The sequence below is a fragment of the Pseudomonas sp. B21-054 genome, from assembly GCF_026016345.1.
GTDB lineage: Bacteria > Pseudomonadota > Gammaproteobacteria > Pseudomonadales > Pseudomonadaceae > Aquipseudomonas.
Genome location: NZ_CP087204.1, coordinates 1,262,496 through 1,319,626, shown reverse-complemented (window position 1 = coordinate 1,319,626; position 57,131 = coordinate 1,262,496). Strand labels below are relative to the sequence as shown.

At 61.4% G+C, this 57,131-nt stretch carries 55 protein-coding genes (2 of these 55 cut by a window edge); 21 read left to right on the top strand and 34 right to left on the bottom strand.

What is annotated here, in order from left to right; genetic code table 11:
• The 8 genes from LOY70_RS05760 to LOY70_RS05725 all read right to left on the bottom strand — a co-directional run.
• Positions 1-446 carry the beginning of a diguanylate cyclase domain-containing protein gene (locus LOY70_RS05760; RefSeq protein ID WP_265034077.1) on the bottom strand. Its footprint begins 556 nt before the window's first position, so the window shows 446 of its 1,002 coding nt (coding positions 1-446); it begins with the start codon at positions 444-446; its stop codon lies off the left edge, out of view.
• Positions 447-491: 45 nt separating this feature from the next.
• Complete coding sequence (locus LOY70_RS05755; RefSeq protein WP_265034076.1) at positions 492-1,502, bottom strand: chemotaxis response regulator protein-glutamate methylesterase; 1,011 nt, start codon at positions 1,500-1,502, stop codon at positions 492-494.
• A complete protein-coding gene (locus tag LOY70_RS05750; protein WP_265034075.1) occupies positions 1,499-3,763 on the bottom strand; it encodes a hybrid sensor histidine kinase/response regulator in 2,265 nt (754 codons plus the stop codon). The genes LOY70_RS05755 and LOY70_RS05750 overlap by 4 nt, the downstream gene beginning before the upstream one ends.
• Positions 3,760-4,431, bottom strand: a complete 672-nt coding sequence (locus LOY70_RS05745) for a chemotaxis protein CheW (protein WP_265034074.1) — start codon at positions 4,429-4,431, stop codon at positions 3,760-3,762. Before LOY70_RS05745 ends, LOY70_RS05750 begins: the two co-directional genes overlap by 4 nt.
• A complete protein-coding gene (locus tag LOY70_RS05740; protein WP_265034073.1) occupies positions 4,428-5,690 on the bottom strand; it encodes a CheR family methyltransferase in 1,263 nt (420 codons plus the stop codon). Before LOY70_RS05740 ends, LOY70_RS05745 begins: the two co-directional genes overlap by 4 nt.
• Complete coding sequence (locus LOY70_RS05735; RefSeq protein WP_265034072.1) at positions 5,687-6,223, bottom strand: chemotaxis protein CheW; 537 nt, start codon at positions 6,221-6,223, stop codon at positions 5,687-5,689. The genes LOY70_RS05740 and LOY70_RS05735 overlap by 4 nt, the downstream gene beginning before the upstream one ends.
• Positions 6,223-7,845 (bottom strand): methyl-accepting chemotaxis protein, encoded by a 1,623-nt coding sequence (locus LOY70_RS05730; protein WP_265034071.1) that lies wholly within the window; start codon positions 7,843-7,845, stop codon positions 6,223-6,225. The genes LOY70_RS05735 and LOY70_RS05730 overlap by 1 nt, the downstream gene beginning before the upstream one ends.
• Before the next feature lie 267 nt (positions 7,846-8,112).
• On the bottom strand, positions 8,113-8,823 hold the full coding sequence (locus tag LOY70_RS05725; RefSeq protein WP_265034070.1) for a tellurite resistance TerB family protein: 711 nt from the start codon (positions 8,821-8,823) through the stop codon (positions 8,113-8,115).
• Between the two features lie 178 nt (positions 8,824-9,001).
• Between LOY70_RS05725 and LOY70_RS05720 the strand changes: the two genes are divergently transcribed.
• The 9 genes from LOY70_RS05720 (at position 9,002) to LOY70_RS05680 (ending at position 18,081) form a co-directional block, all read left to right on the top strand.
• Positions 9,002-9,916 carry a LysR family transcriptional regulator gene (locus tag LOY70_RS05720; protein ID WP_265034069.1) on the top strand — a complete coding sequence of 305 codons (915 nt, stop codon included), beginning with the start codon at positions 9,002-9,004 and terminating at the stop codon, positions 9,914-9,916.
• Positions 9,917-10,126: 210 nt separating this feature from the next.
• A complete protein-coding gene (locus LOY70_RS05715; protein WP_265034068.1) occupies positions 10,127-11,584 on the top strand; it encodes a gamma-aminobutyraldehyde dehydrogenase in 1,458 nt (485 codons plus the stop codon).
• Positions 11,585-11,672: 88 nt separating this feature from the next.
• Entirely contained in the window at positions 11,673-12,824 is a 1,152-nt protein-coding gene (ydcS, locus tag LOY70_RS05710) for a putative ABC transporter substrate-binding protein YdcS (protein WP_265034067.1), read from the top strand.
• Positions 12,825-13,028: 204 nt separating this feature from the next.
• Complete coding sequence (locus tag LOY70_RS05705; protein WP_265034066.1) at positions 13,029-14,063, top strand: ABC transporter ATP-binding protein; 1,035 nt, start codon at positions 13,029-13,031, stop codon at positions 14,061-14,063.
• Position 14,064: 1 nt separating this feature from the next.
• Positions 14,065-15,012, top strand: a complete 948-nt coding sequence (locus LOY70_RS05700) for an ABC transporter permease (protein WP_123415541.1) — start codon at positions 14,065-14,067, stop codon at positions 15,010-15,012.
• Positions 15,002-15,820: an ABC transporter permease gene (locus LOY70_RS05695; protein ID WP_123342593.1), complete on the top strand. Its 819-nt coding sequence runs from the start codon at positions 15,002-15,004 to the stop codon at positions 15,818-15,820. The genes LOY70_RS05700 and LOY70_RS05695 overlap by 11 nt, the downstream gene beginning before the upstream one ends.
• Positions 15,821-15,987: 167 nt before the next feature.
• The gene (locus tag LOY70_RS05690) at positions 15,988-17,412 is read left to right on the top strand and encodes a gamma-aminobutyraldehyde dehydrogenase (RefSeq protein ID WP_265034065.1); all 1,425 of its coding nucleotides are present in this window, start codon (positions 15,988-15,990) and stop codon (positions 17,410-17,412) included.
• A 143-nt stretch (positions 17,413-17,555) separates the two neighbouring features.
• Positions 17,556-17,819: a CopG family ribbon-helix-helix protein gene (locus tag LOY70_RS05685; RefSeq protein WP_265034064.1), complete on the top strand. Its 264-nt coding sequence runs from the start codon at positions 17,556-17,558 to the stop codon at positions 17,817-17,819.
• Positions 17,782-18,081: a type II toxin-antitoxin system RelE/ParE family toxin gene (locus LOY70_RS05680; RefSeq protein ID WP_265034063.1), complete on the top strand. Its 300-nt coding sequence runs from the start codon at positions 17,782-17,784 to the stop codon at positions 18,079-18,081. Before LOY70_RS05685 ends, LOY70_RS05680 begins: the two co-directional genes overlap by 38 nt.
• Positions 18,082-18,128: 47 nt before the next feature.
• Here LOY70_RS05680 and LOY70_RS05675 read toward each other — a convergent pair whose 3' ends face one another.
• Complete coding sequence (locus LOY70_RS05675) at positions 18,129-18,314, bottom strand: hypothetical protein (protein ID WP_123342596.1); 186 nt, start codon at positions 18,312-18,314, stop codon at positions 18,129-18,131.
• Between the two features lie 362 nt (positions 18,315-18,676).
• Between LOY70_RS05675 and LOY70_RS05670 the strand changes: the two genes are divergently transcribed.
• On the top strand, positions 18,677-20,302 hold the full coding sequence (locus LOY70_RS05670) for a glucan biosynthesis protein D (protein WP_265034062.1): 1,626 nt from the start codon (positions 18,677-18,679) through the stop codon (positions 20,300-20,302).
• Between the two features lie 180 nt (positions 20,303-20,482).
• Here the strand turns inward: LOY70_RS05670 and LOY70_RS05665 are convergent, their stop codons facing one another.
• The 3 genes from LOY70_RS05665 to LOY70_RS05655 all read right to left on the bottom strand — a co-directional run bounded on the left by LOY70_RS05665 (position 20,483) and on the right by LOY70_RS05655 (position 24,296).
• Complete coding sequence (locus LOY70_RS05665; RefSeq protein ID WP_265034061.1) at positions 20,483-21,589, bottom strand: NADH:flavin oxidoreductase/NADH oxidase; 1,107 nt, start codon at positions 21,587-21,589, stop codon at positions 20,483-20,485.
• Positions 21,590-21,874: 285 nt separating this feature from the next.
• Positions 21,875-23,584, bottom strand: coding sequence for a single-stranded-DNA-specific exonuclease RecJ (gene recJ / locus LOY70_RS05660; protein WP_265034060.1), 1,710 nt, complete (start codon positions 23,582-23,584; stop codon positions 21,875-21,877).
• A gap of 169 nt (positions 23,585-23,753) precedes the next feature.
• Entirely contained in the window at positions 23,754-24,296 is a 543-nt protein-coding gene (locus tag LOY70_RS05655) for a YaeQ family protein (RefSeq protein ID WP_123415532.1), read from the bottom strand.
• A gap of 147 nt (positions 24,297-24,443) precedes the next feature.
• Here LOY70_RS05655 and LOY70_RS05650 point away from each other — a divergent pair, with 147 nt between their 5' ends.
• Positions 24,444-25,643 (top strand): CaiB/BaiF CoA transferase family protein, encoded by a 1,200-nt coding sequence (locus LOY70_RS05650; RefSeq protein ID WP_265034059.1) that lies wholly within the window; start codon positions 24,444-24,446, stop codon positions 25,641-25,643.
• Positions 25,644-25,933: 290 nt separating this feature from the next.
• On the opposite strand, the gene LOY70_RS05645 is transcribed toward LOY70_RS05650, so the two are convergent.
• From LOY70_RS05645 to ffh, 11 genes are all read right to left on the bottom strand, one after another.
• Entirely contained in the window at positions 25,934-26,221 is a 288-nt protein-coding gene (locus LOY70_RS05645; protein ID WP_265034058.1) for a DUF3509 domain-containing protein, read from the bottom strand.
• Positions 26,222-26,407: 186 nt separating this feature from the next.
• Positions 26,408-27,778, bottom strand: coding sequence for a transporter substrate-binding domain-containing protein (locus LOY70_RS05640; protein ID WP_265034057.1), 1,371 nt, complete (start codon positions 27,776-27,778; stop codon positions 26,408-26,410).
• A 120-nt stretch (positions 27,779-27,898) separates the two neighbouring features.
• The gene (gene thrC, locus LOY70_RS05635) at positions 27,899-29,308 is read right to left on the bottom strand and encodes a threonine synthase (RefSeq protein WP_265034056.1); all 1,410 of its coding nucleotides are present in this window, start codon (positions 29,306-29,308) and stop codon (positions 27,899-27,901) included.
• Between the two features lie 146 nt (positions 29,309-29,454).
• Entirely contained in the window at positions 29,455-30,759 is a 1,305-nt protein-coding gene (locus tag LOY70_RS05630; RefSeq protein WP_123415528.1) for a homoserine dehydrogenase, read from the bottom strand.
• 137 nt (positions 30,760-30,896) lie between these two features.
• The gene (locus tag LOY70_RS05625; RefSeq protein ID WP_025212045.1) at positions 30,897-31,628 is read right to left on the bottom strand and encodes a DsbC family protein; all 732 of its coding nucleotides are present in this window, start codon (positions 31,626-31,628) and stop codon (positions 30,897-30,899) included.
• Positions 31,629-31,928: 300 nt separating this feature from the next.
• On the bottom strand, positions 31,929-32,825 hold the full coding sequence (gene xerD / locus LOY70_RS05620) for a site-specific tyrosine recombinase XerD (protein ID WP_123342607.1): 897 nt from the start codon (positions 32,823-32,825) through the stop codon (positions 31,929-31,931).
• A 133-nt stretch (positions 32,826-32,958) separates the two neighbouring features.
• Complete coding sequence (gene rplS, locus LOY70_RS05615) at positions 32,959-33,309, bottom strand: 50S ribosomal protein L19 (protein ID WP_003175895.1); 351 nt, start codon at positions 33,307-33,309, stop codon at positions 32,959-32,961.
• A 45-nt stretch (positions 33,310-33,354) separates the two neighbouring features.
• Entirely contained in the window at positions 33,355-34,128 is a 774-nt protein-coding gene (trmD, locus tag LOY70_RS05610) for a tRNA (guanosine(37)-N1)-methyltransferase TrmD (RefSeq protein WP_170845966.1), read from the bottom strand.
• Positions 34,110-34,646: a ribosome maturation factor RimM gene (gene rimM, locus LOY70_RS05605; protein ID WP_025212043.1), complete on the bottom strand. Its 537-nt coding sequence runs from the start codon at positions 34,644-34,646 to the stop codon at positions 34,110-34,112. The genes trmD and rimM overlap by 19 nt, the downstream gene beginning before the upstream one ends.
• Positions 34,647-34,651: 5 nt before the next feature.
• Positions 34,652-34,903, bottom strand: a complete 252-nt coding sequence (gene rpsP / locus LOY70_RS05600; RefSeq protein WP_003198088.1) for a 30S ribosomal protein S16 — start codon at positions 34,901-34,903, stop codon at positions 34,652-34,654.
• A 251-nt stretch (positions 34,904-35,154) separates the two neighbouring features.
• Positions 35,155-36,531, bottom strand: a complete 1,377-nt coding sequence (gene ffh / locus LOY70_RS05595) for a signal recognition particle protein (RefSeq protein ID WP_265034055.1) — start codon at positions 36,529-36,531, stop codon at positions 35,155-35,157.
• A gap of 206 nt (positions 36,532-36,737) precedes the next feature.
• On the opposite strand from ffh, the gene LOY70_RS05590 reads away from it, so the two are divergent.
• From LOY70_RS05590 to cmoB, 8 genes are all read left to right on the top strand, one after another.
• Complete coding sequence (locus LOY70_RS05590) at positions 36,738-37,550, top strand: inner membrane protein YpjD (RefSeq protein WP_265034054.1); 813 nt, start codon at positions 36,738-36,740, stop codon at positions 37,548-37,550.
• Positions 37,551-37,562: 12 nt separating this feature from the next.
• Entirely contained in the window at positions 37,563-38,804 is a 1,242-nt protein-coding gene (locus LOY70_RS05585; RefSeq protein WP_265034053.1) for an HlyC/CorC family transporter, read from the top strand.
• A 412-nt stretch (positions 38,805-39,216) separates the two neighbouring features.
• The gene (locus tag LOY70_RS05580) at positions 39,217-40,527 is read left to right on the top strand and encodes an MFS transporter (RefSeq protein ID WP_265034052.1); all 1,311 of its coding nucleotides are present in this window, start codon (positions 39,217-39,219) and stop codon (positions 40,525-40,527) included.
• A 150-nt stretch (positions 40,528-40,677) separates the two neighbouring features.
• A complete protein-coding gene (gene lon, locus LOY70_RS05575; protein WP_265034051.1) occupies positions 40,678-43,092 on the top strand; it encodes an endopeptidase La in 2,415 nt (804 codons plus the stop codon).
• A gap of 214 nt (positions 43,093-43,306) precedes the next feature.
• Positions 43,307-43,699, top strand: coding sequence for a protease inhibitor I42 family protein (locus LOY70_RS05570; protein ID WP_123342613.1), 393 nt, complete (start codon positions 43,307-43,309; stop codon positions 43,697-43,699).
• Between the two features lie 2 nt (positions 43,700-43,701).
• The gene (locus LOY70_RS05565; protein ID WP_265037973.1) at positions 43,702-44,337 is read left to right on the top strand and encodes a lysoplasmalogenase; all 636 of its coding nucleotides are present in this window, start codon (positions 43,702-43,704) and stop codon (positions 44,335-44,337) included.
• A 154-nt stretch (positions 44,338-44,491) separates the two neighbouring features.
• A complete protein-coding gene (cmoA, locus tag LOY70_RS05560; RefSeq protein ID WP_265034050.1) occupies positions 44,492-45,235 on the top strand; it encodes a carboxy-S-adenosyl-L-methionine synthase CmoA in 744 nt (247 codons plus the stop codon).
• Positions 45,232-46,188, top strand: a complete 957-nt coding sequence (cmoB, locus tag LOY70_RS05555; RefSeq protein WP_265034049.1) for a tRNA 5-methoxyuridine(34)/uridine 5-oxyacetic acid(34) synthase CmoB — start codon at positions 45,232-45,234, stop codon at positions 46,186-46,188. Before cmoA ends, cmoB begins: the two co-directional genes overlap by 4 nt.
• A 119-nt stretch (positions 46,189-46,307) precedes the next feature.
• On the opposite strand, the gene tadA is transcribed toward cmoB, so the two are convergent.
• The 7 genes from tadA to LOY70_RS05520 all read right to left on the bottom strand — a co-directional run bounded on the left by tadA (position 46,308) and on the right by LOY70_RS05520 (position 52,740).
• Positions 46,308-46,805, bottom strand: a complete 498-nt coding sequence (gene tadA, locus LOY70_RS05550; protein WP_265034048.1) for a tRNA adenosine(34) deaminase TadA — start codon at positions 46,803-46,805, stop codon at positions 46,308-46,310.
• On the bottom strand, positions 46,805-48,181 hold the full coding sequence (locus LOY70_RS05545) for a multicopper oxidase family protein (protein WP_024617660.1): 1,377 nt from the start codon (positions 48,179-48,181) through the stop codon (positions 46,805-46,807). The genes tadA and LOY70_RS05545 overlap by 1 nt, the downstream gene beginning before the upstream one ends.
• Positions 48,182-48,305: 124 nt before the next feature.
• Complete coding sequence (locus LOY70_RS05540; protein ID WP_265034047.1) at positions 48,306-48,830, bottom strand: helix-turn-helix transcriptional regulator; 525 nt, start codon at positions 48,828-48,830, stop codon at positions 48,306-48,308.
• A 4-nt stretch (positions 48,831-48,834) separates the two neighbouring features.
• Positions 48,835-49,110: a hypothetical protein gene (locus LOY70_RS05535; RefSeq protein WP_265034046.1), complete on the bottom strand. Its 276-nt coding sequence runs from the start codon at positions 49,108-49,110 to the stop codon at positions 48,835-48,837.
• Between the two features lie 243 nt (positions 49,111-49,353).
• A complete protein-coding gene (locus tag LOY70_RS05530; protein ID WP_265034045.1) occupies positions 49,354-49,761 on the bottom strand; it encodes a DUF6632 domain-containing protein in 408 nt (135 codons plus the stop codon).
• Between the two features lie 124 nt (positions 49,762-49,885).
• Positions 49,886-51,865, bottom strand: coding sequence for a tetratricopeptide repeat protein (locus tag LOY70_RS05525; protein WP_265034044.1), 1,980 nt, complete (start codon positions 51,863-51,865; stop codon positions 49,886-49,888).
• Positions 51,866-52,182: 317 nt separating this feature from the next.
• Positions 52,183-52,740: a hypothetical protein gene (locus LOY70_RS05520; RefSeq protein ID WP_265034043.1), complete on the bottom strand. Its 558-nt coding sequence runs from the start codon at positions 52,738-52,740 to the stop codon at positions 52,183-52,185.
• 185 nt (positions 52,741-52,925) lie between these two features.
• On the opposite strand from LOY70_RS05520, the gene LOY70_RS05515 reads away from it, so the two are divergent.
• Positions 52,926-53,237 (top strand): hypothetical protein, encoded by a 312-nt coding sequence (locus tag LOY70_RS05515; RefSeq protein ID WP_265034042.1) that lies wholly within the window; start codon positions 52,926-52,928, stop codon positions 53,235-53,237.
• A 120-nt stretch (positions 53,238-53,357) separates the two neighbouring features.
• Here LOY70_RS05515 and LOY70_RS05510 read toward each other — a convergent pair whose 3' ends face one another.
• From LOY70_RS05510 to LOY70_RS05495, 4 genes are all read right to left on the bottom strand, one after another.
• On the bottom strand, positions 53,358-54,221 hold the full coding sequence (locus LOY70_RS05510; RefSeq protein WP_265034041.1) for a class I SAM-dependent methyltransferase: 864 nt from the start codon (positions 54,219-54,221) through the stop codon (positions 53,358-53,360).
• Positions 54,222-54,287: 66 nt separating this feature from the next.
• Positions 54,288-55,133, bottom strand: coding sequence for an alpha/beta fold hydrolase (locus LOY70_RS05505; RefSeq protein ID WP_265034040.1), 846 nt, complete (start codon positions 55,131-55,133; stop codon positions 54,288-54,290).
• 169 nt (positions 55,134-55,302) lie between these two features.
• A complete protein-coding gene (locus tag LOY70_RS05500) occupies positions 55,303-55,680 on the bottom strand; it encodes an antibiotic biosynthesis monooxygenase family protein (protein WP_265034039.1) in 378 nt (125 codons plus the stop codon).
• 56 nt (positions 55,681-55,736) lie between these two features.
• Positions 55,737-56,630 (bottom strand): NAD(P)/FAD-dependent oxidoreductase, encoded by an 894-nt coding sequence (locus LOY70_RS05495; protein ID WP_265034038.1) that lies wholly within the window; start codon positions 56,628-56,630, stop codon positions 55,737-55,739.
• Between the two features lie 106 nt (positions 56,631-56,736).
• Here LOY70_RS05495 and LOY70_RS05490 point away from each other — a divergent pair, with 106 nt between their 5' ends.
• Positions 56,737-57,131: the 5' portion of a TetR/AcrR family transcriptional regulator gene (locus LOY70_RS05490; protein WP_265034037.1), read on the top strand. It continues 265 nt past the right edge of the window; the window shows 395 of its 660 coding nt (coding positions 1-395); its start codon is at positions 56,737-56,739; the stop codon falls past the right edge of the window.

Genomic DNA, 57,131 nt, shown 5'->3' with positions numbered 1-57,131 from the left:
GCCCGGTAGGCCGCGTCGCGCTGCAGCAGCATCATGTAGGAGCGCGAGTGATAGCGGATGCGCGCCACCAGTTCGATGTTGTCCGGCAACTTGACCAGGTAGTCGTTGGCCCCGGCGGCGAACGCCGCGCTCTTGACCAGCGGGTCCTCCTTGGTGGACAGGACAATGATCGGAATGTCACGAGTGGCCGGATGGCTGCGGTACTCGCGCACCAGGCTCAGGCCGTCGAGGCCGGGCATCACCAGGTCCTGGAGAATCACCGTGGGCTTGATCCGCACCGCCTGGGCGATGGCCTGGTGCGGGTCGGAACAGAAGTGGAAGTCGATGTTCTCTTCGTTCGACAGCCCGCGCCGTACCGCTTCGCCAATCATGGCCTGGTCGTCGACGAGCAGGACCATGGCGGCGTTCTCATCGCGCTTGAAATCGTCGAGCTGTAATTCATTCATGAAAACTTACCTGAGTAAGGCTTGGGGCAAGGGTCCGGGGGTTCATCATCGGCTTAAAATCTCCACCAACCGTGGCGCTATCTTGTCCAGCGCAAGAATCTGTGCGGCCGCGTCGATGGCGGCCGCCGCTTTGGGCATGCCATACACGGCGCTGCTCTGCTGGTCCTGGGCAATGGTCACATAGCCCTGCTCACGCATGAGTTTAAGCCCTTGGGCACCGTCACGGCCCATGCCGGTGAGCAAAACGCCCACCGCATCACCGCTCCAGAAGTGGGCGACACTGTCGAAAAACACGTTGATGGAAGGCCGATAGATCTCGTTGACCGGCTCGACGGTGTAGGCCAGGGTGCCGTCTTTCAACAAGCGCAGGTGGTGGTTGGTCCCGGCCAGCAACACCGTACCGCTTTGTGGTGTTTCGCCGTGCAGCGCCAGGCGCACCTTGTGGCCCGAGACACTGCCCAGCCACTCAGCCATGCCCGCGGCAAATACCTCGTCCACATGCTGGACCAGCACGATGGCGGGAACAAAATCCCGCGGCAATGCCTTGAGCAACACCTCCAGCGCCGCCGGGCCGCCCGCCGAGGAGCCGATGGCCACCAGGCTTTTGCGCGACACCGAGACACGCTGGGCCGCCGGCGCGGTTCGCTCAGGGTTGCCGCGCTCGCCGATCAGCCAACCGATGTTGGTGATCTTGCGCAGCAACGGTGCCGCCGCGTCCTCGGGTTTACCCACGCCCAAGGCCGGCGTATCGACCACATCCAGGGCACCGTGGCCCATGGCTTCGAACACCCGATGGACGTTCTGCTGGCTGTCACCGGTGACAATCACAATGGCGCAGGGGGTTTCGGCCATGATCCGGCGGGTGGCCTCCACGCCATCCATGATCGGCATGAACAGGTCCATCAGGATCAGGTCCGGCGTGTATTCGGCGCAGCGCTGCACCGCCTCGGCCCCATTGACGGCCACCCAGACCAGTTGATGCGCCGGCTCGAACGCCAGCGCCCGGCGCAGGGCTTCGACCGCCAGGGGCATGTCATTGACGATGGCGATCTTCAAGTGCGGGCCCCTCCGATCAGTTCGACCACGGCGTCGAGCAAGGCGTCGTCATGAAAACTCGCCTTCGCCAGATAATAGTCGGCTCCAGCGTCCAGGCCACGACGGCGGTCTTCTTCACGGTCCTTGTAGGACACCACCATCACCGGCAGCGACTGCAAACGGTTGTCGCGCCGCAACAGTGACACCAGCTCGATGCCGTCCATGCGTGGCATGTCGATGTCGGTGATCAACAGGTCGAAATCTTCCGAGCGCAAGGCGTTCCAGCCATCCATGCCGTCTACCGCCACCGCCACGTCGTAGCCGCGATTGAGTAGCAACTTGCGTTGCAACTCGCGCACGGTCAGGGAGTCGTCCACCACCAGGATCCGCTTGCGCGGGGCCTGGGTCTGGTTCTGTCGGGCGATGCGCTCCAAGCGCCCGGTATCGAGCAACTTATCCACCGAGCGCAGCAGGTCTTCGACATCGACAATCAGTACCACCGAACCGTCATCCAGCAAGGCCCCGGCAGAAATGTCCTGGACCTTGCCCAAGCGTTCATCCAGGGGCAACACCACCAGGGTTCGTTCGCCAATGAACCGCTCCACCGCCACGCCATAGACCGCCTCGCGCTCGCGGATCACCACAACCTTGAGGCTCTGGCCGCTGTTCTGTGCGGCGGGACGATCGAGCAACTGACTGGCGGCGACCAGCCCCACGTGCCGGCCGTCATGCCAGAAATGCTGGCGGCCTTCGACCTGCACAATGTCCTCGGGGGCCAGGTCGCACATACGCTCGATGTGGGCCAGGGGAAAGGCATACGCTTCATCACCGACCTCTACCACCAGGCTACGCACCACCGAGAGCGTCAGCGGCACCTCGAGGTGAAAACGACTGCCTTCGCCCGTTGTCTGCTCCAACACCACCGCACCACGCACCTGACGGACCATGTGCTGGACGGCGTCCAGGCCGACACCGCGTCCGGACACTTCAGTGACCTTGTCCCGCAGACTGAAACCGGGCAGGAACAGAAACGTCAGCAGCTCTTCTTCGCTCAAACTGGCGGCGGTTTGCTCAAGGGAAAGCCCGCGCGCGACGATGCTGCGGCGCACCCGTTCCAGGTCCACGCCGGCACCGTCGTCCGCCAGCTCCAGGACCAGCAGCCCGGCCTGATGGGAAGCCCGCAAGCGGATCAGGCCTTCGGCGGGCTTGCCGGCCAGCACGCGCTGCTCCGGGGTTTCGATACCGTGGTCCACGGCATTGCGCAGCAGGTGGGTCAGCGGCGCTTCGAGCTTTTCCAGCACGTCGCGGTCGACCTGGGTCTTCTCACCTTCAATCTCCAGGCGCACCTGTTTGCCCAGGCTGCGGCCCAAGTCCCGCACCATGCGCGCCTGGCCCGAGAGCACATCGGCAAACGGACGCATGCGACAGGCCAGCGCCGTGTCGTACAGCACCTGCGCCCGCTGGCTGGCCTGCCAGGCGAACTCGTCCAGTTCCGCGTGTTTCTGCGCCAGCAATTGCTGGGTCTCGGACAGCAAGCGGCGGGCATCATCAAGGGCTTCCTGGGCCGGCAGGCTCAGGGCATGTTCCTTGAGGTGCACGTTCAGCGCCTCAAGGGCACGCAGGCCGTTGCTTTGCTGGCGCTTGAGCCGCTGCATCGTCGCCAGCCAGGGCTTGAGGCGCTGGGTTTCCACCAGGGATTTGCTCGACAGGTCCAGCAGGCTGTTGAGGCGTTCCGCCGTGACCCGCAAGACCCGCTCGCCGCCTTCACTGAGGCGTTTGCTTTTGGGAGCTGGCTCCGTGGGGGCGACTGGCTCGGGTTCGGTCAGTTCGACGCGCAGAGGCTCGACTGGCGTCTCGCCGGTGGGTGGCGTCGACGTTGGGGTCGGCGCGGCATTAGGATCGAGCAAACGCCCCATCAGCGCTACGTAAGCGTCGATGTCCGGGGCGCCAAGGGTGTTGCCCGGCGTAGCGATGCGCGTCAGCAGGTCGGTGCCTTGCAGCAAAGCGTCGATGTGGACGGCGCCCAGGACCAGCCGTCGCTCCTGGGCGCTGACCAGGCAATCTTCCATCACGTGGGCCACGCTGACCCCGGCGTCGACCCCGACGATCCGCGCCGCGCCCTTGAGGGAATGGGCCGCGCGCATGCACGACTCAAGGTGATCGGCCTGGGTCGGGTCGCGTTCCAGGGCCAGCAGGCCGGCGCTCAGTACTTGGGTCTGGGCTTCGGCTTCCAGGCCGAACAGTTCCAGCAACGAGGCGTCGCGCATCTGATCGGGGGTCATGACAGGCTCCGGGTCACAGCGGACAGTAGCTGTTCTTCGTCCAGCCAGCGCAGGCTGCGCCCCTTGTACTGCAACACACCGCGCGTGTATTTGCCGGCCGACTGCGAAGCGCTCGCCAGGAGGCGTTCGTCGATGGCGTGGATGCCGTCCACCTCATCCACCGGCACCACCACCGGCCCGCCCGGGGCGGCGACAATCAACATGCGCGGCATGATTCGTCCGGAGGCAACCGCCGTCCCGCCAGGCTCCAGGTCCAACAGTTCCACCAGCGACAGACAGGCCACCAGCGCGCCGCGTACATTCGCCACGCCCAACAAGGCCCGCGAACGCTGGTGGGGCAACGAATGGATCGGCTGCAACGGCGCCACTTCCACCAGGCTGCGCGTGGTCAGGGCCAGCCACTCTTCGCCCAGGCGGAACAGCAATAGCGAGCGCGTGACGACGTCGGTTTCCTGCGGCGCAAGGGCCAGGTCGCGCTCGTCGTGCTGCAAGGCATAGCGGTCGAGCAATCGGGTGGCGGCCGCCGAATACACCGAGCAATTGCGGCAGTGAATATGCTCGGCCAACAACGGGCAGGATTGGTCGCCATGCACCCCGATGCGATTCCAGCAGTCGTCGATGGCCTGGGCGTCGTCATGGGTGACGTTGTAAAAAGCCGAACCGCTCATTGTTTGCGCTCACTGTCAGCCGTGCGCCCGCTGCGGGCGGCACGCTCCTGCAATCGACGGGCTCCGGCCGCGTCTCCCTGGGAAGCCAGCAGCGCCGCCAGATGCACCAGGGCCTCGGCGTGTTGCGGTTCAAGATAAAGCGCCTTGCGATAATAACCCTGGGCCTCCAGTGCGCTGCCGGCCATGTCGCTGAGCAAGCCCAGCCAGTAGAACACCTGGGCCGCCGGTGCGTGGCTGCGCAAGTACTGCTCGCAGGCGGCACGGGCCTCGGCGCTTTTGCCGCTGTTGGCCAGGGCGGCGATGTGGGCCAGCAGTGTCGCGGCATCACTGCTTTTCGGCTCGGCTAGCGGGCTCGCGCTTCCTGCAAATGGCCGGGGTCGAACCACTGGGGGGACGACTCGCGGCGACGGGCGAACCGGCAGCGGAGTCGGCATCAAGGCAGGCAACGGCTGTGGTTCCGGGGCACCCTGGCGGCTGAAGGCGAACGACTGGGCAATACCGATCGAACGCAAGCCCAGTCGCCCCAGCAAACTGCCCTCGGCAGGGCCGATAAACAGCACGCCGTCCTGATGGGTCAGGCGCTTGAGCACCTCGAACACCTGCTGCTGGGTCGGCGGGTCAAAATAAATCAGCAAATTGCGGCAGAACACAAAATCGTAAGGCGCCTCGTTCACCAGCAGGCCCGGATCCAGCAGGTTGCCCACTTGCAGGCGCACCTGTTCGCGCACCCGTTCACTGAGGCGATAGCCTTCGTTTTCGGCGGTGAAATGCCGCTCGCGAAAAACCAGGTCGGCGCCACGGAAGGAGTTTTTGCCGTAGCGCGCCTCCTTCGCCCGCTCCACGGACAGCGGACTGACGTCCAGCCCATCGACCTTGAATTGATGAGGCCCAAGACCTGCATCAAGCAAGGCCATGGCGATGGAATAGGGTTCTTCGCCGGTGGAGCACGGCAAGCTGAGGATGCGCAGAGCCCGCAGGTGCCTTATCTCGGCCAGGCCCTTGACCGCCAGTTTGGCGAGGGTCGCGAAGGATTCGGGATAGCGAAAGAACCAGGTCTCCGGGACGATCACCGCTTCGATCAGTGCCTGTTGCTCCTGGGCCGAATGCTGCAGGCATTGCCAGTATTCGTCGGTGGTTCGCCCCGGTTGGGCACTGATGCGCTGGCGCAGCGCCCGTTCGATGATGGCGGTGCCGACGGAAGTGACATCCAGGCCGATGCGCTCCTTGAGGAAGTCGAAAAAACGCTGATCGTTGTTCATGGCCGGACCTCGAAGTCATCGAGGCTCAGCGGCGGCGAGGGGAACAGCATGGCGCGGACCGACTCGTCGAGCAGGTCATTGACCCGTACCCATTGCAGCAATCCCTGGGCGTCTTCGCGCACCGGGCCCAGATACGGGGCCTGCCGGTTGTCCAGGCCATAGGGCCGGAAATCCGCCGGATCGCAGCGCAGGGTGTCGGTGGCCTGTTCCAGGATCAAGCCCAGTACCTGCCTCGCTTGCTGTGCGTCGGGCTGGTAGTGCACCAGCACCAATCGCGTGCTGGTGCGGGCCTTGGCGCCATGGCCGAAGGCCAGGCTGCACAGGTCGATCACCGGCACCACCGCGCCACGCCAGGCAAACACCCCCGCCACCCAGGACGGCGCCCGGGCAATGGGCTTGAGTGGCAGGCGCGGCAGCACCTCCACAACATCGATGGCCTGCAGGGCATAACGCTCGTCACCGATGCAAAACACCAGGAACAGCGTTTGCCGGACCGCCGGCGCGGCGCCACCTCTGGCCTCGAATTCACTCATCAGACTTTAAAACGCGAGACGCCGCTGCGCAGCCCCACGGCCACCTGGCTCAGTTCGTCGATGGCGGAACTGGCCTGGCGCAGGGACTCCACGGTCTGGCTGCTGGCATCGCCCAGTTGCACCAAGGCGTGGTTGATCTGCTCGGCACCGGTGGCCTGGGCCTGCATACCCTCGTTGACCATCAATACCCGCGGCGCCAACGCCTGGACCTGATGAATGATCTGTGACAGTTGCTCGCCGATCTGCTGCACCTCGGCCATGCCACGGCGCACCTCCTCGGAGAACTTGTCCATGCCCATCACACCGGCCGACACCGCGGACTGGATCTCGCGCACCATTTGTTCGATGTCATAAGTCGCCACGGCCGTTTGATCAGCCAGGCGCCGCACTTCGGTGGCGACCACGGCGAAACCACGGCCGTACTCGCCGGCCTTCTCGGCTTCGATGGCGGCGTTGAGGGACAGCAGGTTGGTCTGGTCGGCCACTTTGACGATGGTGACCACCACCTGATTGATGTTCCCGGCCTTCTCGTTGAGGATCGCCAGCTTGGCGTTCACCAGATCGGCGGCGCCCATCACCGAATGCATGGTTTCTTCCATCCGCGCCAGGCCTTGCTGCCCAGAGCCGGCGGCCACCGAGGCCTGGTCGGCGGCGGTGGACACTTCGGTCATGGTGCGCACCAGGTCGCGAGAGGTGGCGGCAATCTCGCGAGATGTCGCGCCGATCTCGGTGGTGGTGGCCGCGGTTTCGGTGGCCGTGGCCTGCTGCTGGCGGGAAGTCGCGGCGATCTCGGTGACCGACGTGGTGACCTGCACCGAAGAGCGCTGGGCCTGGGACACCAACGATGTCAGCTCAGCCATCATGTCGTTGAAGCCGGTTTCCACCGCGCCGAATTCGTCTTTGCGCGCCAGGTTCAGGCGCCCGCTCAGGTCACCGCTGCGCATGATCTCGAGGATCTCCACGATGCGGTTCATCGGCGCCATGATCGCGCGCATCAATAACAGGCCGCAGAGTACGGCGACGATCAGCGCAACGAGAAACGACAGGCCCATGGCGACCTTGGCGGCCGTCACCGCATCGCCAATGGTCTGGGTGGCTTTTTCCGCCAGCTCACGATTGCGCTCGATGATTTGGTTCAGATGCCCACGGCCGTCGAGCCAGGCCGGCGTCAGCTCTTTCTCCAGCGCCAACCGCGCGCCTTCGTAATCCTTGCGTTGATACAGGTCCAAGACCTTTGCCACCGCCTGGTTGAAGTCCTGGTGATTGACCTCGAACTCATCAAAGGAGGCCTGGTCGACAGGATCCTGGATCAGTTTTTGATAATGCTGGATCTCCTCGCGCAGATGCTGCTCGAAGCGCTGATAACGAGCCTTGTCCTCGGCGGTGATTTCCCGGTTGCCCGAGAGGCCGACGATCTGTTGGGTCAGGACGTAGCTGTCGACCCAGCCACCGCGGATCATGGAACTGTAATACACCCCCGGCACCGCATCGGCGCGGACCTTTTCTTCACTGTCCTCGATCTTTAGCAACCGTGAATACGAGACGAGCACCATCAGCAGCATAATGGCGATGATCACCGCAAAACTCGCCAGGATGCGTTGGCGCAATGTCCAGTTCTTCACAGTAAAACCTCGGAGACTTTGAAATGCTGGGGAGTATAGCCGAGGGTGGGGCGGCGTCTTAAGACGGTGTGGGAGGAGTGTGGGGAAAGGCGAGCTTCACTGATCTCTCAGCAACAGATGAGTGCCCCCATTTCAGCACCCATCACAAAACCACTGTGGGAGCGAGCTTGCTCGCGATAATGGTATGCCGGCCAACTTATTATTGACTGATCCACCGCCATCGCGAGCAAGCTCGCTCCCACAAGGTATGTCGGGACTGTTGCTATTTTATTGGGCCGCCTGCCGCACCTGCTTTTCCAGTTCTGCCTTCAACCCTGGTTCCAGCTTGAGTTGGCGCGCCAGTTCATCGAGGTAGGATTTCTCCATGAAGCTCTCCTCGTCCACCAGCATCACACTGGCGATGTACATTTCCGCGGCGATTTCCGGGGTGCTGGCAGCACGGGCGACGTCGACGGGGTCCAGGGGCTTGTTGAGTTCGGCGTGCAGCCAGTGTTGCAGCTCCTGGTCATTGTCGAGCTTGGTGAATTCACCTTCGATCAACTGCCGCTCACGCTCGTCCACATGGCCATCGGCCTTGGCCGCCGCCACCAGCGCCTTGAGGATCGCCTGGCTGTGCTGCTCGACCTGCGCCGGGGGCACGCGGTCCAGGGTCTGCGGTTCGGTTTTCGGTGCGGTGCCCTGTTGGGCCTGCCAGTTGCCATAGGCTTTGTAGGCGATCACGCCCAAGGCGGCCAGGCCGCCATAAGTCAGGGCCTTGCCGCCAAAGTTGCGTGCCTTCTTATTACCCAGCAACAGGCCCATGGCGCCGGCGGCCAGCGCTCCGCCACCCGCGCCGGAGAGCATGCCGCCCAAGTTGCCGGAGCCGCCGAGCAACCCGCCCAAACCACCGGACGACTTGCCTTGGGAACCGCCAGTCTTGTTCTGCAACATTTCCTGACCGGACTTGAGTAGCTGATCGAGCAATCCACGAGTGTTCATTTGCTGCCTCCACGCATTCGGGTAACCGGATCATTAAGGCCACCAGCCTAGAACGAAAGTGCCCGGCGTCTTCGGCAAGAGTGCTTCGAGATGTTGCCTGAGGCGCAATGACTGTCCTTGAAAAAAAACGATATACACTCCAACCCATCGATAAAAGTCGCCCACCGGATATTCGTCCATGATGACCCTGCGCCAGATCCGTCATTTCATCGCCGTGGCCGAAACCGGCTCGATCTCCGCCGCTGCGCAAACGGCGTTCATCTCCCAATCCACCTTGACCCTGGCCATCCAGCAGCTGGAACAGGAAATCGGCGTCGGCTTGTTCAATCGCCACGCCAAGGGCATGACTCTGACTCACCAGGGGCATCAGTTCCTGCGCCAGGCTCATTTGATCCTGGCCACCGTCGACAACGCCAAGCGCAGCCTGCAGCAAAGCACCGACCAGGTGGCCGGCCACGTCACCATCGGGGTCACCAGCCTGGTCGCCGGTTATTACCTGGCGGATCTGCTGACCCGCTTCCAACGCGCCTATCCCAATGTGGAAATCCGCGTCATGGAAGACGAACGGCCGTACATCGAGCATTTATTGGTCAGCGGTGAAATCGATGTCGGGGTGCTGATCCTGTCCAACCTGGAAGACCGCCACGCCTTGCAGACCGAGGTGCTGACCCATTCACCCCACCGCTTGTGGCTGCCAGCCCAGCATCCACTGCTGGAGCACGACAGCATCAACCTGGCCGACGTGGCCCGCGAGCCACTGATCCAACTGAACGTCGATGAAATGGACCGCAACGCCCAGCGCCTGTGGCGCGGCGCCGGGCTGCAACCGAAGATCTCGTTGCGCACCGCCTCGACCGAAGCCGTGCGCAGCCTGGTGGCGGCGGGACTGGGGGTGTCGATCCAGCCGGACATGACCTACCGCCCCTGGTCGCTGGAAGGCGACATCATTGAGGCGCGACCGATCGCCGACCTCAGCCAGACTCTCGACGTCGGCCTGGCCTGGCGCCGAGGCACGGCACGACCGACACTGGTCGACCCGTTCTTGACCGTTGCCCGGGAACAACCCCACGGCGGCCGCAAGCCATCTATTTAATCGAATGTAGCCTTGAGTATTTAGAATTTGTCGGCTTTACGGCTGAACACTAGTCTTGCTGCATCACCACAATCCATTGTGGGAGCGAGCTTGCTCGCGATGGCGGTCGATCAGTTGATATTAATGCTGCCTGTCACACCGCTATCGCGAGCAAGCTCGCTCCCACAGGTTCTGTGTTTCAACCAATATCTATAGAAAGAGAACGCGAACATGGCTGGCACGCAAACTCCGTTGTGTACCGCGTTGCTGATCGACGGAGAACTGGTCGCGGGCCAGGGCGTTGTCGAGCCTATCCTCAATCCGGCCACTGGCGAAGTACTGGCTCAGATTGCCGAAGCCAGTACCGAGCAGGTCGAAGCCGCGATCCTGGCGGCCCACAGCGCCTTCGACGGGTGGTCGCGCACCACCCCGCAACAACGCTCGAACCTGCTGCTGGACATCGCCAGCGCCATCGAAAAAAACGCCGACTACCTGGCCCGCCTGGAATCCTTGAACTGCGGCAAGCCGCTGCATCTGGCGCGCCAGGATGACCTGAGCGCCACGGTGGACGTGTTCCGCTTCTTTGCCGGCGCCGTGCGCTGCCAGACCGGCCAACTCAGCGGTGAGTACCTGCCCGGCTACACCAGCATGGTGCGCCGCGACCCGATTGGCGTGGTGGCGTCCATTGCACCGTGGAATTACCCGATCATGATGGCCGCGTGGAAAATCGCCCCGGCCCTGGCTGCTGGCAATACGCTGGTGTTTAAACCGTCGGAACACACACCGCTGTCAATCCTGGCCCTGGCGCCGACACTGGCGCAGATCCTGCCACGGGGCGTGATCAACATCCTCTGTGGGGGCGGCGAAGGCGTCGGTAGCCATCTGGTCAGCCATCCCAAAGTGCGCATGGTTTCGCTGACCGGCGATATCGTCACCGGGCAGAAGATCCTCCAGGCCGCCGCGAAAACCCTCAAGCGCACGCACCTGGAGCTGGGCGGCAAGGCACCGGTGATCGTGTGCAACGACGCCGACCTCCAGGCGGTGGTCGAAGGCGTGCGCAGCTACGGTTATTACAACGCCGGGCAGGACTGCACCGCTGCGTGCCGGATCTACGCCCAGGACGGGATTCATGACCGCCTGGTGGCCGAGCTCGGCGCGGCGGTCAGCAGCCTGCGCTTTGCCGGCAAGCGCGATGCCGACAATGAAATCGGCCCACTGATCAGCACCCGCCAGCGCGACCGCGTCGCCAGTTTTGTCGAGCGCGCCCTCGGCCAGCCGCACATCGAACGCATCACTGGCGCGGCGGTGCATTCCGGCGCCGGTTTCTATTACCAACCCACGCTGCTGGCCGGCTGCAAGCAAAGCGACGAAATCGTCCAGCGCGAGGTGTTCGGCCCGGTCGTCACCGTGACCCGTTTCGACGAACTCAGCCAGGCGGTGGACTGGGCCAACGACTCCGAATATGGCCTGGCCTCCTCGGTGTGGACGCAGAACCTGGACAAGGCCATGCAGGTGGCGGCGCGGCTTCAATACGGCTGCACCTGGATCAACAGCCATTTCATGCTGGTGAGCGAAATGCCCCACGGCGGCCTGAAACGCTCGGGCTATGGGAAGGATCTGTCCAGCGATTCGCTTCAGGACTACAGCGTGGTGCGCCACATCATGGCCCGCCACGGCCAGCATCTGTAGATAACAGCACTACGCTAATAACAGCCATTCATGGCGCTTTATCTCGTTCAAACACTGCCCCGACATAATTAAAGCAAGAGGGATTCCCATGTACGCGCACAAGACCGCATTGCTCAGTGCAATCACCACGGCGCTGCTGACCAGCGTCAGCCTCCAGGCCGCCGAACCGCTCAAGGCCGTTGGCGCTGGCGAAGGCCAACTGGATATCGTCGCCTGGCCGGGTTACATCGAACGAGGCGAAAGCGACAAGGCCTACGACTGGGTGAGCGGTTTCGAGAAGGAAACCGGTTGCAAGGTCAACGTGAAAACCGCCGCGACGTCCGACGAAATGGTCAGCCTGATGACCAAGGGTGGCTACGATCTGGTCACCGCCTCGGGCGACGCCTCGTTGCGGCTGATTGCCGGCAAGCGCGTGCAGCCGATCAACACCGCGCTGATCGCCAACTGGAAGAATCTCGACCCGCGCCTGAAGGATGCACCGTGGTACGTGGTCAACCAGCAGACCTATGGCACCCCGTACCAATGGGGCCCGAATGTGCTGATGTACAACACCGAAGTGTTCAAGCAGGCGCCCACCAGTTGGAGCGTGCTGTTCAGTGCCCAGGACCTGCCCGACGGCAAGCCGAACAAGGGCCGCGTGCAAGCTTACGATGGCCCGATCTACATCGCCGACGCGGCGCTGTACCTCAAGAGCGCCAAGCCTGAGCTGGGCATCAAGGACCCCTACCAACTCGACGAAGCGCAATACAAGGCCGTGCTGGAACTGTTGCGGGCCCAGCAACCGTTGATCCATCGCTACTGGCACGACACCACCGTGCAAATGAGCGATTTCAAGAACGAAGGCGTGGTGGCGTCCGGCGCCTGGCCGTATCAGGTCAACGGCCTGATGAACGAAAAACAACCGATCGCCTCGACCATTCCGAAAGAAGGCGCCACCGGCTGGGCCGATACGACGATGCTCCACGCCGAGGCCAAGCATCCCAACTGCGCATACAAATGGATGGACTGGTCGCTGCAACCGAAAGTCCAGGGGGACGTGGCTGCCTGGTTCGGCTCCTTGCCTGCGGTACCTGCGGCGTGCAAGGGCAGCGAACTGCTGGGCGCCGAAGGTTGCAAGACCAATGGCTTCGACCAGTTCGACAAGATCGCCTTCTGGAAAACCCCACAGGCCGAGGGCGGCAAGTTCGTGCCGTACAGCCGCTGGACCCAGGACTACATTGCGATCATGGGTGGGCGTTAACCGCAGCCGAACACTGCTTTTGTGGCGAGGGGATTTATCCCCGCTGGGGCGCGAAGCGCCCCCAAAACTAACGCCTCTGACTATCAGGCAGACGGAGTCTACTGCTTTGGGGCTGCTTCGCAGCCCAGCGGGGATAAATCCCCTCGCCACAGGTCCATGCCCGATAACTCAGAACACAAGCCCCGCTTTATGGAGCACCGCACCATGACGCTTGCAGTCCAATTCACCCAGGTCTCCCGTCAGTTTGGCGAAGTGAAGGCCGTTGACCGGGTTTCCATCGACATCCAGGACGGCGAGTTCTTTTCCATGCTGGGCCCCTCCGGCTCAGGCAAGACCACTTGCCTGCGGCTGATCGCCGGGTTCGAACAACCCAGCGCCGGTTCGATCCGCATCCACGGCGAAGAAGCCGCCGGGTTGCCACCCTATCAGCGCGACGTCAATACGGTTTTCCAGGATTACGCCCTGTTCCCACACATGAATGTGCGCGACAACGTGGCCTACGGCCTGAAAGTCAAAGGCGTTGCCAAGGCCGAACGCATCCAGCGCGCCGATGAAGCGCTGGAGATGGTCGCCTTGGGCGGCTACGGCGAGCGCAAGCCGGTGCAGCTGTCCGGCGGCCAGCGCCAGCGCGTGGCCCTGGCCCGTGCGCTGGTCAATCGCCCACGGGTGTTGCTGCTGGACGAACCCCTGGGCGCCCTCGACCTGAAGCTGCGGGAGCAGATGCAGGGCGAGTTGAAGAAACTGCAGCGCCAGTTGGGCATCACCTTCATTTTCGTCACCCACGACCAGACCGAAGCCCTGTCGATGTCCGACCGCGTGGCGGTGTTCAACAAGGGCCGCATCGAACAGGTCGATACCCCACGCAACCTGTACATGAAACCGGCGACCACCTTCGTCGCCGAATTCGTCGGCACCTCCAACGTGATTCGTGGCGAACTGGCCCGGCAACTGAGCGGTTATCCACAGCCGTTCTCGATCCGCCCGGAACACGTGCGTTTCGCCGAAGGCCCGTTGGCCGGTCATGAAATCGAAGTCCGCGGCCTGCTTCACGACATCCAGTACCAGGGCAGCGCCACACGCTATGAATTGAAGCTTGAGAACGGCCAGACCCTGAACCTCAGCCAGGCCAACACTCAGTGGGTCGACACCGGCGCCCAGCACCAGACCGGCCAGCAACTGACGGTACGCTGGGCCCGCGAGGCAATGATCGCGCTGCATGACACCGTCGGCGAGGTGTGAAATGAACACCCTGGCCATGACTCAAACGCCTACGCCCGGCTCACCGTTGCGACGTTTCTCCAACCTGCTGTACCGACGGCCCAACCTGTACCTGTCGATGTTGCTGGTGCCGCCGCTGATCTGGTTCGGCGCAATCTACCTGGGCTCGCTGCTGACCTTGCTGTGGCAGGGCTTCTACACCTTTGATGACTTCACCATGGCGGTCACGCCCGACCTGACCCTGGCGAATTTCACCGCGCTGTTCCAGCCCTCGAACTTCGACATCATCTTGCGCACCTTGAGCATGGCCATCGTGGTGTCCATCGCCAGCGCCATCGTCGCCTTCCCGATCGCCTACTACATGGCGCGCTACACCAGCGGCAAGACCAAGGCGTTTTTCTACATCGCGGTGATGTTGCCGATGTGGGCCAGTTATATCGTCAAGGCCTATGCCTGGACGCTGCTGCTGGCCAAGGGCGGCGTGGCCCAGTGGTTCGTCCAGCACCTGGGCCTGGGACCGGTGTTGCAGTTCGTACTGGGGATCCCAGGCGTGGGCGGCAGTACGCTGTCCACCTCACACCTGGGGCGCTTCCTGGTGTTCGTCTACATCTGGCTGCCGTTCATGATCCTGCCGATCCAGGCCTCCCTGGAGCGCCTGCCACCGTCGTTGCTGCAAGCTTCGGCGGACCTGGGCGCCAAGCCGCGGCAGACGTTCATGCAGGTGATCTTGCCGCTGTCGATCCCCGGCATTGCCGCCGGCTCGATCTTCACCTTCTCGCTGACCCTGGGGGATTTCATCGTGCCGCAACTGGTAGGCCCACCGGGCTACTTCGTCGGCAGCATGGTCTACGCCCAGCAAGGCGCCATCGGCAACATGCCCATGGCCGCGGCGTTCACGCTGGTGCCCATCGTGCTGATCGCCATCTACCTGTCTATCGTCAAGCGCCTGGGGGCTTTCGATGCACTCTGACTCTCAAGACCGGGCCTCGTGGGGCTTGCGGATCGCGGCCTGGGGCGGGCTGGTTTTTTTGCACTTCCCGATCCTGATCATCTTCCTCTACGCCTTCAACACCGAAGACGCGGCGTTCAGCTTTCCGCCCAAGGGCCTGACCCTGAAATGGTTCAGCGTCGCCTTCTCGCGTCCGGATGTACTGGAGGCCATCAAGCTGTCGCTGCAGATCGCGGCCATCGCCACGCTGATCGCCATGGTGCTCGGCACGCTGGCCTCGGCGGCCCTGTACCGCCGGGACTTCTTCGGCAAACAAGGCATCTCGCTGATGCTGATCCTGCCGATTGCCCTGCCAGGGATCATCACCGGCATTGCGCTGCTGGCGACCTTCAAGACCCTGGGCATCGAACCGGGCATGTTCACCATCATCGTCGGTCACGCGACGTTTTGCGTGGTGATTGTCTACAACAACGTCATCGCCCGTCTGCGGCGTACGTCCCACAGCTTGATCGAGGCATCGATGGACCTGGGTGCCGACGGCTGGCAGACCTTTCGCTACATCATCCTGCCCAACCTCGGCTCGGCACTGCTGGCCGGTGGGATGCTGGCCTTCGCGCTGTCGTTCGATGAAATCATCGTCACCACCTTCACCGCCGGCCACGAACGCACGCTGCCGCTGTGGCTGCTCAACCAGCTCAGCCGCCCTCGCGACGTGCCGGTGACCAACGTCGTGGCGATGCTGGTGATGATCGTGACAATGCTGCCGATACTCGGCGCCTATTACTTGACCCGTGGGGGTGAGAGCGTGGCCGGTAGCGGCGGGAAGTAGCCCCTTTTTCGCCTTGTACAAAAGGGCTTTTGTGGGAGCGAGCTTGCTCGCGATGACTGACGAACACTCAACACACGTGTCGACTGTAAGACCGCTATCGCGAGCAAGCTCGCTCCCACAGGGATCGGTTCCAGCAGACACATAACTGTTTCGATGAGGACAAAGCCATGCAAACCAAACTGCTGATCAACGGCCACCTGGTAAACGGCGAAGGCCCCGGCCAAGCCGTGTTTAACCCCTCGCTGGGGCGAGTGCTGGTGGAAATCAACGAGGCCAGCGAAGCCCAGGTCGATGCCGCCGTCCGTGCGGCCGACAGCGCCTTCGACAGCTGGTCGCAGGTTGCGCCCAAGGACCGCGCCCTGTTGCTGCTCAAACTGGCTGACGCCATCGAAGCCCACGGCGAGGAGTTGGCGAAGCTGGAGTCGGACAACTGCGGCAAACCCTTGAGCGCCGCGCTGAACGACGAGATTCCGGCGATTGCCGACGTGTTCCGCTTCTTCGCTGGCGCCAGTCGCTGCATGAACGGCTCGGCCGGCGGCGAATACCTGCCGGGGCACACGTCGATGATCCGCCGCGACCCGGTGGGGGTCATCGCCTCCATCGCGCCGTGGAACTACCCCTTGATGATGGTCGCCTGGAAAATCGCCCCAGCCCTGGCCGCCGGCAATACCGTGGTGCTCAAGCCGTCGGAACAAACCCCGCTGACTGCGTTGCGCCTGGCGGAATTGGCGTCGGAAATTTTCCCGGCGGGCGTACTCAACGTGGTGTTCGGCCGTGGACCAACCGTGGGCCAGCCGCTAGTCACCCATCCGAAAGTGCGCATGGTGTCGCTCACCGGCTCCATCGCCACCGGCTCGAACATCATTTCCAGCACCGCCGACAGCGTCAAGCGCACGCACATGGAACTGGGCGGCAAGGCCCCGGTGATCATTTTCAACGACGCCGACATTGACGCGGCCGTGGAAGGCATCCGCACCTTCGGTTTCTACAACGCCGGCCAGGACTGCACCGCCGCCTGCCGCATCTATGCCCAGCAAGGCATTTACGAGCAGTTTGTCGAGAAGCTCGGCGCCGCGGTGGGCAGTATCAAGTACGGCCTGCAAACCGCGCCCGACACTGAAATGGGCCCGCTGATCACCGCCCAGCACCGTGACCGCGTCGCTGGCTTCGTCGAACGGGCCATCGCCCAGCCGCATATCCGCCTGATCACCGGTGGCAAGACCGTGGACGGCAACGGGTTCTTCTTCGAACCGACGGTACTGGCCGACGCCCAGCAGGACGACGAAATCGTCCGTCGGGAAGTGTTCGGTCCGGTGGTGTCCGTCACGCCGTTCCTCGACGAAGCACAAGTGTTGGCTTGGGCCAATGAGTCAGACTACGGCCTGGCGTCATCGGTGTGGACCGCCGACGTCGGCCGCGCCCATCGCCTGGCGGCGCGCCTGCAATACGGCTGCACCTGGGTGAACACCCACTTCATGCTCGTCAGCGAAATGCCCCATGGCGGTCAGAAACATTCCGGCTATGGCAAGGATATGTCGATGTATGGGCTGGAGGACTACACGGTGGTGCGGCATGTGATGTTCAAGCATTGAATGCAAGACAACGTTGGCAACACATACTCGCGGTTGCCCTGCGTTGGTGCTGCTAAGGTTTTCGTCAATCGGTGCACGACCGCGGTTGACGGAAATCCTGGCAGCGCCTAGGTTGTCTACAACGTATACACCAGGAGATCGCCATGGCCTCGCCCGTTTTGTCCTTTCGTGTGGAAGAAGGTCTGGCCCAACAGCTGGATTTGTTGGCTGCCGCCACCGACCGCGACCGTCAATACCACCTCAAGCGTGCACTGGTTCGATATATGGAGGCCGAGTCCTGGCATCTGCAAGCCATCAGCGAAGGCATAGCAGATGCCGATGCTGGAAATCTGACCGATCTGGATGCCGTGAAGGCTAAGTGGGCAAAGCGTGCCGAGCATCGTATTGACCGACAAAGCACAGAGTGACCTCGACTTGATTCATGAACACTACCAAACCGTCATCGGCACGGAAGGCGCTGACGATGTCATCACCACCATTCTGGAAACGCTGCGACAACTGCAGCGCTTTCCCGGCTCGGGCCGTCCTTCGGTCGTTCCCGATATTCGGGAACTGGTGCTGACACGTTATCCTTTCGTTGCGCCTTACCGGCTCATGCATGGGCAATTGCAGATCTTGCGCATACTGCATCAACGCAGCGAACGTCCCCAGGACTGGTCGGAGGGATGATATCGGCCGGCTCCCCCTTTGCTCCGGCCGCTCACCGCAACGACTATTCAAAACCTCGAAACACTCCTCATCGCATCCACCAGGTAGCGCATGGCAATCCGGTCGTTTTCCGACAGCTCTCGATAGCGCTCCACCAGTCTTAATTCCTCCAGGCTGAGTCGCCGTGTCCTGCGCGCATTGATCAGGCCTGGAAAGATCCCCAGCATTTCGGTAATGCCCTGTATTTTCGTCATGAACGTTGCCCTTCTGTACGTCGAATTGACTTGATAGCGCCTTCGCAGCCCCGGTTAACGGTCTATCAAGCTAAAGAATAGGGAGGTTTCATACCGTGAAAAGGGATTTTTAGAGTAATTAGTCAAAAAAGGCAGGAATCCGCATAAAAAAAGAAATAACTGTAAGAAAATTTGACCAGGCCACGCTTTCTTCGCTCTCAACGCCTGCATATCCCCTATGATTTTGCGCCTCGGTGAACCGATCCAGCTCTCAGGTATCTGTTCTAACGTCTGTTCGCGTTTGGCCAAAGGCATGTCCGAACTCCTTCATCAATCTTTGTGGCCAGGAACGGCTCGGGATTGTTTCGAGAAAGGTTGTATTTATGCACCGCAGGAATCTGCTCAAGGCCTCCATGGCCTTCGCCGCCTACACAGGGCTTTCGGCCTCCGGGCTCATGGCCGCACGTGCCTGGGCTGCTGACCAGACTGCCGACGGCGAAGCCCGTCCCTTCGACTTCAACGCCCTGAAAGACCAGGCCCGGCAATTGGCCGCAAGCCGCTACGTCGACACCAAGCAAGTCCTGCCGCAAACCCTGGCCCAGATGTCGCCCCTGCAATTCAACGCGATCCAGTACGACGCCAACCACTCGTTGTGGAATGAGCTGGACGGTCAGCTGGACGTGCAGTTTTTCCACGTAGGCATGGGCTTCAAGCAGCCAGTGCGCATGTACAGCGTCGACCCCAAGACCCGCCAGGCCCGTGAGGTGCACTTCCGCCCGGAGCTGTTCAACTATGAGAAAACCACGGTCAACACTTCGCAGCTGACGGGCGACCTTGGGTTCTCCGGTTTCCGGGTGTTCAAGGCGCCGGAGCTGGATCGCCACGACATCCTTTCGTTCCTGGGGGCCAGTTATTTCCGCGCCGTGGACGCCAGCGGCCAGTACGGGCTGTCAGCCCGGGGATTGGCGATCGATACCTACGCCAAGAAGCGTGAGGAGTTCCCGGACTTCACCAAGTTCTGGTTCGAAACCCCGGAAAAAAACAGCACGCGCTTCGTGGTCTACGCGCTGCTCGACTCCCCCAGCGCCACTGGTGCCTATCGGTTTGACATTGATTGCCAGCCGACCCGCGTAGTGATGGAGGTCGATGCGCACATCAATGCCCGTACCGCCATCGAGCAACTGGGTATCGCCCCCATGACCAGCATGTTCAGCTGCGGCACCGTCGAGCGGCGCATGTGCGACACCATTCACCCGCAAATCCACGATTCCGACCGGCTGGCCATGTGGCGCGGCAACGGCGAGTGGGTCTGCCGTCCACTGAACAACCCCGCCACCCTGCAATTCAATGCCTTCGCCGACAAGAATCCGAAGGGCTTCGGCCTGGTGCAGACCGACCATGACTTTGATAGCTACCAGGACACCGTGGACTGGTACAGCAAGCGTCCCAGCCTGTGGGTCGAGCCGACGACGGCGTGGGGCGAAGGCTCTGTCGATTTGCTGGAAATTCCTACGACCGGCGAAACCCTGGATAACATCGTCGCGTTCTGGACCCCGAAAAAACCGGTGGCCGCGGGTGACTCGCTGAACTATGGCTACAAGCTCTACTGGAGCGCCCTGCCACCGGTGAGCACCGACCTGGCCCATGTCGACGCGACCCGTTCGGGCATGGGTGGCTTCATCGAAGGCTGGGCGCCGGGTGAGCATTACCCGACCGTCTGGGCACGGCGTTTCGCCGTGGACTTCAGCGGCGGTGGCCTCGACCAGTTGCCACCAGGCACCGGCATCGAACCGGTGGTGACCTGCTCCCACGGCGAAGTGAAGGACTTCAATGTGCTGGTGCTGGATGCGATCAAGGGTTACCGCATCACCTTCGACTGGTACCCGACCGACGACCGCGTGGACCCGGTGCAGATGCGCCTGTTCATTCGCAGCAAGGACCGGACCTTGAGCGAGACCTGGCTGTACCAGTACTTTCCGCCGGCACCGGATAAGCGTAAGTATCCCTGAGCGTTATCCAGCGCCTGGACTGGCCCCATCGCGAGCAAGCTCGCTCCCACACGGGATCTGTGGTTACAGAAATCCCTGTGGGAGCGAGCTTGCTCGCGATGGGGCGAGTACAGGCACCGAACATTTCAGCCAGATAAAAAAAGCCCCGGCCAACACGACCGGGGCTTTTTTATCCCTCACTCAATCGCGCAAATCAGACTCATGAATCGGCTGGTCCCGATGCGTGGCCCGCTGGTACTGCGCCGGCCATGTGGCCTTGCGTCCACCCAGGTCATCATCGGCATGCAGGGCCCAGTATGGATCGCGCAGCAATTCCCGGGCGAGGAAAATGATGTCGGCCTGACAGGTGCGCAGGATGTGCTCGGCCTGGGCCGGTTCGGTAATCATGCCGACCGTGCCAGTGGCGATTTCCGACTCCTTGCGCACCCGTTCGGCAAAGCGTGTCTGGTAACCCGGGCCGGTGGGAATTTCCGCATTGGCGGCAGTGCCACCCGATGACACATCGATCAGGTCCACCCCCACCGCCCTGAACCGTCGCGCCAGTTCCACGGTTTCATCCGGGTTCCAACCGTCCTCGACCCAATCGGTGGCAGAGACGCGAACGAACACCGGTAGCTCCTCGGGCCAGACGGCCCTCACCGCTTCGGTCACTTGCAGCACCAGGCGGATACGGTTTTCGAACGAGCCGCCGTATTGGTCGCGCCGCTGGTTGCTCAAGGGCGACAGGAATTGATGCAGCAGATAGCCATGAGCCGCGTGGACCTCGACCACTTTGAAGCCGGCCGTGAGGGCGCGCTTGGCCGAGGCCACGAACGCCTGGATAACCCCGGCGATCTGCCCTTCGTCCAGTTGGACGGGCTGGGTGTGCTGCGGGTCAAAGGCAATCGGCGATGGGCCGACTGGGAGCCAACCACCATCCTCGGGTTTCACGCTGCCGTGCTTGCCCAGCCACGGCCGCCAGGTGCTGGCCTTGCGCCCGGCATGGGCCAGCTGGATGCCCGGCACGGCCCCTTGGGCGGTGATGAAGCGGGTGATGCGTTGCAACGGTTCGATCTGTTCATCGTTCCACAACCCCAGGTCCTGGGCGGTGATACGGCCATCAGCGGTGACAGCGGTGGCTTCGGTGAACACCAGGCCGGCACCGCCCACGGCGCGGCTGCCAAGGTGCACCAGGTGCCAGTCGTTGGCCAGGCCATCGGCGCTCGAGTACTGGCACATCGGCGACACCGCGATGCGATTGGGTAGGGTCAATTGGCGAAGGGTATAGGGTTCCAGCAGCAGACTCATGGGGCACCTCTCGAATCAGTGGGCAGGCTCCAGGGTTCTGTTTGAAAAGTCGACGAGTGACAAAAGGTGCAACACCCGCCCCCGCGGGCAAATAAATTCGACAAGACGTCACAAGGGCTATCAAGCAGTGCTTAGAGCCTAGTCGACAACCTGGAAGGAGGGAGGGTTCAGAACTTAAAAACGGCAGGGTAGCCAGATTGCTCTATTCGGCCGGATTACTTTGTGGCGAGGGGATCTATCCCCTCGCAACAGCACAGTATTCCCACAGTAACTAACCGCTAAAGCCTAGCGCGGTTCGATATGAGCGATCATCAACTGCACCGTTTCCTGGCCGCGGAACTCGTTGAGGTCGAGCTTGTAGGCCAGTTCGACCCAGCGCACCGTAGGGTTTGGCCAGATTTCGCGGTCGATGCCGAAGGCGATGCCATCGAGCTTCACCGAACCGCATTCACTCTTGAGCACCACCTTCAGATGCCGCTCGCCCACCACCCGCTGTTCGACCAACTGGAACACGCCGTGGAACATCGGCTCGGGAAAATGTTGGCCCCAGGGCCCGGCGTGGCGCAGCGCCCGGGCCAGCTCGAGATGGAATTCCTCCACTGCCAGGGTGCCGTCCGACAACAGACGCCCGGTCAGGTCTTCTTCACGCAACTGCCGGCGCACTTCCGCGTCGAACGCCTCGGCGAACAACGGGAAATTGGCTTGCGGCAAGGTCAGGCCCGCCGCCATGGCGTGACCGCCGTACTTGCTGATCAGAGTCGGATGTTGCGCCGCCACCACGCTCAGCGCATCGCGAATGTGAAACCCCGGCACCGAGCGCCCCGAGCCCTTGAGCAGGCCGTCCCCGGCATCGGCAAAGGCGATGGTCGGGCGGAAATAGCGCTCTTTCATACGCGAGGCAAGGATACCGATGACCCCCTGGTGCCACTGTGGATCGAACAGGCACAAACCGAACGGCATCGACTCCACCGGCAAGTCCTTGAGCTGGGCCAAGGCTTCGCGCTGCATGCCCTGCTCGATGGATTTGCGATCCTGGTTCATGCCGTCCAGTTGCGCCGCCATCTCCCGCGCCAGGGCCGCGTCATCGGTGAGCAGGCATTCGATCCCCAGGCTCATGTCGTCCAGGCGCCCCGCCGCGTTCAGACGCGGGCCGAGGATAAATCCGAGGTCCGTGGAGGTAATGCGCGAATGGTCGCGCTTGGCCACCTCCAAAATGGCCTTGATGCCGGGACGGGCGCGCCCGGCGCGTATCCGTTCCAGGCCCTGATGGACAAGGATCCGGTTATTGGCGTCCAGGGGCACCACGTCGGCCACGCTGCCCAAGGCCACCAGGTCGAGCAGTTCGCCAATGTTCGGCTGGGGTTTGCTGGCGTACCAACCCAGGCTGCGCAGACGGGCCCGCAGCGCCATCAGCACATAGAAAATCACGCCGACCCCGGCCAGGGCCTTGCTCGGGAACTCACAGCCCGGCTGGTTCGGATTGACGATGGCGTCGGCCGCCGGCAGTTCGAGGCCTGGCAAGTGGTGATCGGTGACCAACACCTTGAGCCCCGCCGCCTTCGCCGCCGCCACGCCTTCCACGCTGGAAATGCCATTGTCCACGGTGATCAGCAACTGCGGCTCGCGGGTCAGGGCGACTTCGACGATTTCCGGAGTCAGTCCGTAACCGTATTCGAAGCGATTGGGCACCAGATAGTCGACATGGGCCGCCCCGAGCAGACGCAACCCCAACAGGCCCACCGTACTGGCCGTTGCGCCATCGGCGTCGAAGTCGCCAACGATCAGGATGCGCTGGCGTTGCTCCAGCGCCACCACCAGCAGGTCAACCGCCGCATCGATCCCCTTGAGTTGCTGATAAGGAATCAAGCGCGCCAGGCTCTTGTCCAGTTCAGCCTCGGACTGCACACCACGCGCAGCGTATAGGCGGGTCAACAGGGGCGGCAGGTCACCGAGAAACGGCAGGGTGTCGGGCAGTTGGCGGGGTTCTATGCGCATGGGGTGAAGGACATTTCTCTGGATAATCGTGAAAATTCTGGCAAGGGAGCTTGTGTGGGAGCGGGTTTGCTCGCGAAAGCGGCGGCACATTCAACATAAATGCAAACTGATCTGCCGTATTCGCGAGCAAGCCCGCTCCCACAATGAGTTCACTTGATGCCGGGGCGGATCAACCGCGTTCGCCCAGCAACCATTGCAACTGGACTTCATGCTGGCCACGGTCGTCGGTCACGAAAATCGTGCCCTCGCTGATCATCACATCCCACTTGATCACGCGAGGCATGTCCTGGGCCAGGGTTTCCAGCACTTCCTGGGGCACAGAGGCAATGTTGACGTTCTTCAGGTTCTTGACGGCCGGGATCACCTTGCCTTCCCAGACGCGCAGGCTACCGTAGGCCAGCAGGCTGGTGCGCTCGGTGCGGCGCGAGCACCAGGTCAGGCGATCGGCGTCGGGCTGGCCGACTTCGATCCAATGCAGCACACGGTCATCCAGGCTTTTTTCCCACAGCGCAGGTTCATCGACGTCTGACAGACCACGACCGAATGCCAGCAGTTCGTTGTACCAGAATGCGTAGGCCAGCAAACGCACAGTCATGCGTTCTTCGGTTTCCGAAGGATGGCGGGCAATGGTCTGCTTCACGCTCTCGTACACACTGCGGTCGAGATCGGTGAGGTTCAGTTCAAACTTATAGGTCGTGGACGGCTGGGCCATGAACGGGCTTCTTGATACAGAGAAAGGCGGCAAGTCTAACCGATGACGCGGGCAATCCACGAATTGCCGACCATCAACCTGCGGCGACAGCGGTTGGCCTATGATAAAACGCTCTATTCGTTCTGCCTTTGCCTTACAGGATCGCTCATGTCGCTTACTGCCAAACCCCTTGCCGGCGTCAAAGTCATCGAACTCGGTACCTTGATCGCCGGGCCTTTTGCCTCGCGTATCTGCGGTGAATTCGGTGCCGAGGTGATCAAGGTCGAATCGCCTGACGGCGGCGACCCGTTGCGCAAGTGGCGCAAACTTTACGAAGGGACATCGTTGTGGTGGTTCGTCCAGGCGCGCAACAAGAAATCCCTGACCCTCAACCTCAAGCACCCAGAAGGCCTGGCGATTCTGAAAAAACTGATCGGTGAAGCCGACATCCTGATCGAGAACTTCCGCCCCGGCGTGTTGGAAAAGCTCGGCCTGGGCTGGGACGTACTGCACGCACTGAACCCCAAGCTGGTGATGGTGCGGCTCTCGGGCTTCGGCCAGACCGGACCGATGAAAGATCAGCCCGGATTCGGCGCAGTGGGCGAGTCCATGGGCGGCCTGCGCTACATCACCGGGTTCGAGGACCGTCCGCCAGTGCGCACCGGGATCTCCATCGGCGATTCGATCGCCGCCCTCTGGGGCGTGATCGGCGCGCTGATGGCCCTGCGTCACCGCGAGGTCAACGGTGGAACCGGACAAGTGGTCGATGTGGCCTTGTACGAGGCGATTTTCGCGATGATGGAGAGCATGGTGCCGGAGTTCGACGTGTTCGGTTTCATCCGCGAGCGCACCGGCAATATCATGCCCGGCATCACTCCGTCGTCCATCCACACCAGCGCCGATGGCAAACACGTGCAGATTGGCGCCAACGGCGACGCGATTTTCAAGCGCTTCATGCAGATCATCGGCCGTGACGACCTGGCCAATGATCCGCAACTGACCAGCAATGATGGTCGCGACAGCCGCCGCGATGAGCTTTACGGGGTCATTGATCGCTGGGTCAACTCGCTGCCGCTCGATGCCGTCCTTGAGCAGTTGAACCAGGCCGGAGTGCCGGCCAGCCGGATCTTCAGCGCCGAAGATATGTTCAGCGACCCGCAATTCCTCGCCCGTGAAATGTTTCTGCAGGCCAAGCTGCCGGACGGCAAGGCGTTCAAGATGCCGGGGATCGTACCGAAGCTCTCCGACACACCGGGGACCTCCGAATGGGTCGGGCCAGCGTTGGGTGAGCACAATGCGCAGGTACTCGGGGAGCTTGGCTACGATGCGCAGCAGATCGCCCGACTGCGCACCGACGGGGCCATTTGACGCGTCATAGGGGATCTGCCTGAACGAAAACCGCTGTCCACTGAAGATCAACTGTGGGAGCGAGCTTGCTCGCTCCCACAAGGGTTCAGCGCTGCTCAGTAGCAGAACGGGCCAAAAACCTTGAACGCCGGACAAAAAGAAACCCCGAGAAGTGGGGAGACGACTCGGGGTTAAACGTGACCATATTTGAGGTCAGTACAACAAGCGACAAGCACCGGAGCACAATGCTCGCTCTTGCTGGTAAAAGGTCTGACTCACGGGGACGTAAGAAGGTTCCCACAAAATCTCGCTCAATTCGGGATGGCCATCGCCTTGTTGCGCGCCAGATTACGTAGTGCCGCAATCACACAGGGCTCCAGGCGGCCTTCGGCAATCAGTACATCGCGGTGCAGGCCATCGACCACGTCCGTCAATTGGCGCTTGTCGGTCAATTGGGCCTGGTTGAACACCCGCTCGACCATGATGCTCCCCACGGTATTCTTCAACGTCACCAGGCATTCGCCCTTGGCGCCGAAGGGAGTCAGCGTGACTTGATACGGGCTCAAAGCCTCACCCAGCAATAGGCTGATACTTTCCATTCACTCACCCTTCAATAGTCCGAAAACAACTGCATGTTCACAGTAAGTGACCGTGGGCCACAGCAGAAAGTTCGACAGCGCACCGAACCGGCGCGCCTCGAACCTGTTCAACCGAGCATGCGCGTCCAATATGACAGGGAAACAACAACCTTCACTCGAAACCATTTTCGTCGCGACCAGTCCCGGTCAAGCCAAGAGCTTGTCGGTGCGGCTCCAGCGGCGCCCTACATCGATCCATCCGCCCAGGATTCCGCGCAACTGCCCATCGGCGCCGTAGAAAGGCACCGACCAGTGGTAGATTTCGCGCAATCCGCCGCTGAACATCAACTGACGGTCGACGAATCGGGACTGGCCGGTTCGCAATTGCTCCATCACCTCCCCGTGCAGCAGCTCGGCGGTAGCCGGCGGGAACGTCGGGGAGTCAGTCAGCCGCCTACCCCGCAGCTTTTCGAAGCGCGTCGCCAACTGGTCTTCGTAACTCTTGTTGCACATGATCAGGCGCCCTTCGAGATCACGGATGAAAATCGGGTCGGGAATGGCATCCATCAGGGCTCTCTGGAGCACCAATTGGTCCTTGAGGACCGCCTCGGCCTTGAGACGCTGATCGATCTGTATCTTCAGGCGACGATTCCACAACAGGGACAGGAAGCCGAACAACACGACCACGGTCACGCACCAGTAGCCCCAACGGGACATCCGCAACCAGATCGATGGCGCCTGGTTGGGGGCGATACCCGCCATCCACTTGGCGCGCAGGGCGCGCATGTCCTCGGCCGGGAAGACTTCCAGCGCTTTATTCAAGATACCGAGCAACAGAGTCAGGTCTTGGCGCACCGCCAGGTAGTCTGGTTCCCACTTGCCCTCAAGACCACTTCCTACCTGCAACTGTCCAGCCGGATACAGATGCACCCCCGTTTCATTTTCAATGGTGGCATAGGCCTCCCGGCTCTCCACCAGCGCCCTAGCCTCTCCATACGTCTTGGTCGTGCGCAATTCGATGGCCGGGTAGTCCCGCCTGATTTCCGCTTCCAAGGCATGCCGTGCCGGCAACGCCAGGACCTTGCCCTCAAGCTGCTCCAGCGAATGGAGTACCGACTCCCCGTCACGGCCGACGAACACCCAGCCGGAACCGCCAAACGCATGGCTGAAACTGAGGAAATCCCGGCGCTCATCGTTCATCGCCAGGAGAGTCGTCATATCGGCCTCGCCATTCTCCAGCATCGTCAGTAGCTGACCCGGGGAGAACGACTCGCGATGCACGAACTCAAGACCCGTCATTTGCGCAATGCGCTGGAGAATTTCATGGTTCAGCCCGTCCCACTGCCCCCGTTCGTTCTTGAACAGGTACAGCGGAAACTGCATTGAAGCGACGATGACCCGCGGGTTTTCCTTGATCCACTTCAATTCCTGCGCATCCAGCACCAGTTGCTTGCCGGGGTCGAGCGGCGGCGTTTCGAAGGTCGCCAATTGTGCCGCATTGCCCCCCTGCCCCCAATACATCAGGGTCAGCCCTATCACCCAGCCCAGCGCTGGTTTTCCTTTGGTAAAAAACAACATCTGCATTTCCTTCGAGATGACTCGCCCGTCCCTCCAAGGGCGAAAACCCGGCCAGTTTGGCATGCAGAAACAAAAAAGCCCGTCAGGAGACGGGCTTCAAAATGTGACAGGTTTCAGCGGTTAGAGTGGCTTGCCGCGGTTACCATGCTGGCTGACAAAGGCCTGCACGGCTTTCAGGTCATTAGGCAACACGGTGCAACGCTCATCTCGCTCAAACAAATCAGAAAGATGTGCAGGTAGCTCAAGTGCTTTTCCTACGCCCGCCTTCTGCACCGCTTCCGGAAACTTAACCGGATGCGCGGTGCCCAGGATCACCATCGGAATATCCAGGCTGCGACGGCACTCACGGGCGGCTCTCACGCCGATAGCGGTGTGCGGATCGAGCAATTCACTGCTCTGTGCAAACACTTCGGCAATGGTTTCGCAGGTTTGCGCGTCGTCCACTGCCAGGGAGTCGAACAGCTTGCGGGCTTCGGTCCAGCGCTCAGGCTCGACGCTGAAACCGCCTCCCTGCCGGAAGCTGTCCATCAGGCCGGCAATCGCCGCGCCATTGCGACCGTGCAGGTCAAACAGCAGGCGCTCGAAGTTCGACGACACCATGATGTCCATGGACGGCGACAGCGTGGCGTGCAGGGTTTCCTTGACGTACTGGTTACCGCTCATGAAGCGATGCAGGATGTCGTTGCGATTGGTGGCGACGATCAATTGATTGATCGGCAGCCCCATGTTGCGCGCCAGGTAGCCGGCGAAGATATCGCCGAAGTTGCCGGTAGGCACCGAGAACGACACGGAACGGGCCGGGCCACCCAATTGCAGGGCCGCGTGGAAGTAGTAAACGATCTGGGCCATGATCCGCGCCCAGTTGATCGAGTTCACCGCCACCAGCCGCGTGCCCTTGAGGAAACTCTGGTCGGCAAAACTGGCCTTGACCATCTCCTGGCAGTCATCGAAATTGCCTTCGATGGCAATGTTGTGGATGTTATCGCCGAAAATCGTCGTCATCTGCCGACGCTGCACTTCCGAGACACGGTTGTGCGGGTGCAGGATGAAAATGTCGACGTTCTCGCAATGCTTGCAGCCTTCGATGGCGGCCGAACCGGTGTCGCCAGAGGTGGCACCGACAATGACCACACGCTCGCCACGCTTCTGCAGCACGTAGTCCAGCAGGCGACCAAGCAGTTGCAGGGCGAAATCCTTGAATGCCAGGGTCGGGCCGTGGAACAGCTCCATCACCCATTCGTTACCGTTGAGCTGACGCAGCGGTGCGATGGCGTTGTGGGAAAAGACGCCGTAGGTCTCTTCCAGAATCTTCTTGAAGTCGGCGTCCGGGATGCTGCCGGCGACGAACGGGCGCATCACCCGGAAGGCCAACTCGTGATATGGCAGGCCGGCCCAGGAGGCGATTTCTTCCTGGGTGAAACGCGGCAGGCTTTCCGGCACGTAGAGGCCGCCGTCCGTGGCCAGGCCGGCCAGCAGGACATCTTCGAAATTCAGGGCCGGTGCCTGGCCGCGGGTGCTGATATAGCGCATAAGGGCAAACCTTCGGTTTGAGCTTCGAGCTTCAAGCTACAAGCTACAAGTTAAAAGCAGCCGGGCTTTTGCTTGTAGCTTGCAGCTCATGGCTTGCAGCTGTATTGATTTAACTTGCAGCTTTTAGCTTGGAACTTGCAGCTGCTTCAATTCAAATGCTCGACGCGGATACGGACCACCGGACCCACGACGCCCTGCAGGGCCTCCAACGCCGCAATCGCGTCGTTGATGCGCTGCTCGATCACACGGTGGGTCAGCAGGATCATCGGCACCAGGCCGTCGTGCTCCTCGACTTCCTTCTGCATGATCGACTCGATGTTGATACCGCGCTCCGAAAGAATGCTCGCCACCTGGGCCAGGACGCCCGGATGATCCTTGGCCTGGATACGCAGGTAGTAGGCACTTTCGCACGCTTCGATCGGCAGAATCGGATGATCCGACAACGAGTCCGGCTGGAAAGCCAGGTGCGGCACACGGTTTTCCGGATCGGAGGTCATGGCGCGAACCACATCCACCAGATCGGCCACCACCGAGGAGGCCGTCGGCTCCATACCGGCACCTGCGCCATAGAACAGGGTCGAGCCGGCGGCATCGCCATTGACCATCACCGCATTCATCACGCCGTTGACGTTGGCGATCAGGCGGTCGGCCGGGATCAGCGTCGGGTGTACGCGCAGCTCGATGCCGCTGGCGGTGCTGCGAGCCACGCCCAGGTGCTTGATGCGGTAGCCCAAGGCTTCGGCGTAGTTCACGTCAGCGGTGGTCAGCTTGGTGATGCCTTCGGTGTAGGCCTTGTCGAACTGCAGCGGAATACCGAAGGCGATGGACGCCAGGATGGTCAGTTTGTGCGCCGCGTCGATGCCTTCCACGTCGAAGGTCGGATCGGCTTCGGCATAACCCAGGGCCTGGGCTTCGGCGAGCACGTCTTCGAAGGCGCGACCCTTCTCGCGCATTTCGGTCAGGATGAAGTTACCGGTGCCGTTGATGATCCCGGCCACCCAGTTGATGCGGTTGGCGGACAGGCCTTCACGGATCGCCTTGATCACTGGAATACCACCGGCCACGGCGGCTTCGAACGCAACGATCACGCCCTTCTCGCGAGCCTTGGCGAAAATCTCATTACCGTGAACAGCGATAAGCGCCTTGTTCGCGGTGACCACATGCTTGCCATTCTCGATGGCCTTGAGTACCAGCTCGCGGGCAACGGTATAGCCGCCCATCAGCTCTATGACGATGTCGATCTCAGGGTTCGTGGCCACTTCGAAGACATCGTTGGTAATCGCAATACCGGTCGTCTGGAACTGAGGCTTTGGCGTGCGCATGGCAATTTGTGCCACTTCGATTCCACGCCCGGCACGACGAGAAATTTCCTCGGCGTTGCGCTGAAGTACGTTGAAGGTGCCGCCACCGACGGTACCTAACCCACAGATGCCTACTTTGACCGGATTCACTCTTGACTCCCCATGAAACGGCCGACGCAAGGTCGGCCGTGAAATACAGCCACGCAGTAACGCGACTCAGTGTTTAACGGCCCGACGAAGGTTTTCGCCGAGCCGAGATCTTCAGAAACTGACCGCCCATGATCATTTCATTTCGCGCCAAGGGCCAGTTTGGCCACTTGTGGCGCCGGCTGGTAGCCCGGAATTACCTGACCGTCCGCCAAAACAATCGCTGGCGTACCGTTCACACCTATTGACTGTCCGAGGGCGAACTGCTTGGAAACCGGGTTCTCGCACTTGGCGGCCTTGATTTCCTTGCCGTCGACCATTTTGTCCATGGCCGCTTTCTTGTCCTTGGAACACCAGACCGCCTGCAACTGTTCGTCACCCGGCGAGCCCAGGCCCTGGCGCGGGAACGCGACGTAACGCACTTCGATACCGCGCTTGTTCAGCTCCGGTACTTCGGCATGGAGCTTGTGGCAATACGGGCAGGTAGTGTCGGTAAACACCGTGATGTGGGACTTGGTTTCACCCACCGCAGGGTAAACCACGGTTTCGGCAACCGGAATGCCGTTGATCAGTTTGGAAATGCCCTGGCGCTCGGTGATCTCGGTGAGATTGACCGGCTTGCCGTCCTTGAGCTCGAACAGGTTGCCCTGGACGATGTACTGGCCGTCGGCGCTGGCGTAAAGCACGCGGCTGCCCTTGAGCTTGACCTCGTACAGGCCGGACATGGGGCTGGCGGAGATGGTTTCGATCGGCACTTCGAGCTGAAGGTTTTCCAGGCTCTTGCGGATAGCCTTGTCGGCCGCGTCGTCGGCGATGGCAAAGGTACTGGCCAACGCAATGGCGGCGGCGGTGAACATCTGGATCAAACGCATGGGGACTCCTGAGGCGAACAAATGGGACGGGGAAACGCCGACCCGCAGATTCGGGTTCCGGCCGCCCACTGTGCAAACCGGCAAAGCCTACCACATAAGGCCCGCGTGACCGAATGCCGCTGACGCACGACGTTTTGTAAGCACATACAGGATTGATGTCGGCTGACACGCCGTCATCGCGAGCAAGCTCGCTCCCACAGGGATTTGTGGTGGACGCACAATTGCGGCCCGGCACAGTTCCAAAATGTGGGAGCGAGCTTGCTCGCGATGGCGTCAGCATTGACAACATCGCGGCAGATGTCAGCCACGCGGGTGATGCTTGGCATGCAAGTCCTGCAACCGCGCCCGGGCCACATGGGTGTAGATCTGGGTGGTGGACAGGTCGCTGTGGCCCAGCAGCATCTGCACCACGCGCAAGTCGGCGCCGTGATTGAGCAGGTGCGTGGCGAAGGCATGGCGCAAGGTGTGGGGTGAGAGGGACTTGCCGATCCCGGCCACCTTGGCCTGGTGCTTGATGCGGTGCCAGAAGGTCTGGCGGGTCATCTGCTCGCCGCGCAGGCTTGGGAACAGTACGTCGCTGGGGCGCCCACCCAGCAGTTCATGGCGGGCATCGCGCATGTAGCGCTCGACCCAGACGATGGCCTCTTCCCCCATGGGCACCAGGCGTTCCTTGCTGCCCTTGCCCATCACGCGCAACACGCCCTGGCGCAGGTTGACCTGCTCCAGCGTCAGGCTGATCAACTCAGTGACCCGCAGGCCGCAAGCGTACAACACCTCCAGCATGGCCCGGTCGCGCTGGCCGATGGCTTCGCTGAGGTCCGGCGCCGCCAGCAATGCCTCCACATCGGCTTCCGACAGGGACTTGGGCAGCGGACGACCCAATTGCGGCATTTCCACCCGCAAGGTCGGATCCACCGCGATCAGCTTTTCCCGCAGCAAATAGCGATAAAACCCACGTAGACCGGAGAGAAACCGTGCAGTGGATCGGGGCTTGTAGTTCTGCTCCAAACGCCACGCCAGGTGATCGAGGATCAACTCCCGCCCAGCGTTGGGCAGCTCCAGGCCTTTTTCCTGCAGCCAACCGTTGAACAGGGCCAAGTCACTGCGGTAAGCGTCGCGGGTGTTATCGGACAGGCCCTTCTCCAACCATAGGGTGTCGAGAAACTGGTCTATCAGCGGGTGATCGATGGCTGGCATAAAAACTCATGGAAGATGCGAACACGGGCTGCATCGAAATAGAAGATGAAGGTATGCAGGGTGCTCAAAGAGCAAATCGCAGGCAACAAAAAAGCAGCCCGCAGGCTGCTTTTTTTTGCATCGGAAGCTGGACTTAAGCCAGTTTTTCCTTGATGCGAGCTGCTTTACCGGACAGGTCACGCAGGTAGTACAGCTTGGCTTTACGCACGTCACCGCGACGTTTCACAGCCATGCTGTCGATTTGCGGGCTGTAGGTCTGGAAAGTACGCTCTACGCCAACACCGTTGGAGATTTTACGAACGGTGAAAGCACTGTTCACGCCACGGTTACGCTTGGCGATAACGACACCTTCGAACGCTTGCAGACGCGAACGGTCGCCTTCCTTCACTTTCACCTGAACGACAATGGTGTCGCCCGGGGCAAAGGTAGGGATTTCTTTGGTCATCTGCTCTGCTTCGAGTGCAAGGATGATTTTGTTAGTCATGCTGTGCTCCTAAGGCAAGTCGTCGGACTCACCATCGATACGTTGTTAACTATCGTCCCGCTCGCGGATGTATTCCTCGAGCAGCTTCTTCTCTTCTCCAGAAAGCGAGCGGCTTTCCAGAAGATCGGCGCGTCGTTCATAGGTCCGACCAAGGGACTGCTGTAAACGCCAACGCCGGATGTGCGCGTGGTTGCCACTTAGCAACACGTCGGGAACACGCTGATCCGCATACACCTCCGGTCGGGTGTAGTGCGGGCAATCCAGCAGACCATCCGTAAAGGAATCTTCCTCAGCGGAATCTGCATGCCCTAAAGCTCCGGGCAGCAGTCGTGTAACCGCATCGATCAGGACCATTGCCGGCAGCTCGCCGCCAGACAGTACATAGTCGCCAATCGACCACTCTTCATCGACATGAGCTTCAATGAAACGCTCGTCAATGCCTTCATAACGGCCGGCAATCAGGATCAATGCATCCGAATTCGCCAGCTCGCGTACCGCCGACTGAGTCAGCTGGCGGCCTTGGGGCGACAGGTAAATCACCTTCGCGCCCTCCCCGGCTGCGGTCCTGGCCTGAACCAGAGCGTCTTCCAGGGGCTTGATCTTCATCACCATGCCCGGACCACCGCCAAACGGGCGATCGTCCACAGTGTGATGCCGATCCGTGGTGTAGTCCCGCGGATTCCAACAGGTGAGCTGCAACAGCTCCTGTTTCACCGCGCGGCTGGTTATGCCGTACTCGCTGATGGCGGAAAACATCTCGGGAAACAATGTGATGACTTCAACGCGCAAATTAGCCACGTTTAGAAATCCGCATCCCATTCCACCTTCATCTCGCCTGCCGCAAGGTCGACGGCCAACACGCATTGCTCGGTATAGGGCAACAGGCGTTCGCGATCATCCAGGCTGCCGACGCAAGGCTTGACCACCATGACATCGTTCGAACCGGTCTCGAGCAGGTGATCGATTTTCCCGAGCAATTGCCCAAGGTGATCGATGACCTTCAGACCCACCAGCTGGTACCAGTAGTACTCGCCGTCGGTCAGTTCAGGGAACAGGTTGCGTGGCACGCAGATCTCATAACCGGCCAGAAGACGCGCTTCTTCACGATCATCGAGATCCTTGAGCTTCGCGACCAGGAACTTGTCGTTCCCGCGTCCGCTGACCAGCTCAACCTGTTTCACGCTACCTTCGCGCTTGAGCGTCCAGGTTTTGTACTCCAACAGGTTTTTGATCGGATCAGTAAAGGAATACACCTTCACTTCGCCGCGAACGCCATGAACAGAATAGATCTTGCCGACAACGATCAAATCATCAGCATCTTTTGGCGTCGCGTTCATATTGCTCAGGCCGCAGCCTTAGCCGATTCCTTCAACAACTGAGCAACACGCTCAGAAGGTTGTGCACCAACGCTCAGCCAGTAGGCTACGCGCTCTTGGTTCACGGACAGACGAACTTCCTGACCACGGGCAACAGGGTTGAAGAAACCAACCTGCTCCTTGTGGGAACCGTCACGCGGGTTGCGGCTGTCGGTTACGGTCAGGTGGTAAAACGGGCGCTTTTTGGAGCCGCCAAGGGCAAGACGGATTGTTAGCATGTGAACATCGTTCCTGTAGTCGGTGCTGCAAATCTAAATGCACAGCGGGCATAGGTGCCCGAAAGGCCGCATATTCTAAGGAATATCCGGACTTTTGCAAATGTCTTTTTCCGGCGCCTATCGGCATGCCATTCAGATCTGCCATGAAGCCGTCGTTGAAAACGGCCGGTCAGCGCCCGCCGCAGGCGGGTTGGCTGGAGATCCCACGTCCCCGTGGGCGGCACCGGCATGACTGCCGGCGCCTGGATTCTTTACATCTTGGGCATGCCACCGCCGGGCAACATACCGCCCATGCCGCGCATCATCTTGGCCATCCCACCCTTGGCGGAGAATTTCTTCATCATCTTCTGCATCTGCTTGTGTTGCTTGATCAAGCGACCGATGTCCTGCACCTGCGTGCCGGAACCCATGGCGATACGGCGTTTGCGCGAACCGCTGATCAGCTCAGGGTCGCGGCGCTCGGCCGGGGTCATGGAGTTGATGATGGCTTCCATCTGCTTGAACTGCTTTTCAGCCGCGCCCTGGGCGTTGCCCATCTGCGCCAGGTTCACGCCGCCGATGTTCGGCAGTTTGTCCATGAGCCCGCCAAGGCCGCCCATGTTCTTCATTTGTTGCAGCTGGTCGCGGAAGTCTTCGAGATCGAAGCCCTTGCCCTTCTTCAGCTTCTTGGCCAGTTTGTCGGCCTTGTCCTTGTCGAGGGTCTGTTCAGCCTGCTCGATCAGGCTGAGCACGTCGCCCATGCCGAGGATACGCGAAGCGATACGCTCGGGGTGGAACGGTTCGAGCGCTTCGCTCTTCTCGCCCATACCGATGAACTTGATTGGTTTGCCGGTGATGGCGCGTACCGACAGTGCGGCACCGCCACGGGCGTCGCCATCGACCTTGGTCAGGATCACGCCGGTCAGCGGCAGCGCATCACCGAACGCCTTGGCGGTGTTGGCCGCGTCCTGGCCGGTCATCGCATCGACCACGAACAGGGTTTCCACCGGGTTGATCGCGGCATGCAGCGCCTTGATCTCGCCCATCATCTCTTCATCGATGTGCAGGCGACCGGCGGTATCGACGATGACCACGTCGATGAACTTGAGTTTTGCTTCCTTAATTGCCGCCTGGGCGATGTCCACCGGCTTCTGGCTCAGGTCGGACGGGAAGAATGTCACGCCGATGTCGCTGGCCAGGGTTTCCAGCTGCTTGATCGCCGCCGGGCGATAGATGTCCGCGGACACCACCATCACCGACTTCTTCTTGCGCTCTTTAAGGAAGCGCGCCAGCTTGCCGACCGTCGTAGTCTTGCCCGCGCCCTGCAGACCGGCCATCAACACCACGGCGGGGGGCACGGCGCTCAGGTTCAGGTCTTCGTTGGCGGCGCCCATCAGGCTTTCGAGCTCGGCCTGGACGATCTTCACGAACGCCTGGCCCGGCGTCAGGCTGCGCGACACTTCGGTGCCGACGGCGCGTTCCTTGACCGAATTGACGAAGTCCTTGACCACCGGCAGGGCGACGTCGGCTTCAAGCAACGCCATGCGCACTTCGCGCAGGGTGTCTTTGATGTTGTCCTCGGTCAGTTTCGCCTTGCCGGTGACATGGCGCAGCGTCTGCGAGAGACGGTCGGTTAGGTTTTCAAACATGCGCGATCCTTTCAGGCCCAGATGAGACCGGGATAATGGCGGCCCAGACCGTGAAAAATGTGCTCGGCGAGCCTGCGGCGTGGGCAGGTCGCGGATTATAGCGAAGAAGCGAGCAACGTACAGCTCGCTGTCAGTTGCGGTGGTCTTTCGTGCGGAGGGGGTTCTATGCCAAACTCAGCGCCTTTCGGGCTTGCCTAACAGGATTTATGCTCCCCTTGTCACCCAGTTTGCTTGCCACTCTCGCCGCCGCTTGCCTCTATGCCGCTGCGACCTTCTATCAAGGCTCCCGCCTGGCCACCGGCGCCAAGGCGAACAAACGCCTGCTGGTCACGCTTGGCGTGCTGGCGGTGCTCGGCCACGCGACCAGCCTTTATACCCATTTGATGACACCGATCGGCCTGGGCCTGGACTTTTTCAACGCCGCCAGCCTGATCGCCGTGGCCGTGATCGCCCTGACGTTGCTGGCTTGCTCGCGCATCCCGGTGGAAAACCTGCTGGTACTGTTGTTCCCGCTGGGGCTGGCCACGGTACTGCTGGCCCAGTTCACGCCGTCGGGCACGGTGCAGATCATCGACGAAGAGCCCGGCATCCTGGCCCACATCCTGCTGTCGATCCTCGCCTACGGCCTGTTCACCATCGCGGTGTTCCAGGCGTTGCTGCTGCTGGTGCAGGATCACCAGCTCAAGAACAAGCACCCCTCCGGGCTGATCCGTAACTTCCCGCCGCTGCAAACCATGGAAAGCCTGCTGTTCGGCTTCCTCTGGGCTGGCTGGACCCTGCTGTCGCTGTCGCTGCTCTCTGGGTGGCTGTTCGTCGAGAACCTGTTCGCCCAGCATTTGGTGCACAAAACCCTGCTGGCCTGCCTGGCGTGGGTGGTGTTCAGCGTGTTGCTGTGGGGTCGCACCCGTCTCGGCTGGCGTGGCCATAAAGCGATTCGCTGGACCCTGGCCGGCTTTTGCCTGCTGATGCTGGCTTACTTCGGCAGCAAGCTGGTCCGTGAATACATTCTGCATATCTGACGGACGGCCCTGATGGATACCTTGCCCGTGGGGCCGCTATTCGCTGTGTTGGTCGTGCTGATCCTCTGGTCGGCCCTGTTCACCGCGATCGAAGCCGCGCAACTGCACCTGTTGGCCCAACGCAAGGCCTCCCGCGCCAACGACAAACCGCTGGAGGCGCTGAACTTCCCCCGGGACAGCCTGATTCTGTGCAATACCCTCTGCCGCGCCCTGGCCGTGGTGATCGGCACATTGCTGGCGATTTTTACCTGGCTGGAAAACGGCCCCTGGATGGCCTGGCTCGGCACCAGTGCGGCCCTGCTGATTTTCGCTGACTACCTGCCGCGCACCCTGGCCATCCGCCAACCCGACGCGGTATTGGCACTGGGCAACGCCCTGCTTGGCGTGCCTCTGAAGATTCTTTATCCCCTTGCCTGGCTGTTGAATGGCGTCAGTCAGTTGCTGCTGCGTCCATTTGCCCGCAAGCGCAACGTGGTACAGCAAAGCGACGACGAGCTACCCGCGCCTGTGCGCAATGAGCACGAACCTGAACACCGCAACAGCCGGCTGCATACGATTTCCGGCATCCATGCCCTGGACAACATTACCGTCAATGACATCCTCCTGCCCCGCAGCGAGGTCGATGGCATCAACCTCGACGACCCCATTGGCGACATCATTGAACAACTGCGCCTGAACCGTCGTACCCGCCTGCCGGTGTTCCACAGCGACATCAACCAGGTCGAAGCGGTGCTCAACACCCGCCAGATCCGCCATCTGCTGGCGGACGCCAGCCTCACCAAGGAAGCCCTGCTGGCCGCCTGCCACGAACCTTACTTCGTGCCCGAAAGCACGCCCCTGCAGCTGCAACTGTTGAATTTCCACAAGCAGCAACGGCGCCTGGGCATGGTGGTGGACGAATACGGCGAAGTGCTGGGCATCGTCACCCTGGAAGACATTCTCGAAGAGATCGTTGGCGAGTTCGAAAGCGAGCACAGCCTCGACAACCCCCACGTCCATCCCCAGCCCGATGGACGCTTGATGATCGATGGCGCCGCGTCGATCCGCGAACTGAACAGAACCCTGGGCTGGCATCTGCCTTGCGACGGCCCCAAGACCCTCAACGGGCTGGTGACCGAAGCGCTGGAAACCATCCCCGAAAGCCCGGTCTGCCTGAAGATCGGCCGTTATCGATTGGAAATCATCGAGACCGTGGACAACCGTGTCAGCCAGGTCCTGGTGTGGCATAACAGTTCGGTGCCTGCAGTTTCCTGATTCCCGGCAAGCTCAAGGTGAAACACTGTTGTGGCGAGGGGATTTATCCCCGCTGGGTCGCGCAGCGGCCCCCAAACTATTAGCTCAGTTGCATCAGATTCAGCGTAACTTCGTTTGGGACTGCTTCGCAGTCCAACGGGGATAAATGCCCTCGCCACAAAAGCTCGTTTCGGCGTCAATAGATATTGTTGATTCGTTAGCCCCCTTCCTATAATCAATCCGCTTACCCAGCCCCGCCCGAACCCTGTGCTTACCCCGCACTTAGTCGGTTCCGGCCAGACCATCGGCAAAATCCGCATCAGCCTTGCGACTGTTCCTACCCGAAACAGCGACAGGACACCTGCCCACATCCCTGGGTGTTCAACCATAATAATTCGCTCCAACGGAGCACATGACTGTCAGGGATCACTGCATGACCACCACTTGCAACGAGGCTGTGCCTGCCCAGCCGACGAACTCCGCCACCCGCGTGGCGACCGCGAGTTTCATCGGCACCGCCATCGAGTTCTACGACTTCTATGTCTATGCCACGGCCGCCGCCCTGGTGATTGGGCCGGTGTTCTTCCCTCAAACCTCAGGCACGGCACAGATGCTGTCGTCCTTTCTGACGTTCGGCATCGCCTTCCTCGCCCGTCCACTGGGATCGGCGCTGTTCGGCCACTTCGGTGACCGGATCGGGCGCAAGTCCACGCTGGTGGCCTCCCTCTTGCTGATGGGCGTCTGCACCACCCTCATCGGCGTGCTGCCCGGCTACGCTAGTATTGGCGCCTGGGCGCCGATCCTGTTGTGCCTGCTGCGTTTCGGCCAGGGCCTGGGGTTGGGCGGTGAATGGGGCGGCGCGGCGCTGCTCGCTACCGAGAACGCCCCCAAAGGCAAGCGCGCCTGGTTCGGCATGTTCCCGCAACTGGGGCCCTCCATCGGCTTCCTGGCGGCCAACGGGCTGTTCCTGACCCTGGCCATGACCCTGGACGACGAGCAGTTCCGTTCCTGGGGCTGGCGGATTCCGTTCCTGCTCAGTGCGGTGCTGGTGATCGTCGGCCTCTATGTGCGACTCAAGCTCCATGAAACTCCGGTATTTGCCAATGCCATGGCCCGTCAGGAACGGGTGAAAATCCCCTTGGTCGAGCTGTTCAGCCAATATTGGGCACCGACGGTGCTGGGCGCGGCGGCGATGGTGGTGTGTTACGCGCTGTTCTACATCTCGACGGTATTTTCCCTGAGTTACGGCGTGGCCACGCTCGGCTACAGCCGCGAGACGTTCCTGGGCCTGCTGTGCTTTGCCGTGCTGTTCATGGCGGCTGCCACGCCCCTGTCGGCCTGGGCCAGCGACCGCTATGGGCGCAAACCGGTGCTGCTCATCGGCGGAGTGTTGGCGATTGCCTCGGGTTTCGCCATGGAGCCCTTGCTGTCCCACGGCTCAACCGCAGGCGTGGCGCTGTTCCTGTGCATCGAGTTGTTCCTGATGGGCGTGACCTTCGCGCCCATGGGCGCCTTGCTACCGGAGTTGTTTCCGACCCACGTGCGCTATACCGGCGCGTCGGCGGCCTACAACCTGGGCGGCATCGTCGGCGCCTCGGCAGCGCCGTTCTTCGCCCAGAAACTGGTGGCGATGGGCGGCCTTAGCTACGTCGGCGGTTACGTATCAGGGGCTGCGGTGCTCAGTGTGATCGCCGTGTTGTGCCTGAAAGAGACACGCCACAACGATCTGAACAAGGTCGCCTGAACAGGGAGCCGGGCCTGGCAACAGGCCCGGCTCCAGACCTGTCGGACGCCTGAACAACGTTCAATGAAATACCCGCTAACATTCACCCACCATTGAAACCACCCCCCACCTGCCCCATCTAAGACCCATACTCCATTGCGCAGGTGCCCCATGAGCGACCAGCACTCTACTGAAGCCACGAACGAATACGCTGACTCCGAACACATCGAACACACCGCTTCCGGCACCGGCCTGGCCCTGCCTGGCCAGAACCTGCCGGACAAGGTCTACATCATCCCCATCCACAATCGCCCGTTCTTCCCGGCCCAGGTGTTGCCGGTCATCGTCAATGAAGAACCTTGGGCCGAAACCCTGGAACTGGTGGCCAAGTCCGATCATCACTCCCTGGCGCTGTTTTTCATGGACACGCCCCAGGAAGACCCGCGCCATTTCGACACTTCGGCACTGCCGTTGTACGGCACGCTGGTCAAGGTCCATCACGCCAGCCGCGAGGCCGGCAAACTGCAGTTCGTCGCCCAGGGCCTGACCCGCGTGCGCATCCGCACCTGGCTCAAGCACCATCGCCCGCCGTATCTGGTGGAAGTCGAATACCCGCACCAACCAAGCGAGCCGACCGACGAAGTCAAGGCCTACGGCATGGCGCTGATCAATGCGATCAAGGAACTGCTACCGCTCAATCCGCTGTACAGCGAGGAGCTGAAGAACTACCTCAACCGCTTCAGCCCCAACGACCCATCGCCGTTGACCGACTTCGCCGCCGCGCTCACCTCCGCCACTGGCAGTGAGTTGCAGGAAGTACTCGACTGCGTGCCCATGCTCAAGCGCATGGAAAAAGTGCTGCCTATGCTGCGTAAGGAAGTCGAAGTGGCGCGGCTGCAGAAAGAGATTTCCGCCGAGGTCAACAACAAGATCGGCGAACATCAGCGCCAATTCTTCCTCAAGGAACAGCTCAAGGTCATCCAGCAGGAGTTGGGGCTGACCAAGGACGACCGCAGCGCCGACCTCGAACAATTCGAACAGCGCCTGGAGGGCAAGACCCTGTCGGCCCAGGCGCAGAAGCGCATCGAAGAGGAGATGAACAAGCTCTCCATCCTGGAAACCGGCTCGCCGGAGTACGCCGTCACCCGCAATTACCTGGACTGGGCGACTTCGGTGCCGTGGGGCGTGTACGGCCAGGACAAACTTGACCTCAAGCATGCCCGCAAGATTCTCGACCAGCACCACGCCGGCCTGGATGACATCAAGGACCGTATCCTGGAATTCCTCGCCGTCGGTGCCTACAAAGGCGAGATCAGCGGTTCCATCGTGCTGCTGGTGGGCCCGCCGGGCGTGGGCAAGACCAGCGTCGGCAAGTCCATCGCTGAATCCCTGGGCCGGCCGTTCTACCGTTTCAGCGTCGGTGGCATGCGCGACGAGGCGGAGATCAAGGGTCATCGGCGCACCTACATCGGCGCCCAGCCGGGCAAGCTGGTGCAGGCGCTCAAGGATGTCGAAGTGATGAACCCAGTGATCATGCTCGACGAGATCGACAAGATGGGCCAAAGCTACCAGGGCGACCCGGCCTCGGCCTTGCTGGAGACCCTCGATCCGGAACAGAACGTCGAATTCCTCGACCACTACCTGGACCTGCGCCTGGATCTGTCGAAAGTGCTCTTCGTCTGCACCGCCAACACCCTGGACTCGATCCCCGGCCCGCTGCTGGACCGGATGGAAGTGATCCGCCTGTCGGGCTACATCACCGAAGAAAAAGTCGCCATCGCCAAGCGCCATTTGTGGCCCAAGCAACTGGCCAAGGCTGGCGTGTCCAAGGGCAGCCTGACGATCAACGACAGCGCCCTGAAGGCCCTGATCGACGGTTACGCCCGTGAAGCCGGGGTGCGGCAGCTGGAGAAGCAACTGGGCAAACTGGTGCGCAAGGCCGTGATGAAGCTGATCGATGACCCGAAGGCCGTCATCAAGCTTGGGCCAAAAGACCTCGAGGCGTCCCTGGGCAAACCGGTGTTCCGCAATGAGCAGGTGCTGTCCGGCATCGGCGTGATTACCGGCCTGGCCTGGACCAGCATGGGCGGCGCGACCTTGCCGATCGAAGCGACACGCATCCACACCCTCAACCGTGGCTTCAAGCTGACAGGGCAACTGGGGGAAGTGATGAAAGAGTCGGCGGAAATCGCCCACAGCTACGTCAGCTCGCATTTGAAGCAATTTGGCGGCGATCCGAGGTTCTTTGACGAGGCCTTCGTACACCTGCACGTACCGGAGGGCGCCACGCCCAAGGATGGCCCAAGTGCCGGGGTGACCATGGCCAGCGCCTTGCTGTCCCTGGCCCGCAACCAACCGCCGAAAAAAGGCGTGGCCATGACCGGCGAACTGACCCTCACCGGGCATGTGCTGCCGATTGGCGGGGTGCGCGAGAAGGTGATCGCGGCGCGACGGCAGAAAATCAACGAGCTGATCCTGCCGGAAGCCAACCGGGGCAACTTCGAAGAACTGCCGGACTACCTCAAGGAAGGGGTGACGGTGCACTTTGCCAAGCGGTTTGCGGATGTGGCCAAGGTGTTGTTCTGAGGATCCTGTAGCGCCTGCAAGGGCCTCATCGCGAGCAAGCTCGCTCCCACAGTGGATTTGCGGTGTTCACAGCATTTGTGATCCACACCAAGCCCTGTGGGAGCGCGCTTGCTCGCGATGGCGTCATCCGCAACAACACATCCCCACCTGACACACCCAGTAGCATCTTCGGTTATGCTCGCCGTTCGTCGTGAATGCCGGAGCCGTTGCCCTTATGTCCCTCACTCGCCTGCTTGTCCCCGTCAGCCTCGCCCTGCTGAGCGCCTGCGCCACGCAAACCAGCAACAACGTGACCGTGGAAAAACTGAGCCAGTGCCCGGTGCGACTCAACAGCGGGCAAAACCTGATCCTGAGCTTGCCCAGCAACCCCACCACCGGTTATCGCTGGGCGATCCAGGATTCGGCGGGCGGCGTGCTGAAATCCCTTGGGCCTGAGGTTTATCGCAACCCGGAGGATGCCGGCATCGTCGGTGCCGCCGGGGTGTCGACCTGGCGTTTCCAGGCCTTTAGCGCCGGCACTGGTCGCTTGCGCCTGACCTATCAACAGCCCTGGGCACCGGAAGTGCCTCCGGTGGAAACCTTCGACTGTGCCATAGCGGTGAAATGACCGTGGGCTGGCTGATCCTTGCATTGATGGGCGCAGCCACCTACCTGTACGGCCTGAGCGTGCACGCTACGCTGCTGTGCCTGCTGGTCAAGCCAATGCCGGTGCTGGCCCTGCTCGGCTGGCTGCACGATGCGCCACCCGGCGAGTATCGACGCTGGATCAGCCTGGGCTTGATCTTTTCGCTGGTGGGCGACGTGTTGCTGGCTTGGCCGGGGGACCTGTTCGTGTTCGGCCTCGGCGCGTTTCTGCTGGCGCACCTGGCGTACCTGAAAGCCTACCTCAGCGATTGTCGTCGCCCGGCGCTGTTGCCGCTGGCCCTGGCTTTGAGTATCGGCGCGGTCCTGCTCGGGATCCTGGTGTCGAACGGCCTCGGGCCGCTGTTGGCTCCCGTCATGGTCTATGGCCTGGTCATCAGCGCCATGCTCTGGCGAGCGCTGGCGCGACTGGGCACCGAAGTGCCGAAACGTTCGGCCTGGCTGGCCGCCGCCGGGGCGCTGTTTTTTGTTTTTTCCGACAGTGTGATCGGCATCAACCGGTTCGTGGCGCCCTTCCATGCCGCGCCTTACCTGATCATCATCAGTTACTGGCTCGGTCAGTGGGGGATTACGGCGTCGGCGTTCCCGCTAAAGCGGCACTGAACGGAGATCAATGTGGGAGTGAACTTGCTCGCGATAGCGCTCTATCAGCCAACATTATGGCTGGCTGAACCACCCCAATCGCGAGCAAGCTCGCTCCCACAGTTTTTTTAGTTAAAATGCCGGCCTTTTCACCCCCCATGCCGCTGGAACTGCCGTGAGCAAAGAGCCCGATCGTCTATTCGCCCAACCCTTGGCCCAGGTGCCGGACTTCGCCTTCAACGAGGACGTGGTGCGGGTCTTTCCGGACATGATCAAGCGTTCGGTGCCGGGTTACCCGACCATCGTCGAAAACCTCGGCGTGCTCGCCGCGCAATTCGCCCAGCCAGGCAGCGTGCTCTATGACCTCGGCTCGTCCCTGGGCGCGGTGACCCAGGCGCTGCGCCGTCATGTGCGCACCGACGGTTGCCGGGTGATTGCAGTGGATAACTCGGCGGCCATGGTCGAGCGCTGCCGGGAATACCTCAACGGCCAGGACTCGATGTTCCAGGAGCTGCTGCCGGTGGAGGTGATTGAAGGCGACATCCTCGCCCTGACCTTCCAGCCAGCCTCGGTGGTAGCGCTGAACTTCACCCTGCAATTCATCGCGCCAGACCAACGCACCGCGCTGTTGAGCCGCATCCGCCAGTCGTTGCTGCCCGGTGGCGCCCTGATCCTGTCGGAAAAACTGCGCTTCAACGATGCCGAGGAACATGCACTGCTCAACGACCTGCATGTCGCGTTCAAACGCGCCAACGGCTACAGCGAGCTGGAAATTGCCCAGAAACGCAGCGCCATCGAAAACGTCATGAAGCCCGACAGCCTCGAAGAGCACCGCGAGCGCCTCTTGGCGGCCGGCTTCTCGAAAGTCGTGCCGTGGTTCCAGTGTCTTAACTTCGCCTCGTTGATTGCCCTGCCATGATCGATTTGTCCCCCCTCGCCCGCCATCTGGCCGGCACGCCCCTGGCCGATTGGGCCGCGACGCTGCAGACGCAACTCGACAGCAAGATGGAAAAGGGCCACGGCGACCTGGAGCGTTGGCAAAGCGCCCTCGATGCGCTGCCGGTTTTGCAACCCACCACCGTCGACCTGCTGAACGGCCTGACCCTCGATGCCGACTGTTCCGACGAAACCCGTGCACAGATGCGTACGGCACTGATGGGCCTGTCGCCGTGGCGCAAAGGGCCGTTCGACCTGTTTGGCGTACACGTGGACACCGAATGGCGCTCGGACTGGAAGTGGTCGCGGGTGGCGCCGCACCTGGATCTTGCGGGCAAGCGCATCCTCGATGTGGGCTGTGGCAACGGCTACTACATGTGGCGGATGCTCGGCGCCGGGGCCGACACCGTGATTGGCGTGGATCCCAACTGGCTGTTCTTCTGTCAGTTCCAGGCCGTGCAACGCTACCTTTCGCAGCCCAACGCCTGGCACCTGCCGTTTCCGTTCGAGGCCTTGCCGCCGGAGTTGGAAGGCTTCGACACGGTATTTTCCATGGGCGTTTTCTACCACCGCCGCTCGCCCATCGAACACCTGCTGGCCCTCAAGGACTGCCTGGTCAAGGGTGGCGAACTGGTGCTGGAAACCCTGGTGATCGAGGGTGACGAACATCAGGTACTGGTGCCCGAGGATCGCTATGCGCAGATGCGCAACGTGTGGTTCCTGCCGTCGGTCCCGGCCCTGGAACGCTGGCTGCGCCGCGCCGGGTTCAGCGATGTCCGTTGCGTGGACGTGAGCCTGACGACCGTAGAAGAACAGCGCAGTACCGAGTGGATGAAGTACCAGTCGCTGAGTGACTTCCTCGACCCTGCCGACCACAGCAAGACCATCGAAGGGCTGCCGGCGCCGAGGCGTGCGGTGATTGTGGCACGTAAATAAATAGCCCAGCCACCACAAGCCCCCTGTGGGAGCGAGCTTGCTCGCGATGACGGCCGGACATTCAACAGACATGTTGCCTGACAGACCGCTATCGCGAGCAAGCTCGCTCCCACAGGGGATCAGTCTGAAGACTTGGCTCTTCGGGCCTTGAAGAACTCACTCAGCACCGTACTGCACTCCTCGGCCAACACTCCACCCTCGTACATCACCCGATGATTCAGGAACCCCTGGCTGAAAAACTGCCCCTGGCTCTGCACGATGCCGGCCTTGGGCTCCAGGGCGCCGTAGACGACCCGGGCGATGCGCGAGTGGACGATGAGGCCGGCGCACATGCTGCAGGGCTCCAGCGTCACATAGAGGGTGCTGCCGGGCAGGCGATAATTGCTCACCGCCTGGGCGGCGGCGCGGATGGCGACCATTTCCGCGTGGGCGCTGGGATCGTGGCCGCTGATCGGGCAGTTGAAGCCACGCCCGATGATCTCGCCGTCCTGCACCAGCACCGCGCCCACCGGCACTTCGCCCAGGGCGGCACCTTGGGCGGCGAGCGCCAGGGCTTCGCGCATGAAGTCCTGGTCGCGGCTGCGGTCGATGATTTTGGCGGGGCGAATCTGGCGCATCACGCCACCTCGATGGCGGCCATCAGGCCGGTTTCCATGTGGTCGATCACATGGCAGTGGAACATCCACACGCCTGGATTATCCGCCACCAGTGCCACCTGCGCCCGTTCGTTCTTGCCCAGCAAGTAAGTGTCAGTGAAATACGGCACGACTTTGTGGCGGTTCGACGCGATCACCTTGAAGCTCATGCCGTGCAAGTGGATCGGGTGCTGGTACTGAGTCATGTTCTTCAATTCAAAAATGTAGCTCTGGCCTTTTTTCAGCGTGGCGATCGGCCGGTCGGCGCAGGTCTTGTCGGTGATGTCCCAGGCCTTGCCGTTGATCTGCCACAGGCTCGGCGGCTTGCCGTTGTCGACGTTGACCGACACCGAACCGACCCATTCGAAATTGAAGTTGAGTTTCTCGGCATTGGCCAGGTCCGGCTCGGACACCGGGTTGGGCGGCAGCGCCGGCGGCCATTGGCTCGGGGCGTCACTGTTAGGCACCGAGCGCAGGGTCCCCAGACGCACCGGGCCGTTGCGCAACGATAACTCCTCACCGGCTGGCGGCGCCTTGATCGCCAGACAAATGCGCATGCCCGGGCCAAGCCAGTATTCCTTGCCCAGCGGGCGCGGTTCGATGGGGTTGCCGTCCAGCGCATAGATCTGTGCTTCAACGCCTGGAATGTTGATGCGATAAGTCAGGGTGTTGTCGAGGTTGAGCAAACGCACCCGGGTGATCTGCCCGGCCGGCAGGTCAATCACCGCCTGCGGCACACCGTTGATGGTCGCCAACCGCCCGGCCGTACCGCCACGGGCCGCTTCACGGGGAATGCTGAAGGCGACGAACTCGCCCTGCTCATCCACGTGCCAGCTCTTGAGGCTCAGGGTCTGTTCGTATTTGAAGCCGGTGGGCTCACGCTCTTCGATGATCAGCGGTCCCACCAGCCCACGCCCGAGTTCTTCGCTGCTGTTGACGTGGGGGTGATACCAATAGCTGCCAGCGTCCGGCACACGGAATTTGTAATCGAAATACTCGCCCGGCAGCACCGGCAGTTGCGAGACATACGGCACGCCGTCCATCTCCAGCGGCAGACGGATCCCGTGCCAGTGAATGGTGGTGGCAACCGGCAGGTGATTGATGAAGCGTACCCGCAACCACTCGCCCTGGCGCACCCGCAGCTCGGTGCCCGGCGCCGAAGGGCCGAACGCCCAGGCCTGGGTCTTGTGCCCGGCCACCAGCTCCACGTCCAGGGGCGCGGCGATCAGTTCATAGTCGTGACCGGCCTCGGCATCGGCCCGCTTGCCCAGCCAGTACCGCGACGCACCGCCTGCACCCACACCAACGACAACAAGACCGGCCAGGCCACCGAGTATTTGGCGACGGGTAAAGGACATGAACGCAACCACCTATTGGATCCGCGCGAACCGTTGGGCCCGCAAAAGGCGAATACGATACACCCGCAATTGAGAAATATTAAGTGAAGGATTGTCGCGGCACTCGCTCGAACAATGATGGCCGTCACCCAACCAAAGCTTCCAACTCTTTGGCAGCCAAGCTCGGTAACCGTCGGCCCTCTTTCGCAACGTTGACCTGGGAGGCCACCAGGGCCACGTCCAGCACGCTCTTGGTAAGCGAATAGTTGCCCTTTGCCTGCAGCCAGGTCAGAACGTCCGCCAAGTGCCAGATAGACGCACTTCCCTCGTGCACCGGCGTCGGAAAGCTGCTCGGATGAGCCAACATCAGCTTGCGCATGTTCTGCCGAGAAACACCTACGATCTCAGCTACGTCGGTTAGGCCCACCAAGTCAGGGGCAACCTCGATCAGTTTGGCCGACGGCACCGCGCGGCGGACGTCGCTCAGAGCGCTAAACACTGCCTTGACCGCATCGGGAGCCTCGCGAGTGAACTCAAGCGCCAGCCGCCCCGGCTGCCCAATGCCGACCAGGGCATCGTCACAGCCAGCTTCACCCAGCCGCTCGACCAGCTCATCCGAGGCACAGTCATCGTCAGCAAGCTGATATTTCAAGGTAAAGGTATATTCCATCGTTCTATTCCTCAGCATCGTCATCAGCGCCACACCTATTGCGATGCGTGGTGCAATTGTCCACGACGCGTCGCAATGCTCGCGCATGATTGCCAGGGTTCTTCGGCGTGCTCCATATCGATGTGATGCAGAACTCACCACAGCGGCACTCCTCGTCGTTGTATGGACAATAAGTCCGCCCCCAGGCGTGGCTGCCGCCGACTTCTACGCGCCACCCCAACGCTTCGGCATGTCTCAACGCTTCTTCGACTTCCTTTTTCGGATGCGAGGGACGAATCATCAGTGGTCTCCAGTATTCGCATGACCTGCAAGGTTGTCAAATGACAACCAAACTCCTCCCTTGGATAATAAGCACTTCTCGGCAAACTCGATGAGGGCAGAATCGTAGCGAAAGGTGACGACAGCGAGCGGCTTTAAGCGACAAGTCCCAGGGCACCGCTGAGAAAAATCGGGATGACCACCCAAATGGAAAAGCCCTGGAGAGTTCATCCACAGGGCTTTCAGGCACGCCGCAACGCAAGGATCAGCCCGCCAATAAACGCGCCTTCTCACCCCGAGGCGTGAAGAACGCCAGCGCCGCCGCGACGACGAACAGCGCGGGCACGTCGCCGAGCAGATGGCCGTAATGGCTCATCCCGTCCATACCGACACCAAAGGACTGCACGGCCATGATCGCGCCGTGCACGACGCTCGACCACACGGTGAACCAGATCAGGCTCAAGTGCCTTATCGGATCACGGGAAGCCCTCAGCAGGAACACGCCCAGAGTGGCGTAGATACCGACAATCATCAGCGGATAGTCAGAATGGCCGCTGTGCCAAGTCCAACCGGACGGCCAAAGGATCATCAGTGGCCAGATCGCGAACACGGCGATCAGCCCCACTACGATTAAAACGATACGTAACGCGGCAAGTCGTTGGGTGTCATTCATGGCAGGCTCCTTATTCCGGCGTGTCTGTCGCCGTAACTGGACGCCCATGAGTATAGGACTCTCCTCGGACATACCCCCCTTCAACCCGCACCGTCAGTCGCCCTGACGGTGGTCGAGAGCCCCCTTATTCGCTGATTCGCGCCAGCCAGGCCTTATGTTCAGGCCGTGTATCAGCGGGCAAGTCCCGAATGTAGGCGTGTAACTCTGCCTGCATACCGAACACCCTCCATATCAGCGGAGCCAAGCGCAATACAGGGCTGCGCGCCTGTTCCAACTCACGCAGCAATTGCAGGCTGCGCTCTTTGTATTCGGCGAGTACGTTCGACTGGTAATCGAAGGCTTTGCCCAACCCGGAGATGTACATCAATTTTGCGACTTCAACCGTCGGCCAGTGGAGGACCATGTTGAGCGGCCAGTCGAGCATGGCGCGCTCACCCCACATCGCGGACTTGGGCATATGCCCGTTCGCCAGCAGCGTCAACGTGAAGGCCTGGCCCAGTTCTGTCAGGTACACCGGCAGGACTTCGGCCGTGGGATGCAAGTAGAACGAATCCAGTGGTGTCTCGCGCCTCAGTCCAATGCCGGCCAGCAAGCGCGTCTCAAGATCGAGTACCAGCGCGCCCATGTCTGCTGTCACCGCGCTGCCGCTTTCGGCGGTCTGCTGGGTGCGGGTCGTGCAGTCCCAGAGTTTCAGGGAAATCTGCCATTGGGCTTGATCACCTTCACCCGAACAGCCGATCTCGCCGGTGACAAAGGACTTCATCGTCGGCGGCACGATATCGAAAAGCGCGTGGCCGTCGGCTTCACACCCCGATAGCACCGGGCCGCCGCCTTCCACGATTTGGATATAGCAAGTGCCTACATGGTCGCTCCAGTAGTGCACGGCTTCAGACAGGTAAAGAGGAATCGCGCGCGCGAAGCGCCCCAGTTCATCCTCCCGTTGCGATTCGGCGCGCTCTGATCCGTCTGTACTCTTGGATAGCGCGAAGAAGCCGATTTCCGATGCCCCTTCCGGTTTCTGCGCAAAGAACCAGTCGGCGTTGCGCAAACCGTAGTGCCAGATCGGCTGGCTCAATGCCAACGTCGCGAACCTCAGGCTTTCAGGATCAACCGGCACGCCTCGGTCGTCCTGCTTGTGCATTTGCAGGAAGGCTTGGGCAAACTGATCGAGTTGGCTTTTGATCGGTGCAAAACCCAGGGCATACAGGCGGGCGAGCAGCGCCTCGCCTTCGACCGCATTCCCGAGTGCCTGATAGGCGCGCAGCAAGTTGATACCGGCCATGGGGTCGTGTTTGCGTTCATCGTAGACAGGCCCGACCAACTCAACGATCAGTGGGATCTGGCCGTTGTTACCCAAGTCGCCCGAGATCATCATCAGCGCATTGCCGTCGAAGGTACCCGCCGTCAGCACCTGCGCGTAAAACCTGCGTGCCGACTCGACGTCCTTCTGTTCCAGGCAATGACGCGCCAACCACAATGGCGCACGCCAACTGCCGGGTAACGCCGCCACGGAACGCAGCGCCTCGAGATAGCCCGCCTCGCCGGCCCTTTCCCGCTGCATGGCTGCCCACCACAACAGGCCGTTCTCCAGGTTGGGGTCGGCCTGGATCGCGCGCCAAAGCGTTTCATCGGCAAGCACTGGCTCGCCTCGCTCACTGAAGACCTTGGCCAGATTGGTCAGCAAGGTACCCGTCGCGCCCACTTTCGCCATCCCCGTGCGCAGCGTGTTTTCGGCGGCATCGAGCTGGCCGTTCTCCATCAGCACAATGCCCTGGATGACATGGCTGCGCTCGGGATTGCTGTCGATCTCGACAAGTTGCGCAGCGGCCGGGATCAAGTCAGCGACAAAGCCATCATTCAATCCCGAAATAATCAGGCTGTAGAGCTCGTCGGCAGAACGCCATTTCTCCTGCAGGTTTGGCAGGAAGACTTGGTCGCGCCACTCGTTGCGGGTGATCTTCATCTCACGACCGTAGCTGTCGTAGACCGTGATAAGTTCATTGTCGGCCGGCTGGGGCGGTGTCGCCTCAGGGTGCGCAGAAGAAACAGGTGTCGAAGTGCGGGACTTCTTACCGCCCAGGGCAGACAGGATGCGTTTGAACATAAGGGCAATGACACCGCTTCTGAGTTTGTCGGCACGGTGTTCTTGGGATGGAAGTCTGCAGTCTTCTTGTGAGCGGCCGACAGCTTTGCGCATTCACTTGCAGAGAGCGACAAACGTGGACAAGCCAAGAGCAACGATGGGGGAAGTTGGCATTTAAGCACAACTTCAAACACGACTTTGCGCAGCCGCTGGGCACAGACACCTTGGAAACGCCTATCCCCCTGTGGCGAGGGAGCAAGCTTCCTCGCCACACTGATAGGTTGCCGAATGCCTTATTGGAAAGTTCTTATCGTCATGAAAAAACTATCCCTGCACGGTCAGTTTGCGCCGGCATCTTTTTTTGGAACGCCAATGGTTTTGCGTTCACCCGTTGCGGAGACTTCGTACACGTTCATGACCCAAGTGTCGGCGATCACGGTTTCAACCAGGTAATTCTTCTTGGCTTGCGGCGTGAATTGCTGCGCAACAGGCTGTTCCTTGTCGAACGGCGTGGGCATGGGAATACCGTTAAAGGTAAACGGCTTGTCCTTGACCTCCCCTTTCACGTACACCGTTTTGTCCGATTCGACCAGTTGACTGATGCTGTCGGTCCCACCGGCGATTTTCTTCAGATAAGCCGGTATGCGCTTGAAGTAAGCAGAGTCATAAACCCGCTCACCCGCGCTCATGAATCCAGTATTGGCATACCCGTACATGTAACTGACAGGACGATCACCCTCACCGCCTATGGTACGGAAAGTCACGCTGGCTTGATGGTCATTCATGGCCAGTGGAACGACCGGCCCTGAAGTAAGATCACCCGCCTGACGGCTGCTGCAGCCGGCCATGACAAGGGCGAAAGTGATTGCTAATGGAAATGCCAAAGAAGTTTTCATTCGATCCCTGAACAGTTTAAAAAGGACTGTATAGAAGCATTTGCAGAGCGGAAGTTCCCTGTACGCTGTCGGTGCTGCTGTGGAACTGCCCCGTCTACCGACGCCACGCTGATCCTACACCACTGGAGAGACTCACCCGACGGGGTCTCATACTTTATCCGAGTCAAACCATAAGGAATAACGCCATGTGCACAAGGAGCCTGTTGCTGAGTTTGTGCGCTGTGTTACTGGTTGGCTGCACGGGAAGGGGCTTTCAACCGCCGCCTGGGGACTTCACACAATGGTACAAAAAGGGGGTGCCCCAGTCGGGTGTCGACAACGCCATGCGTGCTTGCGGGTATACCAATCTTGACGGCGCGGGAGACACCTCGCCGATTGATGTTGTGCTGACTCGGTTCTACTGCATGAAAGACGCAGGGTTCTCGCGCAGGGACAATCTCGACCTGTGCAAGGAAGGCCGCATCGGCGAATCACCGGTGTGCGAAGGCCGCCGGTAACGTTTACGAGTGTCGTGAAAACGCTGTAAACGACGGTTTCCAAGCCAGAAGGGGCATCAATCTGACCGGCCAAAGACACCCCGCGCCACCGAGCGGGGGCGTCTCCCCTGTTAACCCCTGTCAGCTTGCCGGATTGCTTGCCGTGACGATCCATGCCGCGCCGTCGATCATCACCGACCGCTCGCCGGGGAGGCCCGTGAAGGCGGCACGAACCGCGGCCCAGGCGCGGGCGCGGATGTCGTCGGGCTGATCAGCGAGCACAAGCGACAGCGGGCCGCCCTCGAACGCCATCTTCACCGCGTCGTCGATCGCCGCATCCCGCGTTCCGCCCTCACCGAACGGGATGGAAGCATCGAAGGGCGCGATAGCGATATCGGTGAAGCCGGCTGCCGTCAGGATGCGTGTCAGCCGCCCCCGGTCGCCGAACGAGAATGGGCCGGGCGCCTCGGGACCGGGCGGTGCGGGTAGCGGGACGATGTCCTTGATCGCGCCCATCGGCAGGCGCAGCCAATCGTTCTCGGCCACGCCGCGCCAGCAGACGAAAGCGACCCGCCCGCCCGGCCGGAGCGCGCGCCGCATATGGGCGAACGCCCCTGTCGGATCGTCGAAGAACATCACTCCGAAACGCGAGAACAGGAGGTCGAACGCGCCCTCGGGCAGTTCGGCGCTACTGGCGTCGGCTACCCGGAACTGGGCCAGCGTATCCTGTGGCGCAAGCGCACGCGCTCGGCCGATCAGTGGTTCGGATATGTCCACGCCCAGCACATGGCCACCCGCGCCGACGCGGCCTGCCAGATCCAGACTCGACGCACCCGCGCCGCAGCCGACGTCCAGCACGCGTTCGCCCGTGCCGGGCGCGGCGGCTTCGATCGCGGCCTGGCCGAATACCGCAAACATGGCGTCGAGCCGGGCCTGGTTGGCGGCCCAGTACTCACCGCTTTGGCCATTCCAGTCGGCGACCTGAGGGGCTTTTTGCTCTGTCATGACATCTCCTCGTTTTGATTCGTTCTTGACCAGCGCCCCTTTGATCGAGGCAAGGAGGAAAGGACGCTACTTGGCCCATGCCGCGATCCGTTCCGCGATCGCCTCAGGGGCCTCGATGTGTAGGAAGTGACCAACGCCGGGGACGATCTCCATCGCGTGCGGGGCGGCGAACCGATGTCGGTCGTCGACCTGCGCGGGGAGGATGCAGCCGTCGTTGGCACCGTGAAGCTGCAACAGGGGCACCGTGATCGGCTGAGACATGCGGCGCGTCGCACCAATCATGCCGGGGCGCAGCATCGCCCGGTAATACTTTAAGGGCGCGGGCATGCTCTTGCGCAGATGCTCGTGTAGCTCTGCCTTGAGAGCGGGATCGAGCGAGAAGCCGGGCGACCACTGACGCCAGAGGCGGTCGATGAAGGCAAGATCGCGGGCGGTGGCGATCCAGCCGCTTCCAGGCAGTTGAAAGAGCCCCATGTACGAGCTCCGGCGCAGTTGAGCGGGGTGCGTCAGCCGGCTCATGAACGTGAGTGGATGAGGGATTGCGAGCGCGACCGCGCGTTCGATCCGCTCCGGCGCGGTGACGCAGGCGTCATAGGTGATCAGGGCGCCCCAGTCGTGACCAATCAACTCCACGGCTCGCCCCGGAGACCAGCGGTCGATCAGCGCGAGCACGTCGCTGGTGAGGGCTGCGAAGTCGAACGGACCCGCGGTCGGGGACGGCGCGTAACCGCGAAGCCAGGGTGCGATGACGTGACGGCCACGGCGGCCGAGCTCGGCAAGGAAGGGCTTCGCGGTCGGCGGATGATCCGGGAAACCGTGCAAGACGATCGTCGGTTGACCATCGGGATCCCCGCCCTTCAGTGCATGAAAGGTGCCGTGTGGCAGGTCGAAAGTGACGTGTTCGAACTCCATGTGTGTCAGCCTTTTTTCAAGAGTGGTCGGGCGAGAATGCTGATGCTGGCTTCGGTTTTTCTGGTCTTGGATATGTGCGCCTCCATGCTCATCTCCAATCTGTGCTCTCAAGCCGGCATCGACTGCTGGGCGAAGGTAACCGCCATCGCGCCTTGCCATATTTCTGGAGTCAGGCCGTGCAAAAGCCGGGGACGGCAACCTTCTGGAACAAGTGCGGGGTGGCTACGACGGATGACGGATAGGCCGAAACCTTCGCGACGAATTCGGGACGAGCGAAGGCATCGCGGAGCGTCTCGGTGGACTCCCACACCACATAGTTCAGGAACGTCGGGCTATCACCGATCGCTCGGTGCAGTTGGGTGGAGATGAAGCCCGGCTGCTGCTTCAGGGTTTCGCCCGCCGCCTTGAAGGCGTCCAGGAAGCCCGCTTCGTCGGCGGAACCGACCGTGAATATGTTGATAAGTACGATTGGCGCGGCCGAGATGCCGAGTTGGCGCTCAAGCGGGAATCTATCGTCTAGCGGCTTGAATTTCTTCAGGACTTCCATAGTGGCACTCGCGTCTATTGTGAAATTGAAATTGGCGTGATCGATGCTGCTTGATCTCAAACCAGCATCGACTGCTGGGCGGAGATGCCCGCCGTCGCGCCTTGCCATGATGCCGTGGTGACCGAGGGCATTCCGAGGCTGGCGAGGTCGCCGGCGGCGTAGATGCCGGGCACGCTGGTTTCGCGGCGCTCGTCGACCTTGAGGACGATGCCCTGGGGCGTATCGACCGTGGCGAGACCCAGCGATTCATGCAGGCGTGCGGACGGCTTGTTGCGCGGATGCGCGAACAGGATGTCGACCGCGACAGAGGGGCCGGCGTCGAGCCTGACGGTGGCGTTATGGCTCTCGTCATGGTCGATTTCGGTGACCCGGCCATCGACGACAGGGATGCCACGGCGCGCCAGATCGGCCCGGATGTCGGGCGGAATGTCGTGACCATTGGCGAAGACCGTCAACGTGTCAGTCCAATCGTGGTACAGCCTGACGTAGTTGTGCGACATTGGGCCGGACCAGACGAGGCCCCAATGCCGGCCGGCAACTTCAAAGCCGTCGCAATAGGGGCAAGGCACGATGGAAGTACCCCAGCCTTCTGCAAAGCCAGGAAGTTCAGGCATCTGGTCGGCGACGCCATAGCTCAGGATCAGGCGGCGCGCCCTGAGGGTTTCGCCCTCGCCCGTGAGGACGGAGAAATCGTCGATGGCGCCGGAGACGCTCTCGGCCCGGGCAGTGACCAGCCGGATCGTGGGATAGCGCGCCAGCTGCTGCCGCGCCTCGGCCAGGATCTCCAGCGGTGGCTTGTGGTCGTGGCCGAGCAGGCCATGGGAGTGGTCGGCGAAGCGATTGCGCGGCAGGCCGGTATCGAGGACGGTGACCTTGCGGCGGGCACGGCCGAGTTGCAGGGCGGCGGCAAGCCCGGCAAAGCTGCCGCCGATGATGATGACGTCATTCATGTTGATGGGCTCCGTACTGTGGAGGGAGGAGATTGGTTTGTACTTTTAAGATACTTTGAAGTACCATAATTCAAGAATTAGAATACTGTCAAGTACTGGAATTTTTATGACCGAAAACAGCCAGGCCCGTCGCGGCCGGCCCGCCAACGAGGCGCTTGGCCAAACTATAGTCGACGCTGCGGGCGAACTTTTTGTGGAGTTGGGTTTTCAAGCGACGACCATGGACAAGGTCGCCCAGCGGGCGAAGATCTCCAAGCTCAGCATCTATCGGCACTTCGAGAACAAGGAGGCGCTGTTCAGTGCGGCCATCGCGGCCCACTGCCATCAATTTGCACCGCAGGCCCTTATTGAAGGCGTCGGCGGCTCGGCGGCAGATCAGCTCATGGCGGTGGGAACATCCCTGCTTCGCACCTTGTTGAGCGCGGACGTGCGCAGTGTCGAAGCCATGATCATGGCCGACAAGACCAATCAAAAGTCGTTAAGCAAGCGCCAATACGAAGC

Excerpts from the sequence above, each read along its gene's own strand:
- LOY70_RS05655 (WP_123415532.1), bottom strand. The coding sequence starts at position 24,296 with ATGGCCCAGCCGTCCACGACCTATAAGTTTGAACTGAACCTCACCGAT.
- LOY70_RS05540 (WP_265034047.1), bottom strand. The coding sequence starts at position 48,830 with ATGGAATATACCTTTACCTTGAAATATCAGCTTGCTGACGATGACTGT.
- rplS (WP_003175895.1), bottom strand. The coding sequence starts at position 33,309 with ATGACTAACAAAATCATCCTTGCACTCGAAGCAGAGCAGATGACCAAA.
- lon (WP_265034051.1), top strand. The coding sequence starts at position 40,678 with ATGAGCGACCAGCACTCTACTGAAGCCACGAACGAATACGCTGACTCC.
- LOY70_RS05515 (WP_265034042.1), top strand. The coding sequence starts at position 52,926 with ATGTGCACAAGGAGCCTGTTGCTGAGTTTGTGCGCTGTGTTACTGGTT.
- LOY70_RS05495 (WP_265034038.1), bottom strand. The coding sequence starts at position 56,630 with ATGAATGACGTCATCATCATCGGCGGCAGCTTTGCCGGGCTTGCCGCC.
- LOY70_RS05505 (WP_265034040.1), bottom strand. The coding sequence starts at position 55,133 with ATGGAGTTCGAACACGTCACTTTCGACCTGCCACACGGCACCTTTCAT.
- LOY70_RS05625 (WP_025212045.1), bottom strand. The coding sequence starts at position 31,628 with ATGCGTTTGATCCAGATGTTCACCGCCGCCGCCATTGCGTTGGCCAGT.
- xerD (WP_123342607.1), bottom strand. The coding sequence starts at position 32,825 with ATGCCAGCCATCGATCACCCGCTGATAGACCAGTTTCTCGACACCCTA.
- LOY70_RS05715 (WP_265034068.1), top strand. The coding sequence starts at position 10,127 with ATGGCTGGCACGCAAACTCCGTTGTGTACCGCGTTGCTGATCGACGGA.
- LOY70_RS05525 (WP_265034044.1), bottom strand. The coding sequence starts at position 51,865 with ATGTTCAAACGCATCCTGTCTGCCCTGGGCGGTAAGAAGTCCCGCACT.
- LOY70_RS05580 (WP_265034052.1), top strand. The coding sequence starts at position 39,217 with ATGACCACCACTTGCAACGAGGCTGTGCCTGCCCAGCCGACGAACTCC.
- LOY70_RS05720 (WP_265034069.1), top strand. The coding sequence starts at position 9,002 with ATGATGACCCTGCGCCAGATCCGTCATTTCATCGCCGTGGCCGAAACC.
- thrC (WP_265034056.1), bottom strand. The coding sequence starts at position 29,308 with ATGCGCTATATCAGCACCCGCGGCCAGGCACCGGCCCTGAATTTCGAA.
- LOY70_RS05695 (WP_123342593.1), top strand. The coding sequence starts at position 15,002 with ATGCACTCTGACTCTCAAGACCGGGCCTCGTGGGGCTTGCGGATCGCG.
- LOY70_RS05675 (WP_123342596.1), bottom strand. The coding sequence starts at position 18,314 with ATGACGAAAATACAGGGCATTACCGAAATGCTGGGGATCTTTCCAGGC.
- LOY70_RS05535 (WP_265034046.1), bottom strand. The coding sequence starts at position 49,110 with ATGATTCGTCCCTCGCATCCGAAAAAGGAAGTCGAAGAAGCGTTGAGA.
- LOY70_RS05685 (WP_265034064.1), top strand. The coding sequence starts at position 17,556 with ATGGCCTCGCCCGTTTTGTCCTTTCGTGTGGAAGAAGGTCTGGCCCAA.
- LOY70_RS05500 (WP_265034039.1), bottom strand. The coding sequence starts at position 55,680 with ATGGAAGTCCTGAAGAAATTCAAGCCGCTAGACGATAGATTCCCGCTT.
- tadA (WP_265034048.1), bottom strand. The coding sequence starts at position 46,805 with ATGCGCCAGATTCGCCCCGCCAAAATCATCGACCGCAGCCGCGACCAG.
- LOY70_RS05530 (WP_265034045.1), bottom strand. The coding sequence starts at position 49,761 with ATGAATGACACCCAACGACTTGCCGCGTTACGTATCGTTTTAATCGTA.
- LOY70_RS05690 (WP_265034065.1), top strand. The coding sequence starts at position 15,988 with ATGCAAACCAAACTGCTGATCAACGGCCACCTGGTAAACGGCGAAGGC.
- rpsP (WP_003198088.1), bottom strand. The coding sequence starts at position 34,903 with ATGCTAACAATCCGTCTTGCCCTTGGCGGCTCCAAAAAGCGCCCGTTT.
- LOY70_RS05665 (WP_265034061.1), bottom strand. The coding sequence starts at position 21,589 with ATGAGTCTGCTGCTGGAACCCTATACCCTTCGCCAATTGACCCTACCC.
- LOY70_RS05750 (WP_265034075.1), bottom strand. The coding sequence starts at position 3,763 with ATGACCCCCGATCAGATGCGCGACGCCTCGTTGCTGGAACTGTTCGGC.
- LOY70_RS05700 (WP_123415541.1), top strand. The coding sequence starts at position 14,065 with ATGAACACCCTGGCCATGACTCAAACGCCTACGCCCGGCTCACCGTTG.
- cmoB (WP_265034049.1), top strand. The coding sequence starts at position 45,232 with ATGATCGATTTGTCCCCCCTCGCCCGCCATCTGGCCGGCACGCCCCTG.
- recJ (WP_265034060.1), bottom strand. The coding sequence starts at position 23,584 with ATGCGCATAGAACCCCGCCAACTGCCCGACACCCTGCCGTTTCTCGGT.
- trmD (WP_170845966.1), bottom strand. The coding sequence starts at position 34,128 with ATGGGATGCGGATTTCTAAACGTGGCTAATTTGCGCGTTGAAGTCATC.
- LOY70_RS05650 (WP_265034059.1), top strand. The coding sequence starts at position 24,444 with ATGTCGCTTACTGCCAAACCCCTTGCCGGCGTCAAAGTCATCGAACTC.
- LOY70_RS05745 (WP_265034074.1), bottom strand. The coding sequence starts at position 4,431 with ATGAGCGGTTCGGCTTTTTACAACGTCACCCATGACGACGCCCAGGCC.
- LOY70_RS05585 (WP_265034053.1), top strand. The coding sequence starts at position 37,563 with ATGGATACCTTGCCCGTGGGGCCGCTATTCGCTGTGTTGGTCGTGCTG.
- LOY70_RS05645 (WP_265034058.1), bottom strand. The coding sequence starts at position 26,221 with ATGGAAAGTATCAGCCTATTGCTGGGTGAGGCTTTGAGCCCGTATCAA.
- LOY70_RS05520 (WP_265034043.1), bottom strand. The coding sequence starts at position 52,740 with ATGAAAACTTCTTTGGCATTTCCATTAGCAATCACTTTCGCCCTTGTC.
- LOY70_RS05725 (WP_265034070.1), bottom strand. The coding sequence starts at position 8,823 with ATGAACACTCGTGGATTGCTCGATCAGCTACTCAAGTCCGGTCAGGAA.
- LOY70_RS05545 (WP_024617660.1), bottom strand. The coding sequence starts at position 48,181 with ATGTCCTTTACCCGTCGCCAAATACTCGGTGGCCTGGCCGGTCTTGTT.
- LOY70_RS05640 (WP_265034057.1), bottom strand. The coding sequence starts at position 27,778 with ATGTTGTTTTTTACCAAAGGAAAACCAGCGCTGGGCTGGGTGATAGGG.
- LOY70_RS05510 (WP_265034041.1), bottom strand. The coding sequence starts at position 54,221 with ATGACAGAGCAAAAAGCCCCTCAGGTCGCCGACTGGAATGGCCAAAGC.
- LOY70_RS05590 (WP_265034054.1), top strand. The coding sequence starts at position 36,738 with ATGCTCCCCTTGTCACCCAGTTTGCTTGCCACTCTCGCCGCCGCTTGC.
- LOY70_RS05735 (WP_265034072.1), bottom strand. The coding sequence starts at position 6,223 with ATGAGTGAATTCGAGGCCAGAGGTGGCGCCGCGCCGGCGGTCCGGCAA.
- LOY70_RS05740 (WP_265034073.1), bottom strand. The coding sequence starts at position 5,690 with ATGAACAACGATCAGCGTTTTTTCGACTTCCTCAAGGAGCGCATCGGC.
- ydcS (WP_265034067.1), top strand. The coding sequence starts at position 11,673 with ATGTACGCGCACAAGACCGCATTGCTCAGTGCAATCACCACGGCGCTG.
- LOY70_RS05670 (WP_265034062.1), top strand. The coding sequence starts at position 18,677 with ATGCACCGCAGGAATCTGCTCAAGGCCTCCATGGCCTTCGCCGCCTAC.
- LOY70_RS05570 (WP_123342613.1), top strand. The coding sequence starts at position 43,307 with ATGTCCCTCACTCGCCTGCTTGTCCCCGTCAGCCTCGCCCTGCTGAGC.
- rimM (WP_025212043.1), bottom strand. The coding sequence starts at position 34,646 with ATGAACGCGACGCCAAAAGATGCTGATGATTTGATCGTTGTCGGCAAG.
- LOY70_RS05705 (WP_265034066.1), top strand. The coding sequence starts at position 13,029 with ATGACGCTTGCAGTCCAATTCACCCAGGTCTCCCGTCAGTTTGGCGAA.
- ffh (WP_265034055.1), bottom strand. The coding sequence starts at position 36,531 with ATGTTTGAAAACCTAACCGACCGTCTCTCGCAGACGCTGCGCCATGTC.